The sequence below is a fragment of the Flavobacterium maritimum genome (genome assembly GCF_040049085.1).
GTDB classification, from domain to species: domain Bacteria; phylum Bacteroidota; class Bacteroidia; order Flavobacteriales; family Flavobacteriaceae; genus Flavobacterium; species Flavobacterium maritimum.
This window is the reverse complement of the sequence record NZ_JBDLZY010000003.1, coordinates 1-57,671: the sequence shown is the minus strand read 5'-3', so window position 1 is coordinate 57,671 and position 57,671 is coordinate 1. Positions and strand designations below refer to the sequence as shown.

Here is a 57,671-nt window from a genome sequence, read left to right as displayed (position 1 = left end):
CATAAGAAAGAGTCTTGCAAACAGAAAACGTCTCATAGTAATATATAGGAGAAATAAAAAAGAGAACCGTTGTGGCTCTCTTTATTAATTATTTTCCCGTAAAAACGGCTTTCCTTTTTTCAAGAAACGCGGTTGTTCCTTCTTTAAAATCTTGTGTTCCAAAACATTTTCCAAAGGCTTTTATTTCCGTTTTATACCCGTCTTTTCCTTCTTCGAAATTGGCATTGACTGCTTTTATAGCTTTACTGATTGCGTTAGGGGAGTTTTTAATTATTCTATGCGCCATTCCAATGCAGTATTCTAAAAGCTCTGCTTGAGGAACCACGTGATTAACTAAGCCGGTTCGGTAAGCATCTTGTGCCGTCATCATTTCAGCAGTCATAATCATTTCCATTGCGCGACCTTTTCCTATCAATTGAGGTAAACGTTGTGTGCCTCCATAACCGGGAATAAGCCCTAAAGAAACTTCAGGTAAACCCATTTTAGCATTTTCAGAGGCCACTCTGATATGACAGGCCATGGCTAATTCTAATCCACCGCCTAAAGCAAAACCATTGATAGCTGCGATAACAGGAGTTTTAGAATTCTCAATAAAATCAAACAGTTTTTCCTGGCCCTCAGCTGCCAATTCAGCTCCTTCTTTTATTGAAAAATTTGAAAATTCAGCAATATCTGCTCCCGCTACAAAAGCTTTCTCACCTGACCCGGTTAGAACAATAGCTCTCACTTCTGCATTTTTAGTTAATAATTTGATTGCTTTGTGTAGATCATTAATCGTGTCTTTATTCAAGGCATTTAATTTGGTAGGACGATTTACAGTAATTGTAGCAACACTATTTTCTATTGCGATTAGAATATTTTCGTAGTTCATATTGTTGATTTTTTATGAGTTTATTATTGGGAGAGATACGGTAAAAGTCGTGCCTTTCCCATATTCTGTATCAAAGGTAATTGTTCCTTTGTAATTTTCAATAATGTTTTTAATAATACCAAGACCAAGTCCCATTCCGCTGCTTTTGGTAGTGAATTTGGGTTCAAATATACGTTCGATATCTTTAGGTTCAATACCGATTCCGTTGTCTTTAACGATGATCAAAACATTGTTGTTTTTTTTCTTAACAGAGACAGAAATGGCTTTGACCTCCTGTTGTTCCGGAATGGATTGTATGGCGTTTTTAACCAGATTCGTTATAATTCGAATGAGTTGCGTACGGTCAATTTTCGAAATAATTTTATCCGCGTCCTTTTCAAAAATGATATAGTCTTCATTGAAAATATCCATAGCCAATTCTACTACTTCTACCACATTCAAGGTCTCGTTTTGTTGCGCAGGCATCGAGGCAAAATTTGAAAAGGCAGAGGCGACAGCATTCATCGTGTCAATTTGCTGAATGAGGGTTTCTGAATAGTCTTTCATTTTTTGCCTAACATCTGGGTCATTGGGATCAAATTTTCTTTGAAAACTCTGAACCGTCAATCGCATTGGAGTCAGTGGATTTTTGATTTCGTGGGCGACTTGCTTTGCCATTTCGCGCCAAGCTTCTTCTCTTTCGCTTTGGGCTAATTTCACAGCACTTATCTCCAGTTCGTCGACCATGGCATTGTAGGCTTTGATCAATAAATTGATTTCTTTGCTACTGGCTTCGAGCATTATTTTCTCGTTTTTTTGATTCAAGCTGGTTTCGCTCAATTTATCTGAAATCGTTTTTAGGGATTTTGTAATGTAAGTCGAAAGGAAGTAGGCCAATGCAAAAGCTACAATCAGCATAAAAGAATATACTTGTCCCAAACGAATCAGGAAGCTATTTAATTCATTTTCATAGAAACCATCATCTTCAAGATAGGGTAAATTTAGGATGCCCAGAGGTTTGAATTTGTCATCTTTTATCTGGCTGTAAGAAGAACGATTTTTAACACCGTCAATGGTTTTAATGTCAACATATCTTTTCTCGATAGAGGAACGAACTAATTTTAGGATATATTTTGGAACAGGAGGCGATACTTTGTCTACCGAAAAAGATTCTTTGGAGGATTTTAATAGTTCTCCATCCAGACTGTATATGTTTATTTCGATCGAATGGATTTGCGCCAGTTCGTGAATTTTATCTTTAAAAATATAACTCAAATTGGCAGAAGTCAAAGGGTAAGTTGTTGTCGAAAGAACATAATTGATATGCTCTTTCACTGCGTTTTCCTTACGTTCCAAGCGTTCCTGATGGTATTCTTTGGCTTCATTTTTAAATTGGACAATAGAAATGGAAGCCAATAATAGGGAAGCCATAATAATCAATACAATCATGGAAAGGAAAATCCTGATTCGTAATGAAAGCATTGATATTTTGAACCCTTTGAGCATAGTTAAGATTGGTTTCTTTCTCTAATTCGTTTGTAAAATTTAAACCCAAGCATGATCAAAATCGAAAACAGAAAGATTCCGATTACACCATAAATCCAGTTAAAAGCATTTTTTAATATGACCAAAAATACTACCGCAAAAAGTATAATGGTAGCGCCTTCATTCCATAAACGCATGTAGTTTGTCGAATATTTCACTTGGTCGTTTTGCAATTGTTTGAATATTTGGTGGCATTTTAAATGGTACAAATACAGCACAAATACAAAGCCAAGTTTGACGTGCATCCAAGGCATTTGTAGCCAGGCTTTACCCAAATCAGTAAAAAACAACATCCAAAATGCAAAAATGCTGGCTAAAATTGCTGAAGGCCAAGTAATAATGTACCACAATCGGTAAGTCATTATTTTGTACTGTTTTTGTAAAATTTCTTTTTCAGGGGATGGTTTTTGTGCCGCTTCAATTTGGTACACAAACAAGCGTACAATATAAAACAAACCTGCAAACCAAGTAATGACAAAGATTAGGTGAAGAGATTTGAGGTAATTATAGAAGTCCATTATCGGCTTGATTTAAATTGTTATTCATTTCTTTTTTTAGAAAATAGGCAGTGATTATTGTTGATAAAACATCTGCAATAGGGAATGCAACCCATACACCAAAAATACCTAAAAAATTGGGGAGTAGAAGCACTAAGGGAATTAAGAAAAATCCTTGTTTGCTCAATGTAAGCAATAAGGCTTTTTTTGCTTTCCCGGCGGCTTGGAAATAGGCAGCGCCGATTAATTGAATCGCTATAATTGGCGAGGCTGCAAAAACCCAGCGCAATGCTTCAGGAGTTTCAGCAATCACTTTAGGGTCGGTGGTAAAAACAGCCACTATAGGTTTTGCAAAAATCAGGATCATCACAAAAATGATTGTCGCTAAAATGGCCGCATATTTAATTGAGACAGTAATGCTTTCTTTTACTCTTTCATGGTTTTGGGCGCCATAATTAAAACCTGCAATAGGGAGAAATCCTTGCGTGATTCCCAAAATTGGAAACAAAGAAAACATCAACATCCTACTGATAATTCCGTATACTGCTACCGAATGTTCTCCGCCATACGTATATAAAGTATGATTTAGAATTATGGCCAAAATACTCACTACACCTTGTCTTGAAAAGGTTACGAAACTTAGTTCGGTTATTTCTTTTATTAATGGTTTGTTGAATTTGAAGTGTCTCGCCTGTAGTTTTAATTCACTTTTAAAAGCGAAAAACCATAATACAAATACAAAACACATGAAATAGGAAATTGCGGTGGCCATAGCGGAACCGAACATTCCCAGATTCATCACTTTTATAAAAAGTATATCGAGTGCAATATTTGCAAAAGCGGGAATTATCATGGCAATCATGGCAAATTTGGCTTTGCCTTCTGCTCGGATAATATTATTTCCCATCATGCAGAGCGCCAAAAACGGAACACTAAGAATGATTGGAAAAAAGAATTCTTTAGCCGGTTTCATAATAGCCCCTTTGGCACCAAAAAGCAACAACATCTCGTCGCTAAATAGAATACCAAAAAGCACAAAAAGAGACGACAATAATAATGTCATCATAATTTGATTGCCAAAAGTATGCAGCGCTTTTTCTTTATGATTGGCACCCAAAGCTCTCGAAAGTACGGAGCCTCCGCCAACACCGATTGCCATTCCTAATGACGAAATCAAAAATGTAATTGGTAAGACTACGGTTACTGCAGCAATGGCCAAAGAACCAATCCATTGACCAACAAAAATGGTGTCAATTAAAATGTTAACTGACATGAATAAAATACCAATAGAAGAAGGAACAGCTTGTTTTATCAAGAGCTTCTTAATGTCCTTTGTCCCTAATTCTTCTGCAGTAACGGCCATTTTATGCGTTCACTTTTTCAACAACGGCCCATTCATTTATCCAGTTGCTTACTGTCTTACACCAGTCATCGCTGTCATTTAAACAAGGAATAGCCAAGAAATTTTCCCCACCATGTTCTTTGAATTGGTGGTTGGCTTCCATCGCAATTTCTTCTAAGGTTTCTAAGCAGTCCGATACAAAAGCAGGTGTTACGACAGCTAAGTTTTTAATTCCTTTTTCCGGCATTTTGTTGATTTCAACATCGGTGTAAGGAGTTAACCATTTGTCGCCAGCCAATCGTGATTGAAATGTCTGACTGTATTTCCCTTCTGGGATTCCCAATAATTTAACGACTTGTTTTGTGGTTTCGTAACATTGGTGACGGTAACAAAATTCATGTGCGGGCGAAGGCGTGTTGCAACAGGAGCCGTCAATTTTACAATGGGATTTGGTAACATCCGTTTTACGGATATGTCGCTCCGGAATTCCGTGATAAGAAAATAATAAATGGTCGTATTCAAATCCTTCCAAATTCGTTTTGATGGAATCAGCCAGATTTTTGATATAATCGGGTTTGTTATAAAAAGCCGGAACGATTGTGAATTTCATATCCGGGAAATGTTTTTTACGCAATTCTTCTGCAAAAACTAAAATGGTGGTAGTAGAAGCCATGGCATGTTGTGGATACAAAGGGAAAAGCATTACTTCATTTACTCCTTTATCATGCAATTCCTGTAATCCGGCTAACATAGATGGGTTTCCATAACGCATGGCCAATGCAACAGGAACGGTAGCTTGAGGTTTTACTTTTTCGTACATTCTTTTTGAAATCACGACTAGAGGTGAACCTTCTTCCCACCATATTTTTGCATAAGCGGCAGCTGATTTTTCAGGTCTGTTACGTAAGATGATACCACGAACCAATAATGCTCTCAACAGATACGGAACGTCAATAACGTATTTGTCCATTAAAAATTCATCTAAATATGGTTTTACGTCTTTTGGAGTTGGACTTTCCGGAGAACCTAAATTGACTAATAATACGCCTTTCATTTTTTTTTATTTTTGGATAAAAGTAAATAAACTTACTTTTTGTTAAATGGAGATTAACTATTTTTTATTTATTGTTTTATATAAAGAATTGATGTGATTATGTATTCGGATTGATCGACATCAAATATTTCTTGGGTGTTGTTGCAAATTTCTTTTTGAACGCCGCGATAAAATGACTTCCGGTGCTGTACCCAATTTTGAGTCCAACTTCGTTTACATTATAGGAACCGCTGTCGAGTAATTTTCTGGCAAAATCCATTTTATAATCAAAAAGAAAACCATAAACGGTATCGCCATAAATTTGTTTGAAACCCATTTTCAGTTTTTTCAAATTTAAACCTACCTGATCGGCCAACTCTTGCAGTCCTGGTGGCTCGGCCATATTGGCAATGATAATTTCTTTGGCTTTTTTGATTTTTAAGACATTTTCTTCATCAATTAAAAAGGGGCATTGTTCGGCATTTGGATCTTCGGTTCTATTGAAATACAAACTTAATAGCTCATAGCCTTTTCCTTTATAATATAGATTTTTAATCGAAGGATTTAGGTTGTAATGAAACAACTGGCTTAAAACAATTGCCATTGACGGACTGATATTTCCTTCGTTATAATATTTTTTGTCTTTATTGTCAGCACTCAAAAACGGAATGTAATCTGCTTCTGTTGAAAAAAGGGCGTGAAATTTCTTGATGGAAACAATTACAGAAATCACCCATGAATTGGGAGCCACTTCCAGATTTAGAGGGAGTTCCTTTTGTGGATTATACAAAAGCAGCGATTTTTCTTCCTTCAGCTCTAAGGTATAATTCCCCTGATTGAAAATAAATTTTGCTTTTCCTTTGATGCCAAAATGAAATTGAATCAAGCCACTGCTTACTTCATGTTGCGCATGAAAAGGAGTTTCGTCATCATTTTGAAAACGAATGAGCGTAAAATCATTTTCGATTTTTATAATTTCCTGAGAACCCATAGCGATATTTTTTAAATAAAAAAATGATAATTTACAGATGCTGCTATTTAGAATAACTCCAAATAAGGTATTCTATACCACCTTGTTTTACTACAAAAATAGAAATTTTTACAATAAAATAGCGAAATAGATTCAAAAAAGCATTAAGCGATACAAATAGTCCTTTTAGCGTTACTTTTATCAAAAGTATATTAATAGTTTTGTTTCACTTTTAGGAAAAGTCTATCTATGAAAAATAATAACGTACCTAAGCATCACTATTTTTACGCTGTTGGGTTAAGCTATAAAAAAGCGGACGCCGAGATCAGAGGTCAGTTTAGTTTAGACACGATGGCCAAAACACGTTTGCTTGAACAGGCAAAAAGTGAAGGTATCGAGAGTTTAATAGTGACGTCAACTTGTAACAGAACCGAGATTTATGGTTTTGCGGAGCATCCCTTTCAATTGATCAAGTTGATTTGTGAAAACAGCAATGGGAGTGTTGAAGCTTTTCAGAAAGTTGGCTTTGTATATAAAAATCAAGAAGCGATTAACCACATGTTTCGTGTAGGAACAGGTTTGGATAGTCAGATTCTTGGTGATTTCGAAATCATTTCCCAAATTAAAACGAGTTTTGCCGAGTCCAGATCTTTTGGTTTGATCAATACTTTTTTAGACCGATTAACCAATGCGGTAATTCAGGCAAGTAAAAAAATAAAAAACGAAACCGAGATCAGTTCGGGAGCAACTTCAGTTTCTTTTGCATCGGTACAATACATTATTAAAAATGTAGAAAACATCGGCAATAAAAATATTCTGCTTTTCGGAACCGGTAAAATCGGGAGAAATACTTGTGAGAATTTAGTGAAACATACTAAAAACGATCACATCACTTTAATCAACAGAACTAAAGATAAGGCAGAAAAATTAGCCGGAAAACTAAACTTAATCGTAAAAGATTATTCAGAGTTGCATTTAGAATTGCAAAAAGCTGATGTTGTGGTTGTGGCTACCGGAGCGCAAAATCCAACCGTTGATAAAGCTATTCTGAATCTTAAAAAACCAATGTTGATTTTGGATTTATCCATTCCAAAAAATGTAAATGAGAATGTTAAGGATTTGGAAGGTGTAACTTTAATTCACATGGATCATTTGTCTCAAATGACAGATGAAACTTTAGAAAACAGAAGAGCACACATTCCTGCTGCTGAAGCAATCATTGAAGAGGTTAAAGAGGAATTTATTGTTTGGACCAAAGCCAGAAAGTTTGCGCCGACCATTCATGCTTTAAAACAAAAATTGAATGCGATTAAAGATTCTGAATTGAATTTTCAAAGTAAAAAAATCGCTGATTTCAATGAAGAACAAGCCGAAATCATCAGCAACAGAATTATCCAAAAAATAACCACACACTTTGCGAATCATTTGAAAGACGACAATACCATGGTTGATGAAAGTATCGAATGGATTGAAAAAGTGTTCCAAATTGAAGCGACTGCAAAATAATGACAAAAACAATACGCATAGGAACTCGCGATAGTGAACTCGCGCTTTGGCAAGCTCATACTGTAGAGAAAAAACTAAATGATTTAGGGTATAAAACTGAAATTATAGCCGTAAAATCCCAAGGAGATATCATTCTTGATAAGCCTCTTTACGAATTAGGAATCACTGGAATTTTTACAAAAACGCTGGACATTGCCATGATAAATGGTCAGGTCGATATTGCGGTGCATTCCATGAAAGATGTTCCTACTGCTTTACCTATTGGAATTGTTCAGGCAGCGGTTTTGGAAAGAGCCAATACTTTAGACATTTTAGTTCACAAAGGAAATCTTGATTTTCTTAACGGATCAGGAACTATTGCCACCGGCAGTTTGCGTCGTCAGGCACAATGGTGGAACAAATATCCCAACCATACCGTAGTGGATTTGCGTGGAAACGTAAATACACGCATGCAAAAATTACAGGAAAGTGATTGGGACGGAGCTGTTTTTGCTGCTGCAGGATTGGAAAGAATCAATTTGAAACCTGATAATTTTATCAATTTAGACTGGATGATTCCGGCGCCAGCCCAAGGAGCAATGCTTGTTGTGGCAATGGCAAATGATGAATTTACAAAGGATGCCGTAGCACAATTGAATCACATAGAAACAGAGATTTGCACGCATATAGAAAGACAATTCCTTAAAACATTGGAAGGTGGTTGTACAGCACCAATTGGCGCTTTGGCCAAGTACAATGAAAAGGATGATACCATCGAATTTAAAGGCGTTTTGTTTTCTATTGATGGGAAGGAGAAAATCGAAATTGATACTGTTGTTCCTATTGAACAATGGAAAAAACTGGGATATGAATCGGCTCAGGAGATTTTAGAAAATGGAGGTTCCGTTTTGATGAAAACAATCAAAGAAACTTTAAAAAAATAATGCAAAATTCAGTTCGAATTGTATCTACGAAAGTCCTTTTGAGTAATCAGAAGCAGGAATTATTGAATGCTAATTTCGACCTAATCGAAGCAGATTTTATCAAAACAGTGGATCGGGACTTCGAATTGACCGAGCTGAATGATAATTTGATTTTTACCAGCCAGAATGCGGTTCGCAGTTTTTTTAAACATCCTAAATTTGAGGAATTAAAGCCAAAACTTCAGCAGAAAAATGTTTTTTGTGTTGGATTAAAAACCAAGATATTATTATCAGAAGCCGGATTTAATGTGGTAGCTTATACGGGTTATGCCTCGGATTTAGCAGAAATTATTACGTTGATTTACGCCAATGAAAGCTATACTTTTTTTAGTGGTAATTTACGCCGGGAAACCTTGCCGGAAGCCTTGAAAGAAGCGGGTGTAAAATTCAATGAAATTCAGGTCTACGAGACTTCTTTAACGCCACACAAAATAAAAACCCCTGCAGATGCGATTTTATTTTTTAGTCCATCCGGGGTAGAAAGTTATTTGAAAGAAAACAGCATTAAAAAAGAAACCTGTTTTTGTATTGGAGAAACTACTGCTGGCGCTTTAGAAAAAATTACAAAAAATATAGTTATTGCGAATCAACCATCTGTTGAAGACGTGATTGAAGACGTGATAGAAGAATATAAATAAGAATAAGCTTTAGGCAATAAGCCATAAGCAAAAAATTATAGATAGATAAAACGCTTAAAGTCTAAAACTTAAAGCCTAAATTAAAAAAAAAACAATGTTAAAAAACGACCTATTTTTAAAAGCATTAAAGGGAGAAACAGTACAACGCCCACCAGTTTGGATGATGCGTCAAGCCGGAAGATATTTACCGGAATTTATCGCTTTGCGTGACAAATACGATTTCTTCACCCGTTGTCAAACTCCAGAATTAGCTGCTGAAATCACCGTACAGCCTATTAGAAGAATTGCCCCGGATGCTGCGATTTTGTTTTCAGATATTTTGGTAGTTCCACAAGCTATGGGAATTGAAGTTTTGATGAAAGAAAATTTTGGTCCGTTTTTACCAAATCCAATTCGTACAATTCAGGATGTCGAAAAAGTTATTGTTCCTAATATTCAGGAAACTTTGGGTTATGTGATGGATGCTGTGAAATTGACTAAAGAAATGTTGAATGATGAGGTGCCGTTAATTGGGTTTGCCGGTTCTCCATGGACGATTTTCTGCTATGCAGTTGAAGGAAAAGGATCAAAAAGTTTTGATACAGCCAAAGGATTTTGTTTTACCCATCCGGAAGCAGCGCATGTTTTATTGCAAAAAATTACGGACACCACTATTTTATATTTAAAAGAAAAAGTAAAAGCCGGAGTAGATGCGGTTCAGATTTTTGATTCTTGGGGAGGAATGCTTTCTCCAGTTGATTATCAGGAATTCTCATGGAAATACATCAATCAAATTGTGGAAGCTTTGGCTGATGACGCGCCGGTAATTGTTTTTGGAAAAGGATGTTGGTTTGCTCTGGGCGAAATGGGAAAAAGTAGAGCATCTGCATTAGGTGTTGACTGGACTTGCTCGCCACGAAATGCAAGATATTTGTCTGGCGGAAACATCACCTTACAAGGAAATTTTGATCCGTCAAGATTGTTATCTCCAATTCCAGTGATCAAAAAAATGGTACACGAAATGATTGACGAATTCGGAAAAGACAAATACATCGTGAATTTAGGTCACGGTATTTTACCTAATATTCCTGTGGATCACGCGAAAGCGTTTATCGATGCAGTGAAGGAGTACAATCAGTAGTATTCAGTTTTCAGTCGCAGTTTTCAGTATACGAAGACTGTGACTGAAGACTGCGATTGAAAACTATAATTATGCTAAACAAAGGCTTACGGGATCAAGAAAGTATGCGGATTGACAACAGTCTAAAGATGTTGCATTCCTTGGTTTTCGTTCCTAAATTTTGGAATATTGAAGACACTAGCCTTATAGATAATCAATTGAAAGATTTCGGATTAAGTGTTGAGAGCTTGATTGCCATTAGCGAAAAAGATTTGATTACGCTTTTATTGCGTTGTCATTTGGATTGGAATCAGTTGGAACAATTTGCAGATTTTTTGGTTACAGGTTCTAAAGGAAATCCATTTGATTTTTCCCAAAAAGCGATTGCGATTTACAATTATATTCAGCAGGAAAGCAAAACATTTTCGTTTGAAATATTTTGTAAGCTAGCTACTGTAAAAGCAAATTTATAATGAAAACTGATGCCTTTCATATCGTTCCATTAAAACTAAAAGATGCTTTCAGTATTAATGAATTAATGGTTTCTAATGCCGAAAGATTTAAAAGATATTTCCCTAAAACCCTTTCAAGTAACTTAACTTTAGAAGCATCTGAGAGTTATATACTGAATAAGATTTCAGAATTTCAGATGAGGTCAGGTTTTACTTTTGCCATTAAAGAAAATGCAACTCAAAGTATAACTGGACTTATCATTATCAAAAAATTGAATTGGGAAACCGGACAAGCCGAGTTTGCTTATTGCATCGGTGAAGAGCAAGAAGGTAAAGGATGGACGACAAAAGCCGTAAAAGAAGTTTCAAATTATGCATTCAATGAATTAAATTTGAAAACCCTTCAAATTATTTCTCACAAAACAAATTTTGGAAGTATTAAAGTAGCTGAGAATTCAGGATTTGTTTGGAAAAGAACATTAGCTAATGAATTTACTCCGACGGATGAACTTCCGTTAGATATGGAATTATACGAACTAACAAGATGAAAGAACAATTTTACACCTACATACAAAACCTTCAAGACCAAATCTGCAAGGGTTTGGAAGATTCTGATGGTCAAGCCAAATTCCGCGAAGACCTTTGGGAACGTCCGGAAGGTGGGGGAGGTCGCACTCGCGTAATTGAAAACGGTGCTGTTTTCGAAAAAGGCGGAGTCAATATTTCGGCAGTACACGGAAAACTTCCGGAAGCCATGCAAAAAATGTTCAATGTTGGTGAAGCCGATTTTTTTGCCTGCGGATTGAGTTTGGTTTTGCATCCAAAAAATCCAATGGTACCGACTGTTCATGCCAATTGGCGTTATTTCGAAATGTACGACGATAACGGAAATGTGATTCAGCAATGGTTTGGCGGCGGACAGGATTTAACACCGTATTATTTGTTTGAAGAAGATGCAATCCATTTTCATCAAACCTGTAAAACCGCCTGCGACAAACACAATCCGGAGTTTTACCCAAAATACAAAAAACAATGTGATGCCTATTTTTGGAATGCACATCGTAATGAAGCCCGTGGAATTGGCGGATTATTCTTTGATTATTGCAAAGCAACGGATGCGATGAGTATGCAGGATTGGTACAGCTTTGTGACAGAAGTAGGAAATAGTTTCCTTGAAGCCTATGTTCCAATTGTAGAAAAAAGGAAAAATTTGGCCTATACTCCAGAACAAAGAACTTGGCAGGAAATCCGACGTGGTCGTTATGTGGAGTTTAATTTGGTTCATGACAAAGGCACTTTATTCGGATTAAAAACTAACGGACGAATAGAAAGTATCTTGATGAGTTTGCCACCACATGTACAATGGGTTTATGATCATCACCCGGAAGCCGGAAGTGAAGAAGAGAAGTTATTGAAAGTATTAGAAAAACCAAGAGATTGGCTTTAGATTTATTTTAAATTTTTAATGGGTTTAACTTTAAACTAAACCTGAAACTTTAAACGAAAATATATGTTTCCATTACACAGAGGTAGAAGATTAAGAACGAACGAATCAATGAGAAGTTTAGTTCGTGAAACAAGTTTAAGTCCAGCGGATTTTATGTTTCCTATGTTTATTGCTGAAGGCGAAAACATAAAAGTTGCCATTCCATCAATGCCTGGGATATTCCGTCGTTCGATAGATTTGACCGTGAAAGAAATCCAGGAATTATTCGATTTAGGGATTCGTGCGGTGAATATTTATGTAAAAGTCAGTGAAGATCTAAAAGATAATACCGGAAAAGAAGCATGGAATCCAAACGGATTAATGCAAAATGCCATTCGTGCTATCAAAGCGGCTTGTCCGGAAATGATAGTAATGCCTGATGTAGCTTTAGACCCATATTCTATTTATGGTCATGACGGAATCATCGAAAAAGGAGACGTTGCAAACGATCCTACCAATGATGCATTGGTAAAAATGGCCGTTTCCCATGCGCAAGCGGGAGCCGATTTTGTGGCGCCTTCTGATATGATGGACGGACGTGTACTGCGTTTGCGTCAAGGATTAGACGCTGCCGGTTTTCATAATGTGGGCATCATGAGTTATTCTGCAAAATATGCTTCTGCATTTTATGGACCGTTCCGCGATGCTCTAGATAGTGCGCCTGTGGATGCAACTGAAATCCCAAAAGATAAAAAAACCTACCAAATGGATTATGCCAATCGTATTGAAGCCATCAAAGAAGCTTTATGGGATGTAGAAGAAGGTGCTGATATGGTTATGGTAAAACCAGGAATTGCGTATTTAGATATCGTTCGCGAAGTAAAAAACGCAGTAAATGTTCCTGTAACGGTGTTTCATGTTTCGGGAGAATATGCCATGATTAAAGCTGCCGCCGAAAGAGGTTGGCTGGATAATGATAAAATTATGATGGAACAGTTAATGTGCATCAAAAGAGCAGGAGCCAGTTTGATTTCCACTTATTTTGCCAAAGAAGCTGCGATACTTTTAAATAAATAGTATATCTTCATGATTGCAAAAAAGGTATAGACATGAAAAAAATAGTATTCTTATTATTCGTTTTAGTATTTATTGCTTGCAAAAAAGAAAGCCCGGAATCTTTCGGAAAACCTGAAGTTGCTTCATCAGAAGTAAGAACTCCAGAAGATTTAGGAAAGGAAATCTTTGAAGGCAAAGGAAATTGTGTGGCTTGTCACCAAGTCGATCAAAAAGTTGTTGGTCCAAGTATTCAGGAAATTGCCAAAATCTATAAAGAAAAAAGTGCTGATATGGTTACTTTTCTTAAAGGTGACGGAGAACCGATTGTTGATCCTAGTCAGTACGAACTAATGAAAACCAATTTTGCAATAACAGAAGAGATGTCCGACGAAGAATTGAAAGCATTGGAAGCTTATATGTATTCCAAGTTGAAATGATTTTTGGGAGTTATTGCGTTACAATCTTTTAGTTTTAAAGAAAAAACATAGAGGATGTCGCTATTATCGGGACTAAAAAACAAGAGCCATCTTTTATAGGATGGTTTTTTTGTATCTATGACTTTTATTTCTTTGCGAACTTTGCGAAAACTTTGTGTACTTTGCGGTTCATTTTAATTTTATGGAAACAGTTTACATTCAAACACCTCTAGGAATCGCCACTATTGTAGGTGATGAAAACGGAATTTCGGTAATTTCTGTCTCGGAAGAAGGCGAAATATCTATTGTTATTCCATCTGTTTTGAAAGAAGCGGTGTCGCAACTCAATGATTATTTCGAAGGAAAACGAATTGATTTCGATTTCAAACTCAACCCCAAAGGAACTGAATTCCAACAGAAAGTCTGGAAAGGATTACTCGAAATTCCTTTCGGGAAAACCATGAGTTATTTGGAACTGTCCAAAAAGTTAGGCGATGTCAAAGCCATTCGCGCTGTCGCTTCCGCCAATGGAAAAAATCCGTTATGGATTGTTGTTCCCTGTCACAGAGTCATCGGTACTGATGGTTCGCTCACAGGTTACGCTGGCGGTTTGTGGCGTAAAAAGTGGTTATTAAATCACGAAAATCCTACAAATCAACAAAGTTTGTTTTAAATTTGACTTCTTGTATTTTTAGAAGATGAGACAATTTAGATTTTAAAAGATTAAGGAAGTCTAATATTCTAAAATGTCTAAAAATCTAAGAAGTCTAACAAAATCTAAATTATGATTGAAAAAATAAACCTCAATAATATTCTATTTCTCGACATAGAAACCGTTCCGGAAGCGGAAGATTTCAATGCTTTGGATACTGAAATGAAAGACCTTTGGGAACATAAAACCCAGTACCAACGCAAAGACGAATACACAGCGGAAGATTTTTACGATCGCGCAGGGATTTGGGCTGAGTTTGGGAAAATTGTTTGTATTTCGGTGGGTTATTTTACCATAAAAGGTGATATTAGAAATTTTCGGGTGACATCCTTTTTTGGGGAAGAAAAGAAAATCCTCAACGATTTCAATAATCTGCTGAACAATCATTTCAATCAGCCACAGCATGTTTTGTGTGGGCATAATGCTAAGGAATTTGATATTCCGTTTATTGCCAGACGCATGATTATCAACCAAATTTCCATTCCAAACAAGCTGAATTTGTTTGGTAAAAAACCTTGGGAAATCCCACATTTGGATACTTTGGAATTGTGGAAATTCGGGGATTATAAACATTTCACTTCTTTAAAGTTGATGTGTAAAGTACTCGGAATCCCATCTTCAAAAGGCGATATCGACGGCAGTCAAGTAGGACATGTTTTTTATGTCGAAAAGGACATTGACCGTATCGTGACCTATTGCGAAAAAGATACTATTGCCGTAGCTCAAATTTTCCTCCGATTGCGAAGAGAAGATTTATTGATTGAGGACGAGATTATTCACGTGTAGATTATATTTATGAGAAATAAGATTGCCTTTTATATTATGTGTTTCGTTGGAATTGTATCAATTTTTCTCCCATATTATGAAAGTTTAATTATTGCTTGTGGTCTCGGTCCTTGTTATAAGGATTATCAGTATATTAATTTCTTCAAGATGTACTGTAACAGTATTCAGTTTTCTAAGCATGAATTTTTAAATTTTATAGATATTTTGATTCAAACTTTAATAGCTGTTTCTATCCTGTTTTCTGCTGTTTTGTATTTTTTTAAACGATATTTAATAATCATTATTTTGAGTGTAATTTCTGTGATGTACTTTTTACTAAGTCTCGTTGCTTTTGATGTTTTACGATATGGCTTTTATATTTTGCTTTTTCAGCAAATTGCTTTGTTCCTTTTACTTATTAAAAGATTAAAACAATAGTATTATTTCTTCGTATCCTTTGCGAAAGCCTTTTGTGAACTTTGCGGTTAAATAATTACATTTACAAAAATTATAAATTATGGTATTAAGTAGATTTTGGTTGGTGATTTTCATTTCTTCAATTGTATTTGTGATTTTCAGTTTGTTTTCTGGTAACAGTTATACAATTGACCATGTTTTAAACGGGAAAAAAGACGATCCTATTCTAATTTCAGAAAAATATATTGATCAGATTCCTGCTTTTATAAAAGACAGCATCAATAAATCGGAAGAAAAAACCTTTATCGTCAATAGAGATACTCTTAATGCCGATACTACTTATGTATATAAAAATAAAACCGTTAAAATTTTTAGTGGTGTTCAAAAATCGGATGGTTTATTGCCAACCTGTAAAAGTACATTACTTGATTTGATTTTGCCGCTTATGGCGTATTTGGCTTTTTTCTGTGGATTGATGGAGCTTTTAATCATTTCGGGAGTGTCTGAAAAACTAGCAAAAGTATTGAGTCCAGTATTCGTAAAAGTGTTTCCAAGTATTCCCAAAAATCACCCGTCGATTTCCTATATGACCTTAAACTTTGCCGCAAATTTCTTGGGATTGGATTCTGCTGCTACGCCATTTGGATTAAAAGCCATGGAAAGTTTACAAGAAATAAATCCCGAAAAGGACAAGGCCAGTGATGCCCAAATTATGTTTATGTGCTTGCATGCTTCGGGACTTACTTTAATAGCAACTTCTATAATTGGCTATCGCGCTGCTGCCAATGCCAGTAACCCTGCCGATGTGATGTTGCCTTGTATCATCACCTCTTTTATCGGTACAATTGCTGCTTTTCTGATTGTTGGAATTAAACAAAAAATTAATTTCAAAAGCGCTTCTTTAGTTCTCGGTTTAATGATGCTAATTGCTGCAATTGTAGGTTTGTTAATGTATGTAAATCATTTGGATTTAATTGGCAAAAACTATTTTACATCTAATCTATCCGCTTTAATATTGGTTGGAATTATTGTTTTTACCTTGATCTTTTCCTTTATCAAGGAGAAAAAATTCACAGAAGCGAATACGACCGTTTATGAGGCCTTTGTGGCGGGAGCCAATAATGGTGTCAAAACCGGGGTTACCATTTTTCCTTATGTTTTAGGGATGTTAGTGGCTATATCTTTATTCAGAAACAGTGGTTTATTTGAAATTATTAGTAACTGGATTGCTTTTGCTTTTTCTAATATGGGAGTAAGTAAAGAAATTACCGATGCTTTACCAGTGGCCTTGTTACGACCATTTAGTTCTGCGGGATCGCGAGGGTTCTTGATAGATTCGATGAATACTTTTGGCGCAGATTCCTTAACGGGACGGTTAAGTAGTATTTTTCAATGCAGCGCCGAAAGTACATTTTATGTGATTGCGGTTTACTTTGGTTCCGTTAATATAAAAAACACCCGATACGCTTTGGGAACGATGCTTCTAGTGGATGTGATTTGTGTGATTACCGCTATTTTTGTAGCGAGCTGGTTTTTTTAATTCAACTTTAAAAATTATAAATTTAAATATTCATTAAAAACAATAAAAAATGTCAAAATACGCAAAATACATCGCCATAGGATTGCTTATTCTATTCTTAATTAGCAGCTTTTTAAGTTAAATCTTTAATTAAAGTCTTCATAAGCCCCGCATTAAGCGAGGCTTTTTGTTTTTATAAATCTGTTGAATTCGATTGTAACTGTAAATGATAGTGAAGAGGCTACATAATCAGTAGTCCGAATTGTTAAGTTGTATCTCACAATTGCCTTTGATTTTTTTAATAATTTCTTTAGGGAACGTGATATAAATCAGTTAGGAATCTTTGAACAATTCTTATATTTGGCATTCTTAAAAAAATCAAATTATGGACTTTATATACCAGGATCCCTATCCTATTTTAAAAGATGACACCCAATATCGTAAAATCTCTTCTGATTACGTAAAACTAGAAAAACTTGGCGACAGAGAAATCTTAACCGTTGACCCGAAAGGATTGGAGTTGCTTTCACAAGAAGCAATGAAAGATGTGTCCTTTATGTTGCGTACGACGCATCTGGAAAAACTGAAAGCTATTTTGGATGATCCGGAAGCAACCGATAACGACCGTTTTGTGGCTTATAATTTATTGCAAAACGCAGTAGTGGCGATCGAAGGTGAATTGCCTTCTTGTCAGGATACCGGAACCGCAATTGTTATGGCCAAAAAAGGGGAGAGTGTGTATACGGGCGCTGATGATGCAGAATGGTTGTCAAAAGGTATTTTTAATACTTATCAAGAACGTAATTTACGTTATTCTCAAATTGTACCAATTAGTATGTTTGAGGAAAAAAACTCAGGTTCCAATCTTCCGGCACAAATTGATATTTATGCAAAAAAAGGAGCTTCCTACGAGTTTTTGTTTTTAGCAAAAGGTGGCGGTTCTGCCAATAAAACATATTTATATCAACAAACGAAATCTTTGTTGAATGATAAATCGATGGATGCTTTCATTCGTGCAAAAATTAAAGATTTAGGAACTTCAGCTTGTCCGCCGTATCATTTGGCTTTTGTGGTTGGAGGAACTTCAGCTGAAGCGAATTTAGCTGCTGTTAAGAAAGCCTCTGCAGGTTATTTTGACAATCTGCCTACTTCAGGAAATATGGCTGGTCAGGCTTTCCGTGATTTGGAGTGGGAAAAAAGAATACAGTTGATTTGTCAGGAGAGTCATATCGGAGCGCAATTTGGAGGAAAGTATTTCACCCATGATGTTCGTGTGATTCGTTTGCCGCGTCATGCCGCTTCTTGTCCGGTTGGATTGGGAGTTTCCTGTTCTGCCGACAGAAACATCAAAGGAAAAATCACCAAAGACGGAATTTTTGTAGAGCAGTTAGAGGTGAATCCAAAACGATTATTGCCTGAAACTCCTCCACATTTGGAAGAAGCAGTTGAAATTGATTTGAACCAACCGATGGCTGATATCTTAGCAAAATTGACTCAATATCCAATCAAAACCCGTTTGAAATTAAACGGAACCTTGATCGTGGCCCGTGATATCGCACATGCAAAAATCAAAGAATTGTTGGATGCCGGTAAACCAATGCCGGATTATTTTAAAAATCATCCTGTATATTATGCAGGGCCAGCTAAAACTCCGGAAGGAATGGCTTCAGGAAGTTTTGGACCAACTACCGCAGGTCGAATGGATGTCTATGTTGACGAATTCCAAAAACATGGTGGTAGCATGGTAATGTTAGCTAAAGGAAACCGCACAAAAGATGTAATGAATGCTTGTAAAACCTATGGCGGATTCTATTTGGGGTCTATTGGAGGTCCGGCTGCTATTTTAGCTAAAGAGAATATTCTTTCTGTTGAGGTGGTGGATTTCGAGGAATTGGGAATGGAAGCAGTGCGTAAAATTACTGTGAAAGATTTTCCCGCATTTATTATTACTGATGATAAAGGAAATGATTTCTTTGAGAATTTATAGAGATTAAAAAAATCTGTATGACTCGCAAAGAGTTTATAAATAAAAAGACCGCAACTAAATTTTTTAAGTTGCGGTCTTTTTTATTGTGTGTTTCTGTTTTAAAAAGATGTAAAATGAAAAGTATTTACTTTCTACAAAGGTATTATCCTTTGAAATTAAAGCTTAATACAGCACCTAATCCAAACTGATAAGTACTTCTGTAGTCTGTTACACCTACAATTCCGTAATAAGTCCAGTAATAACTGTCGCCAACGGCAGCAGACATAGATTGAAGATAGGCTTGCAGATTAACGGATACGGCCGAAGCTGTTTTTATTTTTACACCTGCCTTAATATCCCACGCAAAGTTAGTGTCACTACCGCTTTGTGGCGATTCAACAATACCTACACCAAGTCCACCTCCTAAGAAGGGAGCTACTTTTTGGGAACCGGTTTCAAAATAATGTGTTCCGCCCAAAAGGATGTAGTTTAGAGCTCCTTTGTCATCAGAACTATTGATTTGAGTTCCTAGAAGACCATAAAAGGGCATGCTGGTGTCTAATCTCAGGTATTTTAGCTCAACTGATGAACTTTGTTGTACAAAATACTCTAAACCGGCTCCATAAGTTATCCCATCTTCAACGGTAACATGGTATCCGTCATAATCTACCCTGTCAGAAAAGGTATAACCGCCATATACATTAAGAGAAAGGGTTTGTGCTTCTTGTGCTTTTATACCAAATGATGAAAGCATAATAACGAGTAATAAACTGAAATGTTTCATATTTTTTTTTTAGTATTGATACTATCAAATTTAACATTTTTATTTATAACATTAACATTTTTTAAATAAAAAAACGGTTACCATTTCTGACAACCGTTGTTGATGTAATTTTGTATCTAGTTAAAAATCTTATGTTTAAATAAAATTAATCAATTACCATTTCCGGAATTGTTCCTTCGATAATTAAATCTGCTTCCGTGGAGGCGATGATATGTTCCACTGAAATTCCTGGAGCGCGTTCCAAGAGTTTAAATCCTTTTGGAGTGATTTCCAGAACGGCTAATTCAGTGACTACTTTTTTTACACAGCCTACTCCAGTTAGCGGTAAGGTGCATCTTTTTAAAATTTTAGATTCCCCGGCTTTATTGACATGCATCATCGCTACGATAATATTTTCAGCAGAAGCAACCAGGTCCATCGCACCCCCCATTCCTTTGACCATTTTTCCAGGAATTTTCCAATTGGCAATATCACCGTTTTCGGCGACTTCCATAGCGCCAAGTATAGTTAGATCAACGTGTTGTCCGCGAATCATTCCAAAACTCATAGCTGAATCAAAAAAAGAGGCACCTGCCAAAGTGGTAATAGTTTGTTTTCCTGCATTGATAATGTCGGCATCTTCTTCACCTTCAAAAGGGAAAGGCCCCATCCCGAGAACGCCGTTTTCACTTTGAAATTCAACTGAAATGTCTTTTCGTACATAGTTCGCCACTAAAGTTGGGATGCCAATTCCAAGATTTACAAAGTAATTGTTTTTGACTTCTTTAGCTATGCGCTTTGCAATATCTTCTTTTGTTAACATAAATAAATCTGTTTAGAATATTTTAAACCATTAAGAAATTAAGGTTCATTAAGTTTTATAAATAAAGAGTGATATAGCTATTCTCTTGCTCTTACAGTTCTTTGCTCAATTCTCTTTTCATATTTTTCTCCTTGAAAAATGCGTTGCACAAATATTCCGGGAATATGAATTTGGTTTGGGTCTAATGTTCCGGCTTCTACCAGTTCTTCTACTTCGGCGATGGTAATATCAGCAGCACCGGCCATACACGGATTAAAGTTTCTGGCGGTTCCTTTAAAGATGAGGTTTCCTGCTGTATCGCCTTTCCAGGCTTTTACAATTGCAAAATCAGCTTTGAAAGCCAATTCCATCACATGCATTTTTCCATTAAATTCTCGGGCTTCTTTTCCTTCGGCCACTTCTGTTCCGTAGCCGGCAGGTGTAAAAAATGCTGGAATTCCTGCTTGTGCCGCTCGACATCTTTCTGCTAATGTTCCTTGTGGGATAAGGTCTACCTCGAGTTCTCCGCTTAGCATTTGACGTTCAAATTCGGCATTTTCTCCCACATAAGAAGAAATCATTTTTTTGATTTGTTTTTTTTGCAATAGTAAACCGAGACCAAAATCATCCACACCGGCATTATTAGAAATGCAGGTTAGGGTGTTGGTTTCTTTTTTAACCAATTCTGCAATTGAATTTTCAGGGATACCGCAAAGTCCGAAACCGCCTAACATGATGGTCATTCCGTTTTCAATTCCTTGCAATGCTTCTTGAACTGTATTTACTTTTTTGTTGATCATAAAATTAGTCTCGAATTAACGAATTATTTTGGTTGATTAGAAATGTTATTTTGAAAACCTACGGTCTAGCCCAGATGGAAGCGGCATCCTTTTATACCGTCCCGAGACTTTGGGGACGGCATAAAAGATATAGCGTACAGCTGGAAATAGCTCCTGAAATAAATTACAATTCGAATTCTTCAGTGCTTTGTTCTTCGACGGCGGTAGAGTCCTGAACGGTTTCTTTTGGCGGAGCAGTATAACAATCTACTTTTATGGAAAGATTGGCCGGTCTTTCGAATTGTTCTTTTGAAACATGAAGGTTTTCATCTTCATAACAAAGTTTCATGAAATAACCCCAAACCGGTAATGCGGCGGTGGCTCCTTGTCCGTAAGTAAGGCTTTTGAAACGTGCGGAACGGTCTTCGCATCCTACCCAAACTCCGGTAACCAAATTAGGAACCATACCCATAAACCAACCGTCAGACTGGTTTTGTGTAGTACCTGTTTTTCCTGCTATCGGGTTTTTGAACATATAGGGATATCCTGTCCAGCGATTATCTCCATTTCCGCCACCTTGTGTTCTTAAACGTTCTCCGGAACCTCCTTCGGTTACACCTTCTAATAATTTGATAACCGCAAAGGCAATGTCTTTGTTTAAAACGTCATGTGATTCTGGGATCGGTTCGTAGATGACTACGCCGCTTTTATCTTCGATTTTGGTTAGGAATTGCGGTTTTACGTAAACTCCTTGATTGGCAAATGTGCTGTAAGCGGCCACCATATCCTGAACCGTAATTTCAACCGCTCCCAATGCGATGGAAGGTTGGTTTACAATTTCAGATTTTACTCCTAATTTATGGGTCAAATCGATTACGGCTTCCGGACCAACTTTGTCAATCAGTTTTGCAGAAATGGTATTGATGGAGTTGGCTAATGCTTTTTTCAAAGTAACCATACCACGGTATTTATTGTCGGAGTTTCTTGGCTCCCAGTCTTCAGTAACATTGTGTTCTCCTTTACGGATCATAAATGGTGAATCGACGATAGAGTCACAAGGGGACATGTTCAATTGTTCAATCGCAGTTGCGTAAACAAAAGGCTTAAAAGTAGAACCTACTTGTCTGGCGCCTTGTCCTACGTGGTCGTATTGGAAATATTTGTAATTAATACCACCAACCCAGGCTTTGATGCTTCCTGTTTGGGGTTCCATTGCCATAAGACCCGACTGCAAGAAATGTTTATAGTATCGGATGGAGTCCAAAGGCGTCATGATGGTATCTTTTTCACCTTTCCAGGTAAATACAGTCATTTTTGTTTTCTTTTTGAATGAGGCAATGATTTCTTCTTCACTTTTGTCCATTGATTCCATAACGGTCCAACGGGTCGATGATTTCATAGCTTGGTTCAGAATTCGTTGCGTTTCAGCTTCGGATATGTTAACGAAAGGAGCGTTTTTATTGTTTTTGGATTGAATAAAAAACTCTTCCTGTAAGTTGGCCATGTGAGCTGCAACTGCTTCTTCGGCATGTAATTGCATCCTTGAATCAATCGTAGTGTATATTTTTAAACCGTCTTTGTAAATATCATAATCAGATCCGTCCGGTTTTTTGTTGTCTTCTACCCATTTTTTCATGTAATCACGCAAGTATTCTCTAAAATAGGTTGCGGTACCATCTTTATGGCTTTCTAATTTAAAATTCAATTTGATAGGCAGGCTTTGTAATTGAACTTTTTGTTCTTTGGAGATAATTTTTGCTTTTTCCATTTGTAAAAGCACCACATTTCTTCTGTTTGTAACACCTTCCGGGTTTCTTACCGGATTATACAAACCGGAGTTTTTGAACATCCCTACCAGAATGGCAGATTCGTCAATGGTTAAATCTTTAGGCTCTTTTGAAAAATAAGTTTTTGCGGCAGAACTTACTCCAACAGAGTTATTACCAAAATCATATACATTGCAATACATAGCGATGATTTCGTTTTTGGTATATTGTCTTTCTAATCGAATGGCAATAATCCATTCTTTTGCTTTTTGTACAATTCTAAAAGGTAAAAATTTAGAACCTTCTCCGTGAAATAATTGTTTGGCTAATTGCTGGGTTAAGGTACTGGCACCTCCACTGGTTCCTAAACTTAAAATTGCTCTCATAGTTCCCCTGCCGTCAATTCCGGAATGCTCATAAAAACGGGCATCTTCTGTAGCCACTAGAGCTTGAACCAAGTTTTTTGGCAGGTCAGAATATTTTAATTGGGATCTGTTTTTTGCGAAATACTTTCCTATTACAACACCATCAGAGGAGATGATTTCTGTAGCCAAATTGGAATCCGGATTTTCTAAATCTTCAAAGGAAGGCATAGAACCAAAAAGTCCCCAAGAGGCAAACAGGAAAAATACAGCAAGGCCCCCCAAGCCATAAAAGAATATTTTCCAAAATTTCTTTGAATAATATTTGATGTCTTTTTCGGAACTATTTTTCGGATTATTTGTTTTTCTAGTAGCCATAATACAATTCTATTCTTTATTTTCTATTCTAAAACCTACGTCAGTAATTCCTTCCAGAGCTACTACACCAGGCACTTTTCCGGTCTCTCTGACTGCCTGTTTAATATGTACTTTATATTTTCCTCTGAACCGTACATTTTCCTTGTAATACAATTTACTTTCTTTGATATCGGTAAATCCATCTCCTAATAAAGTGCCGTCAGGAGCTGCCATTTGATACTCTAGTGTATCCACTTTTGTAAAACCATTTTTTGCTTCTAAAGCAACAATCAAAAAGATATTGTTGAACGGATAGTTGTTGTTATCTCTCAAAGTTACAAATAAATCATATCGTTTTGTAGAGTCTAATTCCGGTAAATTAAAAGTTACAATACTGTCTTTGTGCCAAGCACTTCCAACAGCTTTGTATTCGTCAAAAACTCTTTTTTTATCGCATGAAAAAAGTATGGTTGCAATTAAAAGAAGTAAAGCGCTATTTTTTATCCACATTTTTAGTAATAATTATTGGTTTTCTAGGTTCTCTAGGTTCTGCCGGTTTTTTGTCATTTGCAGGATTCGGACGTTTGTTGTTATTGTTAGCAGGTTTGTTAGGATTAGCGGGTTTGTTGCTATTTGCGCCTTTATTATTGTTAGCAACAGGTTTAGTATTGCTGTTCGCTACAATCGCATTTCCTCCGGCCTGTTTCGGTTTTTTATTTGGTCTTTTCTTTTTCTTAGGTTGGTCAAAACGGGTTAAACTTTCCTGCCCCATGGCATTGTTGAAGTTTTTCTCAGGTTCTGCAACGATTTCTATTGAGTAATCTTCAAGAGAGGACACTCTGTTTTTTAATTTATTTTCGGCTATAATTTCTTTAACCTGATCTATTTTTAATACGTGCCAGTTAGCAAAATTATTAGTGTAAGCAAACCACATCAATCCTTTAAAAATATCTTGTTTCTGACAAATGGCATCCCCTTTTTCGGTTACCAATTTTGTATCGAAATCCGGAAAATCTTTCAAGGCATCCATGTAAGTATCCAGCTCGTAGTTCAGGCAGCATTTTAATTTACCGCATTGTCCTGCCAGTTTTTGTGGGTTTAAAGACAATTGTTGGTAACGTGCTGCAGAGGTATTTACGCTTCTGAAATCAGTTAACCAAGTAGAACAGCATAATTCTCTTCCGCAAGAACCAATTCCTCCCAAACGAGCAGCTTCTTGACGAAAGCCTACTTGTTTCATTTCGATTCTGGTGCTGAATTCTTTAGCAAAATCTTTGATTAATTGTCTAAAATCAATTCGGTCGTTTGCTGTATAGTAGAAAGTTGCTTTAGATCCGTCACCTTGAAATTCGATGTCGGAAATCTTCATTTCCAGTTTTTGGGCTATAGCCAATTCACGGGCACGAACTTTCATAGGTTCTTCACGGTCGCGTGCTACAGACCAGATGTCGATATCTTTTTGAGATGCTTTTCTGTATATTTTTGGAACTTCATTGCTGTTTGGATTGACTCCTTTTTTCTTCATTTGAATACGAACCAATTCACCTGTAAGAGTAACAATTCCTATATCGTGTCCCGGAGAAGCCACCGTAGCCACAATGTCTCCCATACTTAAAGTTAATTTCTCAGTATTGCGGTAAAATTCTTTTCTTCCGTTTTTGAAACGCACTTCCACGCAGTCAAAAGGAGCTTCGCCATTTGGTAAACTCATGTTGGAAAGCCAATCGAAAACCGTTAATTTGTTGCAGCTGTCGGTGCCACAAGTCCCATTATTTTTACAACCCTTCGGTGCGCCACCATCAGAAGTTGAACAACTTGTACATGCCATAATCTTATATGTAGTGTTGTGAAAATCACAACTTAAGTTCTTAATACGTTTTAGAGGGTAAAGATAGTATTTTTTAGTCTTAAGTTACAATGGTCAAAATAGCCAATAATTTATTAAATTTCCTTTGATGATGCAGTAAATTTCAGAATGCAAAATCTTTGATTTTAAGTTGTTTACGAACATTGGGTTTTTTCGTCGTTAGATTTTCCGATTCATTCTCATTAAAAAAATAAGTCAGGATTTAGGGGGTATTTTAGTTGTATTGTTGAGCGTATCCCAGAGTCAGAGCGGATCCCATCATTAAAATTCTTAGGGTTTTATTATCAATCGTTAGTTTTTCATTTTTATATATACTTGTTTGGTATACAGTAATTTAGTATTTTTAGTAAATAAATTTTTATGAAACCATAAGTGTTTTATTTAAAAAAGAATCTATAGTATATGAAACGCAAAACCCAATGCCAATTATTACTGTTGGCGGTAACAGCACTATTAGTTTCTAATTGTGGAAAACAACAGGTGGATCAGGAACGAGCAGCTTTTGTAATTGCAGAAAATAAAACTGTACGTCAACATCAATCAGAGGAAAAATTAACAGATCAAAGAGTACTTATTGGCGAATGGACCAGAACGGATGCTCCTTATCAAATGAAAATAACAGATGTCCTAGACAATGGAAAATTGGATGTGGGTTATTTTAATCCGAGGTCAATTTATGTGAGCAAAGCTTATTGGACAGAAACAGGAACGATTCTAACTATTTATGTTGAATTACAGGATGAAAATTATCCCGGATCTAATTATAAATTAAATTATAATTCGGAACGAAATGTACTGATCGGGGAGTATTTTCAAGCTGTTGAGGGTGTAATATATCCTGTGGAATTCGTAAAAACGAAATAAACATTCTAAACGAATTGAGTTAGGTTTCTTTTACCGAAATTATTTTCACGGGACAGGCTTTAGCTGCCAGCTCGCAGTTTTCAACTATTGTGTGGTCATGGGATTTTAAAGTAAAAAAACCTTTGGCATTTTGGGAATGGATTAAAACCGATTTTCCATCTTTTTTAGACATTTGAAATTGAACCGGGGCCATTTCCACACAATAATTGCAACCTATGCATTTGTCTCTTTGAAGAGTTACAATAACCATTAGGCTTCTACAATTTTATATAATTTGTCCGACATTCGAATTCTGAAAGGTAGTTTGAAAGTACAATCATCTCCTTTTGTAGCTTTTTCAGCGACAGCATCATTCACGTACATTTCTTCGATAATCATTTCCTGCGCTCCGGTACTTGGTCCCGTTACTAGAATTTTATCACCCATTTTGATGTCATAAGCTTCAATTTTGAATTGACCAATATTGGCTTTCGGGAAATAATGGGTTCCTTTTCCAACATAAACTTTCTTTTGTGTAGCCATCGATCCCGAAACATCGCTCCATTCGCCTAATTCCTGACCAAGATAATATCCTGACCAAAAACCACGATTGTAAACGGTGTTCAGAGCGTCCATCCAAACTGCTACTTTTTCTTTAGAATAGCTGCCTTCATAATAACTGTCAATCGCTTCACGATAGGTTTTGATTACCGTGGCAACATATTCAGGCGCACGTCCACGACCTTCGATTTTTAGCACCTGAATTCCGGAATCAATTACCTGATCCAGAAAATCCAATGTACATAAGTCTTTTGGTGACATCATGTATTCATTGTCCAATTCAATTTCGAAACCGGTTTCCTGGTCAATAACGGTATATTTTTTACGACAATTTTGTTTGCAGGCACCACGATTTGCTGAGGAATTATTAGAATGTAAACTCAAATAACATTTTCCTGAAACCGCCATGCACAAAGCGCCATGACCAAAAATCTCAATTTCTACTAAATTACCGTTGGGTCCTTTAATCTGTTCTTTCTCTATTTGCTCCGTAATTTTTTTAACTTGGCGCAAACTCAATTCCCGACTCAAAACCATGGTATCTGCAAAAAGGCTGTAGAATTTTATGGTTTCAATATTGGTCACGTTGAGTTGAGTGGAAATGTGAACTTCCATGCCAATACTTCTTGCCATAGCGATTACGGCTTGGTCAGAAGCAATTACGGCAGTAATATTAGCTTCCTTGGCTTTGTTTAATAATGTTTTTACGACTGACAAATCATGATCGTAAATAATAGTATTTAAGGTAAGATAGCTTCGAACATTTTTAGCTTCGCAACGTTTGGCTATTTCCGGTAAATCGTCCATTGTGAAATTCACCGTGGCTCTGGCCCGCATGTTCAATTGTTCTACACCAAAGTAAACAGAATCAGCGCCATTGTCTAAACCGGCTTGTAAGGATTCAAAGTTTCCGGCCGGAGCCATCAATTCTATTTTGTTATTCGTTGTCATGATAAATTAGTTTACAATTTTATATAATTTATCAGATAATCGAATTCGGAATGGTAATTTAAAAGTACAAGTGTCTCCGGAAAGGGCTTTTTCGGAAGCGATTTCGTTGACAAACATTTCATTAATAACCATTTGTTGTTCTCCGGTTGTAGAACCTTTGATGAGAATAGTGTCGCCAATTTTGATTTCGTTTTCTTCAATTAAAAACTGACCAATACTTGGCTTTGGGAAAAAGTGCGTTCCTTTTCCGATATAGATTTTCTTAACTTTTGGTTGTTTTGTAACAGCTGCTTTTGGTTTGTCTGCAACAAAAACACCATGTGTTTCTTCATTGTTTTTGAAAGTCAAAACGTCTGATTTTCCTTTTTTGAAAATTTTATTACCGTTTTTAATTCCTCTTCGAATAGCTTTTTGTTCTTCTTCCGGTAAATGGATTATTGTTACACATTCTGTAGAACAACAACCTTCCATTTTCTCTTTGCAGGATTCGCATTGAATGAAAAGTAAATGACAACCTTCGTTTTCGCAATTGGTATGTACGTCACAAGCTGCGCCACATTGATGACATTGAGAAACAATATCGTCAGTAATTCTTTCGCCCAGACGATGATCAAACACAAAGTTTTTTCCAATGAACTTGCTTTCTAGTCCTTCGGCTTTTACTTGTCGGGTGTATTCAATAATCCCACCTTCTAATTGGTACACATTTTCAAAGCCTTTGTGTTTAAAATAAGCACTGGCTTTTTCGCAACGAATACCACCGGTGCAATACATCAATAGTTTTTTGTCTTCTTTGTGTTCGGCTAATTGTTCTTCGATAATCGGCAAAGATTCTCTGAACGTATCTACATCGGGTTTGATCGCATTGGTAAAATGACCAATTTCACTTTCATAATGATTGCGCATGTCCACCACAATGGTATTTGGGTCTTCTAGTAATTCGTTAAATTCCTTGGCTTTGAGGTGAATTCCAATATTGGTTACATCGAAAGTTTCGTCAACCAGACCATCAGCAACAATTTTGTCGCGAACTTTTACGGTCAATTTTAAAAAGGAATGATCATCATGTTCTACGGCAATATTCAACCGAATGCCTTTCATGAAATCATATTTTTCGATCGTATCTTTAAATTCGTAAAAATGATCTGCCGGAAGTGATAATTGGGCATTGATCCCTTCGTGGGCTACATAAATTCTGCCTAAAACTTCGAGTGAGTTCCACGCCAGAAATAATTCGTTACGAAATTGTGTTGGATTTTGAATTTGCGCATAAGCATAGAAAGACAACGTTAGACGTTGTTTTCCGGCATCATCAATCATGATGGCTCTTTCTTCTGCGCTTAAGGTGTTGTACAGTTGCATGCTATAAACAAGTTAAGTTGAGAAAATAATAATAAAATTTTAGTTCCGAAGTTTCGGAATTGAAAACTGGCGCAAATTTATACCATTTTTTTGGATAAAAAAAGCCTCGAAAATGGTTCTTTCGAGGCTTAATTATCTGGGAAATTTTTAATCTAAATCATGTAGATTTTTATGATGAGAATAATGATTTATTTTTTTTGTCCGGTCATTGTAGTGGGATCCAATAGTTTTTTAATCTCATCTTCAGTCAATAATTTCTTTTCGCGAATTAATTCTAAAATACCTTTGTTAGTCTCAAGAGCTTCCTTGGCAAGTTCCGTTGTTTTTTCATAACCTAAAACAGGGTTTAAAGCGGTAACAATACCTACACTTCGTTCAATATTTCTTTTTTGTACTTCTTCATTAACGGTAATGCCATCAATACAGTTTTTACGGAATAACGGCATGGTTTTGAAAAAAAGACCTTGTGTCTCCATGAGTGAAATGGCTACAACGGGTTCATAGGCATTCAGTTGTAAAAGCCCGTCCTGTGAAGCTAGTGATACGGTTACATCGTTACCAATTGCTTTAAAACAAACTTCATTCATCAATTCGGGCATGACAGGATTTACTTTTCCCGGCATAATGGAAGATCCCGGTTGAAGTGCAGGCAAGTTTATTTCAAAAATACCGTTACGTGGTCCTGTTGCAAGGAAAATCAAATCACTACTGATTTTAGACATGGTAATGGCAAAGTTTTTTAATGCGGCGGAGTACATAACAAATCCCTGCATACTGCTGGTTGCGGCAATCAGGTCTTTTGCTAACACAATCGGTTTTCCGGTAATTTTAGCAAGTTGAGCAGCGCATTTTGCATCATAACCCGGAGTGGCGGTAATACCGGTTCCGATAGCTGTCGCTCCCATATTCACTTCGTATAAGTAGGCTTCTGTCTTACGCAGGGCTTCAATCGCTGCGTCTATCTGATAACCCCAGGCATGAAATTCCTGACCCACCGTCATTGGTACAGCATCCTGTCCTTCGGTTCGGCCCATTTTCAAAATGTTTTTGAATTCTTCGCCTTTTTTATGGAAAGATTGAGAAAGCAATTCCGCTTCTTTTATTACCTTATCATTATGTAATAGCAATGCAACATGAATGGCTGTAGGGTACACGTCGTTTGTAGATTGTCCCATGTTGAGGTCGTCATGAGGTTCAATAAATTTATACTCGCCCTTTTTATGACCGCTCATTTCGAGAGCAATGTTTGCCAGAACTTCATTAGCATTCATGTTAGCTGATGTGCCCGCTCCACCTTGGTATAAATCCACTAAAAATTGATCATGATATTTACCGTCCATTACTGCTTGACAGGCTTTTTCAATAGCGTCAAGTTTTTCTTTACTCATTCTTCCGGTTTCTGCATTGGCTCGGGCGGCAGCAAGTTTTACTATTGCATAAGCCCGTACATAATCGGGATAAAAGCTTGTTTTTACTCCGCTTACTTGGAAGTTTTCAAGTGCACGGGCAGTCTGAACGCCATAATAAGCTTCGAATGGAATCTGTTTGTCTCCTAAAAGATCATGCTCGGTTCTTGTTTTTTGGGCATAGGCAGAGCAGATACAAAGACTTAAAATAATTAAGAAGGATGATTTTTTAAAATTGAAATGTTTCATAGTAATGTATTTTTATAGTTATAAAAAATAGATTTCAAAATTAAATTTGGCATCTCTGATACTGTAGTACAATAATATCAAGGATGATAAAATTATAAATAGAAAAGGGGACGAAGCAATCAAACTAATATTACACGGCCAATGTTGGGCAAACTACTTTGAAAATCCATATCAACAGAAGTGATAATTGGAAAATAATATCATGTAACATGTTAAAATACAATCAAATATAAAAATAAAAAACGACAAAAACTATGAGATTTGTGCGGTATTTCAAGTCAGATGTACGCATATATTTTTAAAAGCAGTTTAGGTCATTTTTTAGTTAAAAAAGAGAAAGACAGTAGTAATCTAATTAGATTATTTTATTTAGAATGTTATAGTTATTTGTCGATCCGGTTTCGGTTCAATCTGTTTTGTTGCTGTCAGAGTGATTTTGAACGTAAATATACGCTGGTAAAACATAAGATTAATTTAGTTAAATTAATGATAATCAGTTATCTTTAATGTCCAAAACGTAAAATTTTAAGAAATGAAAAAATTTTTAAAACCTTCAATTTTTTGGCTTTTTATTTTTATTCCCGTTACTATTGTATTGGAAAAGTTAGCGGTTAGAGACTCGCTTGTTTTTTTTTCGGCAGCATTCTCCATCATTCCTATTGCTAAATTAATAGGGGAATCTACTGAAAATCTGGCTCATTATACTGGAGATGCTATTGGTGGACTTTTGAATGCAACTTTTGGGAATGCTCCTGAATTAATTATTGCTATAGTGGCATTAAATTCAGGGCTGCATGAAATGGTCTTGGCTTCACTTATAGGGGCGATTCTGGCTAATTTGTTAATGGCAACTGGAGTTGCTTTTTTTATTGGCGGCATAAAATTTCATACCCAAGAATACAATCCGGTTACGATCAGAATGTACAGTTCCATGATGTTTCTGGCGGTTTGCAGTATGGTTATTCCAAGTGTTTTTCATCGGTTTTTTGCTACTGAATCCGGTGCGTATTTAGAGAATGAAACCAGTCTCAATACCATGCTTGCGATCAGTCTTTTAGTGGCATATATTTTTTATCTCTTTTTTATGATTAAAACGCATCCCGATTTATTTAGAAGCGTGGAAATTAAAGTAACAGAAAATGTTGCGGAAGAACACAAACCATGGAGTAAAGGATTTGCTATTGGGGCACTTGTTGTCGCTTCTGTTGTTGCCGCTTTTATGAGTGAAATACTGGTTGGTGCGGCAGAAGGTACAGGGAAAGAATTAGGGATGAGTTCAGTGTTTATTGGGATTGTATTTGTTGCAGTAATTGGTGGAGCGGCAGAAAGTATCTCTGCAATCTCAATGGCAGCTAAGAATAAAGTAGATCTTACGATCAGCATAGCACTTGGGAGTTCCATTCAAATTGCATTGTTTATAGCGCCCTTACTTGTATTAGTAAGTTTTTTTATAGGACCAAAACCTATGTTTTTGAATTTTACAAAAGCTGAAACTGGAGCTTTGTTTATGGCAGTTATATTGGCGACAGTCATCTCAGGGGATGGAAAATCAAATTGGTATAAAGGAATTCAGATGATAACATTATATGTGCTACTCGCGCTCTTATTCTATTTTACTCCAGAACAGATATAAAACACAATGTATAAAAGTTGCTGTTTAGGCAAAGGAGTTAAAAAAAAGGCTAGTATGTTAAAAAGTAACAAACAAAAATCATACAAAATAAGTAAACCGAAAAAGTTGTTTATTTTTGTGGACTATGAAAAAGTTCCCAGAACATTTATCCGCCAAGCTTCAAGTCCGAAAGCAAAACAATGCTTTAAGGCAATTACCGGCCGTTACCAATTTAATTGATTTTGCATCAAATGATTATCTGGGTTTGTCTCAATCTGAGATAATTTTTAATGAAACTCATCAGTATTTAACCAGCCGTCAGATTATTCAAAATGGTGCCACTGGTTCCCGCTTACTTTCGGGAAACCATAAGTTGTATCAGGAAGCGGAAGCTTATATCGCACAGTTTCATCAATCGGAATCAGCTTTAATTTTCAATTCGGGTTATGATGCTAATGTTGGTTTTTTTAGTTCTGTTCCGCAAAAAGGAGATTTGATTTTATATGACGAATTGTGTCATGCGTCCATCAGGGATGGAATCCAATTGTCCAATGCCAAAGCTTATAAATTTCAACACAACGATTTTGAGGACTTAGAAAAGTTGATTTTAAGAAATCAAAATTCCACTATCTATATTGTTACGGAGTCCGTTTTTTCTATGGATGGTGATACACCAAATCTCGAAGAATTAGTGGCGGTTTCAGATAAATACAATTGTTATCTCGTCATTGATGAAGCGCATGCTTTGGGTGTTTTTGGTGAAAAAGGGGAAGGACTTGTTCAAATGTTAGGTTTGCAAACTCAGGTTTTTGCCCGAATCATGACTTTCGGAAAAGGTTTGGGATGCCATGGATCCGCAATTTTGGGTTCTCCTGAATTGAAAATGTATTTGGTAAATTTTGCCCGAAGTTTTATTTATACCACCGGACTTTCACCACATTCTGTTGCCACGATTTTAGTCGCCTATCAATTTTTAGAAAAAAATCATCAACCTATAGAAAAGCTCAAAGCTAATAGTATACATTTTAATCAAGTTAAAAACAGTTTAAGTTTGAAACCGATTTTCGTCAGAAGTAAATCGGCTATTCAATCGGCTATTATTCCGGGAAATGAAAGCGTAAAATCTATTGCGAGTCAGTTACAGGAAAAAGGTTTTGATGTTAAAGCTATTTTGTCTCCTACCGTTCCCGAAGGGCAGGAACGATTGCGCTTTTGTTTGCATAGTTTTAACTCGAAAGAAGAAATATCGGAGGTTTTAGAGTTGTTGTGTGCCTTAGTTTTTGCAAACTGATTTATCAATTTTAATTTCTTTGCAGACTTCGTGAATTCTTTGCGAACTTTGCGGTTAAATAATAATTTAATGAAACTATTCATCACAGGAATATCAACGGATGTAGGCAAAACCATTGTCTCGGCCATTATAACAGAATCATTGGAAGCTGATTATTGGAAACCCATTCAGGCGGGCGATTTGAATAATTCAGACAGTCACAAAATAAAAAAATACATTTCTAATTCGCGGACACAGATTTTTGAAAACAGTTATGCCCTGAATACGCCGGCAAGCCCGCATCTGGCAGCAGAGTTAGACGGAATTGTTATTGATTTGCATAAAATCATCGAACCCAAAACAGACAATCATCTGGTAATAGAGGGTGCTGGAGGTGTTTTTGTTCCCTTAAACGAAAAAGAATGCGTTATTGATTTGATTCAACCCGATTATAAGGTGATTGTGGTTTCGCGTCATTATTTAGGAAGCATCAATCATACCTTGCTTACAATAGAAGCCTTGCAAAACAGAAAAATTAATGTTGCAGGAATTGTCTTTTCTGGAGAGGAAAACAAATCTTCTGAAGCAATAATTTTGAGTAAAACAGGTTTAAAATGCATTGGAAGAATAGAAGAAGAACCATATTTTGACCCCAATGTTATTCGGGAATATGCCGATTTATTTCGGGAAAACTTATTAGAACTTTGAGAGAAATCATAAAACATAGATTTAGATAAAAATCTATATTTAATACAAACAACATCAATGACTTTAACAGAAAGGGACAGCCAATATCTTTGGCATCCGTATACCCAACACAAAACGGCAGCACTTCCTATTGCCATTAAAAAAGGAGAAGGAGCTTTGCTATGGGATGAAAACAACAAGGAATACGTAGATGCGATAGCTTCTTGGTGGGTGAATCCTTACGGGCATTCCAATAAATTTATCGCTGAGGCAATTTATAAACAACTAACGACTTTAGAGCACGTACTTTTTGGCGGATTTACACATGAGCCGGCCGTTTTGGTAGCCGAAAAATTGATAGCTATTTTACCAAAAAATCAACAGAAAATATTCTTTTCAGACAATGGTTCGACTGCTGTTGAGGTGGCCATAAAAGTGGCGTTACAGTATTTTTTTAACAAAGGAGAAAAGAGAACTACTATTGTTGCTTTCGAAAATGCATTTCATGGAGATACTTTTGCCGCCATGGCAGCGAGTGGAATTTCCTTTTATACGCAAGCTTTCCAAGGAATGTTTATAGAGGTGGTTCGGATTCCGGTTCCGGTGAAAGGGCAGGAGCAAACCAGTTTTGATGCTATGCGGGAAGCCTTGAAAAATAACAATTGTGCCGGTTTTATTTTTGAGCCTTTGGTGCAGGGAGCAGCAGGGATGGTGATGTATGAGCCGGAGGCACTAGAGGAATTGATGCGAATTTGTCAGGAAAACAAGGTGCTTACTATTGCCGATGAGGTAATGACCGGATTTGGTAAAACAGGTAAAACTTTTGCGACAGATTATTTGGTTGAAAAACCTGATATGATGTGTTTGTCGAAAGCACTGACAGGAGGAACTATTCCTATGGCGATTACCACGTTTACACAAGATATATTCGATGCTTTTTATAATGATGATATCAACAAAGCCTTGTTTCACGGACATACTTTTACCGCGAATCCAACGGGCTGCGCTGCGGCTTTGGCCAGTATGGAACTGTTGCAAACCAATGAAATGCAAGATAATATCTGTAGGGTGAACCAAAGACATTTGGGTTTTCAGGAGCATATCAAGAAGCACCCGAAAGTAAGTACAACAAGAGTACTCGGAGTCATTTTTGCCTTGGAAGTCAAAACGGAAAGTTCCGCGAGTTATTACGGAACCTTGCGCAACAAACTATATGATTTTTTCATTGAGAACGGAGTAATCCTACGTCCAGTTGGTAATATTGTTTATATTTTGCCCCCTTACATTATTACGGATGAGCAATTGCAAAAAGTATATCAAGTTGTCGAAAAAGCCTTGGAGACCGTTTAATTTTTGAAGCTAATCCTGCTATTCGTTGCAATCTTTATTATCTCCTTAAAGAAAGGAGATAATAAAGGATTTCCACTGCTATCAGGGCTAAAAATGCGGATAACATCAATTTAACGAATTTCCACGAATTTTTTATAAAAGAATTGGTTTTCATCGTCTCTTGGAAGATTGGTTTGCTAAATTTGCATTTTAATAATTAAAGCGAATTAGTGAAATTCGTGTTCAACAAAAAACAACAGTATTTTGTCTAAAACAATCTCCATAACTGCCATTGCCTCCATTTCGCCTTTAGGGAATACCGCTGAAACTATTTGGGAAAACTACCTCAATGACAGCACTTGTTTTAAGGAACTTTTTTTAGATAATAAAAATACAATGGTGGCTCCCTTAGATGATGATTCAAGGCATATTGTTGAAACTTTACAACAATCGGACATTAAATATAAATTCCTGGACAAATCAGTTTTATATGCTATGGCTGCTTCTCGAAAAGCAATACAAAATGCGGGTTGGACACCAAATGATATTTTCGGAATCAATATAGGTTCGTCTCGTGGCGCTACCGATTTATTCGAAAAACACCATCAGGATTATTTAGAAACCGGTAAAGCGCAAACTTTGGCATCGCCAACAACTACTTTAGGGAATATTTCTTCTTGGGTAGCGCATGATTTACAAAGTTCAGGTCCTGAAATTTCGCATTCTATAACCTGCTCTACTGCATTGCACGCTCTGTTAAACGGAGTAGCATGGCTTCGCTCAGGCATGGCTGATAAATTTTTAGTGGGTGGAAGTGAGGCTCCTTTAACAGACTTTACGATTGCCCAAATGCGGGCATTAAAAATTTATTCAAATAACGAAACAGACTACCCTAATCGTGCTTTTGATTTAGAGAAAAAACAAAACACGATGATTCTTGGTGAAGGAGCGGCTGTTTGTTGTCTGGAATTGGGCAAAAAAGAAAATGCACTTGCTTTTATAGAAGGGGTCGGATATGCCACTGAAGTTTTGGAGCACAATATTTCCATTTCGGCAGAAGCGACCTGTTTTCAGAAATCGATGAAAATGGCATTACAAAACACTGATTTATCAGAAGTGGACGCCATTGTGATGCATGCTCCAGGAACCATAAAAGGTGATTTGACCGAATATAGAGCTATCGAGAAAGTCTTTGCTTCGTCAGTTCGCCCTTCAGTCTCGGGTAGCAAAAGCCTTCCTTTATTGACTACTAACAAATGGAAAATTGGACATACTTTTGGTGCTTCGGGAATCTTGAGTTTAGAAATGGCCATCTTGATGATGCAACATAATACATTCTTCGGAGTCCCTTTTGCGGAAGCACAAACACAAACAAAACCCATCAAAAAAGTATTAGTGAATGCAGTAGGTTTTGGAGGAAATGCGGTGAGTGTTTTATTGAGTATTTAAATATATTGTTTGCTATTTACAACCAAAGATTAAACTAATTTCCACAGATTTTTTAAAAAAACTTCTATCTCTTAAATGGTTCAAAACCCTTTCGAGCTTTGCATCTTTACAGGTTAACAATCTTAAATGGGTTTTTGGTTCAGGAACCTTGCGAACTTTGCGTTAAACTTTGCGCTCTTTGCGGTTAAAAATTATAAACCAATATTCAAAAACGTTTAATCCGCGTCATCTGAGTTCCAATTTTCCAATTCCCTAACTTTTTCATAAACGATAGTACTCTCAAACCCTTTCCGTAACATATAGTCGCAAAATTTCTTTCTTTTTTTCTGGATATTGGTTTCTCTTATGTTTTCCCAATGCCTTTCGGATAGTATAGTAAAAGTGGTGTCGTACTCATCCGCGGTAATCTCTTTGAGTGCCAAATTGATGTTGTAGGACGAGATGTGGCGAAATTTTAATTCATTGACGATCCTAATTTTTCCCCAAAACTTGATGCGGTGTTTTCCTCGGGCAAAGCTACAAGCATAACGGGATTCGTTTAGAAAATTGGAATTGATAAGATGTACTATGATTTCATCTATTTCATTTGTAGACAGTTTCATGGTTCGTAATTTCGTAACCACTTCGTCATGACAACGTTCCTGATAGGCGCAATAATGCTCTATTTTTTGAATGGCTTCTTTTATAGTGGGAATGACTGTCATTTGGCATTTTTAAAGATGGGAAATTAATTATTTATTATGAACATAAGAGATATTTAAACGGAAAATAACTGTCCATTTATCCGAAATATATTTTTTACTAAAATACTTACAATAAATTTTTATTAGCAATGTAAATTTTAAACAAGTTGTTGAAAAAACGCACTTCAACGAGAAAATAGGCATTTCAACGACTTTATTCGATTCGATTCTGTTTTTTAACTTCTTTTTGTGAGTTAATATTATTTTTTTCAGAGCAATATAATAGCATTAAAATTAAGTTCATTTAAGAATAAAATAGAAAATATGATCAAAAAACTACTCTTCACTCTTTTTTTAGTTCTTTCACAATTTATTGCTGTTGCTCAAAATATTGGAGATTATCAATCTGCCGGTACAGGAAACTGGACTACCCTAAGTAGCTGGGAACGTTGGAATGGTTCTTCTTGGGTTACTCCTACAGCTGGAGAAGGATATCCTGGGGAAAATACAGGTACAGGTACTGTTCTTATTCAGTCAGGACACACTATAACGATAGGTACTGCCAATTTAACCACTACACTGATGGGTACAGTTACAATTAGCGGGACTTTGATTTTGGATGGTGGTTCTGGAACTGGTATTTTTACAATTAAGACTCCAAAAATTGTTATTACACCTAATCTCAGTCCTTTAGCAAAAATTGAATTTACAAACAAAGTTACTTTAGCTTTACAAGCTAATACTGTTGTCGAAGTAGGAGCTGGAGGATTGCCTACACCTGGAAATGGGACTTGTAATAACAATATAGAAATTTCAATAGGAGGGATACCTTTTGCATATTGTACAGGTGGTGGTGGCTCCACACCTACATTCGCCGATGTGATTGCTTCTGGAGGTACATTTGCAGCCAACGCATCTTCAAATTCTCCTGTTTGTTTTGGAAATGCAATTAATTTGACTGGTAGTGTTTCAGGGAGAATCGGGACAACCACAGCTAACGGGGCTATTAATGGAGCGAATTATACATGGACAACAACTCCAAGTCTTACAGTGGCTAATGCAAATACGGCAAACGCAACTATTACAAATGCTGCAGCTGGTACTTATGATGTAACTCTTACATGTGTGACATATTATGGTAGTCAGCCATTTTCCAATTCTCAAATTATAAAAGTAACAGTTAATCCATTGCCTGCAACACCAACAATTACTGGGGCGACAACGTTCTGTGCAGGGGGAAGTGTAACATTGTCTTCATCAGCAACATCAGGAAACCAATGGTATAATGGAGGCGTTTTGATTTCCGGAGCGACAAGCACAACTTATAGCGCGACAGCAAGCGGTACCTATACTGTAAAAACTTATAACGGAACTTGCGAAAGTTCACCATCAGCAGGAACAACGGTAACGGTTAATGCTTTACCCGCTACACCAACAATATCAACATGTTGTTCAACAACATTCTGTGCAGGGGGTAGCGTAACATTGACTTCGTCTGCAGCATCAGGGTATCAATGGTATAATGGAGGCATAGCTATTCCCGGAGCTACAAGCATAACTTATAGCGCCACAACAAACGGTACCTATACTGTAATAACTAGTAACGGAACTTGTTCAAGTTTACCATCAGCAGGAACAACAGTAACGGTGAATGTTCTGCCTGCTACACCAGCATTGAGTGGAGCTACAGCAGCAACATGTGCGACAGACGGAAGTTTCACCATAACAAATTATAATGCGGCTTACGCTTATACAGTCACGCCTTCAACGGGAGTTGTTCAATCGGGAGCAACAATTACAGCACCAGCAAATAGTTATACTGTGACCGCTACAGATGGAACATGTACTTCATCAGCTTCTAGCTCTATTGTAATCGCATCATCTCCAACTACAACTTGGGATGGAAGTTCATGGAGCAATGATGTCCCAACACTTAGTAAAGCCGCTATAATTAATGGAAATTATAACACTGCTTCAAACCCAAATATTGAGGCTTGTAGTTTGACTATCAATAGTGGGGCAACATTGACTATTCAGAATGAGAAATTTGTAACTATTCAAAATCATTTGACTGTAAATACTGGAGGAACGTTAGAAATAAAAAACCAAGGTTCTCTGGTGATGATAAATGATGCTGGTAATGTAACGAATAACGGAACCATCAACGTCAATAAGACGACAGCAGAATTTGAGCTTTATGATTATACTTATTGGTCAAGTCCGCTGAGCGTTAGTACCAGTATTGCGACAACATTCCCAAACTGGAGGAGGCCTTACGAGTATCATCCAGAAAATTTTATGGATTTAAATGCAGATGGTTTTGATGATAATGGAGATGATTGGAAAAGAGTGTCAACTATGACTCGAGGTAGAGGGTACATTATTATGGGGCCGACAACCGGAAGTTTTCCAAGAACAGAATCGATTGTTTTTAGTGGTGCTGTAAACAACGGTGTTGTCGCAGTTCCAGTTTTATTAAGTCCAGGAGCAACTGGTAATCAAGCTGGTTTTAACTTAATTGGGAATCCATATCCATCAGCTATTTCGGCAGATGAGTTCATTCTTGCCAATATTTATGGAGGAACAGGTATCAATCAGACGTTAAGTGGTACACTTTATTTTTGGACACATAAAGATAATGCTTCTGTTACGAATCCGGGACCTGAGGCTTATAACTATACTGTAGATGATTATGCAATGTATAATTTATCTGGTGGGATTGGAACTGGTGTAGGTACTCCGAGTGTATCCAAAAGTGTTAAACCATCCGGATATATTGGATCTGGACAAGGTTTTTTTGCTGGAGTTGCTGCTGCTGGAACCGTGACATTCAATAATTCGATGAGAGCAACAAATCCTTCAACCGCTAATACCCAATTTTTCAAAACACAGTCTGTAAAAGCAAAATCTAAGGCGATAGAAAAAGATCGTTTTTGGTTGAATTTACAAAATGCCGACGGTATGTTCAGTCAGCAATTGGTCGGTTATTTTGAAAATGCAACAATGGGGTATGACAATGGCTATGATGGTTCGTTAACTGATGCCGGTAATTTTGTTAATTTTTATTCGTTTATCGATGATGCTGCCTACAAAATACAAGGAAGAGAAGCCTTTAATGATGATGACCAGGTGCGTTTGGGCTATTTTAGCTCTGTAGCAGGGACATTTAATATCAATATAGATTCAAAAGAAGGAGTTTTTAATGCCAGTGAAACTCCAATTTATCTGGAAGATAAAGAACTTGGAATTATTCATGATTTGAAGGAGGGAGCCTATTCTTTTGAAACCGGAATCGGAAACTTTAACGATCGTTTTGTATTGCGTTATAAAAGTACAGATAAAACATTAGGAACAGATGAATCAATAATTGCAGACAATAAGTTTATAGTTTCGGTTAAGGAGAGACAATTAAAAGTCAATTCATACGAAGATTTGATAGATAAAGTTTGGGTATATGATCTGTTAGGAAGACAGATTTTTACAAAAGAAAAAGTAAACAGTAATGAATTTGTAATTTCGAATTTAGTTTCAGCTAAACAAACTTTAATTGTGAAGGTATTGTTGCAAAATGGTCAAACCTATAGCAATAAAGTAGTCTACTAGAAAATTAATAATAAGTTAATAATAATAATAATAATAATAATCCCATCTTGTGTAAACAGGATGGGATTTTTTTTTACACAGTGTTTTATGTATAATGGTACTCTTGTTTTTTTTCTGAATTATTTATACTCTCCAATCTTTAAAATGTCTATCGGTAATCGCTAATACGGATTATTTTTTTTGGAATAACAAATCACTAAATATCGGTATTGTAGGAATAAACGCATATATTTATATTTGCAACCAATAATTGGGTCAATTAGATCTAATGATAATTTATAGTAGTGATTATGATATTCTTATTTTGTTTAAAGCTAAAAAGCAAAAATTGGTATTCGATTAACAGTAATATAAGAAACGGTTTTCTTATTTTGTTTGGGATTCTTTTGAACAGTATAGTCTATTCCCAGCAAGGAAAAATTGATCCAACGTTTAATACTTATGATGACGGGCTTTTAGGGGATGGCTTTGATAATACGGTGCGAACTCTTTCTTTACAAGGGGATGGAAAATTAATAGTAGGCGGTGATTACCTAAACTTTAACGGAGCTTCGACTTCTTTTTTGAGTCGATTGTATCCGGATGGAACCAAGGACGATTCCTTTGTTTTGGGAACCGGTTTCAATGGCAAAATATATTCCTCTTTACTGCAAGCGGACGGTAAAATAATCTTGGGAGGAACATTTACTTCTTATAATGGTTCTGCTGTTGGAAGATTAATTCGATTGAACAACGATGGATCCCAAGATGCTTCTTTCAATACTTCAATAGCCGTAAGTAGTGGGATTGTGTATGCTTCGGCTTTACAATCTGATGGTAAGATTATTATTGTCGGAAGTTTTACAACCTATAATGGATTAAGTGCTTATCGGGTGGCTCGTATTTTACCGGACGGAAATTTAGATACTACTTTTGTAGCTGGTTCCGGAGCCAGTGGTCGTGTCGAAGAAGTACAAATTCAATCTGATGGGAAGATAATTGTAGCAGGATCGTTTGACTCTTTTAATGGTTTTCCAAATAGCGGTAAAATTGTTCGATTAAATACGGACGGCAGTATAGATGGTACTTTTGCCACAGGAATAGGCTTTGACGATTCTATTACTGCCCTTGATATACAAGACGATGAGAAGATTTTGGTTGGAGGTGTTTTTACCAATTATAATGGAGTTCCGGCTAACAGAATTGCCCGTTTAAATACCGATGGTTCTGTTGATACTGGTTTTGTTTCCGGATCGGGGTTTAGTAATGGAGGCGTCGCTGTGATTAAGGTGGATGCTGCTGGTGCAATTAGAATAGGAGGTTCGTTTTCGGGAACTTATAATGGAACGGATGTAAACAGATTGGTACTTTTAGATGGCAATGGGGTACTGGATTCCCTATTTGATATCGGTTCAGGTCCTTCGTCAGCAACAGTCTATGCTTTGGCAGGGTCGCCCGATAATTCCTGGTACATTGGCGGTTCTTTTTCTGTTTTTGATTCGCAAAATCAGGGAAGGCTCGCTAAAATTGATGCTTTTGGAACGCTTGATATTGGATACCTTACAGCTGGCGTAGGTTTTAATAATTCGGTTTTAAAAATACTTTCATTGCCGGATAATAAGGTAATGGCTTTTGGAAGTTTTTCAAAGTTTAATGGAACTGCTTCATCAAGAATTGCCCGATTATTAGAAAACGGAACATTAGATCCTACTTTCAATAGTGCTGGCTCTGGAGCAGACGGACTAATTAGAAATGCTGCGATACAATCGGATAATAAAATTGTTCTGGTCGGCAGTTTTACAAATTACAATGGTACCTCTGCGAACAGGATTACGCGTATTCTGCCGGATGGATCATTAGATTTGACCTTTGATGTTGGTACCGGATCCAATAATCAGATTTATGGAATTGCATTGCAACCGGACGGTAAAATTATAATTGGAGGAAATTTTACGAATTTTAATGGAACCTCGGTTAACAGGATTATTCGTTTACTAGCTGACGGAAGTATTGATGAAAGTTTTGATGCAGGTTTGGGTGCGGATGCTATTATTGAAACAGTTTTGTTGCAACTGGATGGAAAAATTGTAGTGGGCGGGAGGTTTTCGACGTTTAATGGTAGTACTCATAACCGATTAGTTCGTTTGAACACAGATGGAAGTATTGATCTAAGTTTTTCTGTAGGTTCCGGTTTTGATAAGAATGTGTATGCAATGGCCATACAATCCGATGATAAATTACTAATTGGCGGAACATTTTTAAATTATAACGGAGCTACTATAAAGCGCATGGCAAGATTAAATATAGACGGAAGCTTAGATTATTCTTTTGCAACGGGAACAGGTTTTAGTAACGGAGAGGTTCGGACAATTTTAATCCAGCCAGATAATCGTATTTTAATAGGAGGTAGTTTTTCTGGAAATTATAATGGAACTACCGTGAAGAGAATGTTGAGATTGCTTCCTAACGGTATTTATGACACTACTTTTTCGGTAAACTTAAATGGGACGTTATTTAGCAGTTGTTTTACACCAGATTATTATGTTATGATTGGCGGAAACTTTAATTCAGTCTCAGGGATAACCAAACATCGCGTAGCCCGAATTAAATTATGTACCAGCAGCACGATTTGGGACGGAACCGCTTGGAGCAATGGTCCGCCTTCCGCTGGTAAAGTGGTTACCTTCAACGCCGATTATCCTTCTTTGAATTCAGTTACTATTTGTTCCTGTACAATCAGTTCGGGAAATACGGTAACGATTCCGAATGAAAATACCTTGGGGTTGGTTTTTGATTATTCGGGTTCGGGTACCTTGGTACTAGAAAACAATGCTTCTTTATACCAATCTGATGACCAAATTGTAAATACAGGAAATGTTCGGCTTAAAAGGCAAACGACCCCAATTTTGAAATCAGATTATACGTATTGGTCCTCGCCCGTTTCAAACCAGCAATTGATTTCCCTTTCTCCGAATACTTCCAGCAGTAAATTTTATTCCTACGACGCCACTGCAGATGATTGGGTTCACGAAACGGTTACCAACACAATGGTTTTAGGAAAAGGATATATTATTCGGGGTCCGGAGAATTTTTCGAATACAATTTCAACAGTTTATGAAGCGGTTTTTTCTAGCGTTCCAAATAATGGAATCATCTCTGTTCCTATTGCTGCGGCAGATACATGGAATCTGATAGGGAATCCTTATCCCTCGGCAATAGAAGCTGATTTATTTTTGACAGAGAATACTGGAATTATTGATGGTACTATTTATTTTTGGACACATAATACGCCACTTACCAATTATGTTTACACCGCAGATGATTATGCTGTATATAATCTTTTAGGGGGAGTTGGAACTAGTGCCGCAACAAATTTAGGGGTTAATAATACCAAACCAGATGGTAAAATTGCTTCAGGACAAGCTTTTTTTGTCACGGGTATGAATGGAGGCGGAATGGCCATATTCAATAACAGTATGCGTGTTGTGGGACAGAATTCTTTGTTTTATAAATCAAATACAAAAAAGAAATCTTTTGTTGGAATTGAAAAACACCGTCTTTGGTTAAATTTATCCAATAGCCTGGGTGCTTTCAAGCAACTTTTACTGGGTTACGCGACTGGGGCTACGAATCAAAATGAAACTACTTTTGACGGAGAAAGCGTTGACGGAAACAAATATTTGGATTTTTATAGTATTAATGAAGATGTTAGTTTAGTGATTCAAGCCAGGGCACTGCCATTTGAAGAAACGGATGAGGTGCCTTTAGGATATAAAACAGAAATAGAAGGAACTTTTTCTATAAGTATTGATGATAAAGATGGCTTGTTTGAAAATCAGTCTGTTTTTATTGAAGACAAGGAAACAAATAATATCCATGATTTGAGAAATGAGGCCTATTCGTTTTTTAGTTCCAAAGGAACGTTTAATGATCGTTTTGTTTTGAGATATACAGATAGAACTTTGAGTGTGTCAGATTTTAATAAGAATAAAAATTCCGTTTTGATATTCAATAAAAAAAAGCAGCTTAAAATTACGTCCTTAGATGGAAGCATAGATAGTGTGACAGTTTATGATCTGACAGGAAAACTAGTTTATCAAAGGAAAAAAGTAGAAGATACTGAATTGACAATTTTTGATTTGACATGCAGTCAAGGAGTACTCTTAGTGAAAACAGTTTTGAAAAACGGTAATACTGTGGTGAAGAAAGTTATAAATTAACAGATGATAAGATTGGGTATCTATGTGTTAATTGATATTTAAGTTTTTGTGTGTACGTAGGACCGCTTTTTCATTTTTATAATCAATCCATCGTTGCCCTTTTAGTTTACGCATTAAATTATCAAAATAACGCATAAATACTAGATTGTAAACGGCGTAAGAAAGACTGGAGAATTTTCGGGGATAGGCGCGTAAACTCATCGATAATCCGGGAGTTATGTATTTCATATAATGCCAGTATCCTTCGGGCATGTATAGCATTTCACCATGATTTAGGTTGCAAATGTATCCTTTGGCATGTTTTAAAGCTGGCCATTTTTGAAAATCAGGATTGTCAAAATCAATATCTTCTCTAACGATTAATGAATGAGGAATTTTATATAGATAAGGAGTCTGATCAGGATCGAATAAAATACATTGCTTTTTACCGTCAAAATGAAAATGGAGTATGTTGGAGTAATCAATATCAAAATGCATGAACACTTTTGAGTTTTCACCCCCAAAAAAAAGCATGGGCAATTGTTTTATCAGACGCAGTCCTATATCAGGCCATTGGAAATCTTTATGAAGTACGGGCACTTCCTTCATCAGATCATAAAGAAATATTCTGTAATTGGTAGGTTTTGATTGCAGCAGATCAATATAATCTCCCATTTTCATTTTGTAATGAGCTTCATTAAAACCATCTTTATGAGAAACGGGTCTGTCATCATACAACGGAACTACTTTTTCAGCTGCAATAGATTTGAAATAGTTGAGTTTCCATTTTTTATGTGCGGGCCAATCTTCTGTCAGTTTTTCAATAACTAACGGTTTTTGCTTTTTTACATAATTAGCATAAAAATCTTCCTTCGAAATGGTTGCAACGCGTTCTATTTCAGTAAGATTTATTTTCATGGATTTGAAATTAAAAATTAAAAAAAAATGCCCTTAGTTTTTAAGCTAAGAGCAAAAGTAGGAAAACGTTTAATGTATATTGAAATTATTTCTATTTATTCTTTACAGAAGCTTCAAGATTTCTCTCAATTGTGTGCCCTGGTCTTGACCATTTTGGTTTTTCTCCTAAAGCGGTAAATTGTGAATCGGCAGCTTCTACGGTTTGGGGTTGAACCACTTTTGTAAAAGGCTTTTGAGGCATTAAACCCAACATTTCGAACATTTTCATGTCTTCATTTACATCTGGATTTGGAGTGGTTAATAATTTGCTACCGGCAAAAATCGAATTGGCTCCTGCAAAAAAGCACATGGCCTGACCTTCGCGGCTCATATCCATTCTTCCTGCAGAAAGTCTTACTTGAGTTTCTGGCATAACAATTCGGGTGGTTGCTACCATTCGAATCATTTCCCATATTTCTACTGGTTTTTGTTCTTCTAATGGAGTTCCTTCTACGGCAACCAATGCATTGATAGGCACTGATTCCGGCTGAGGATTTAAAGTAGAAAGGGCCACAAGCATTCCGGCTCTGTCTTCAATACTTTCTCCCATCCCAATAATTCCTCCGCTACAAACGGTAACATTGGTTTTACGAACATTTTCTATGGTTTGCAAACGGTCTTGGAACCCTCGGGTAGAGATAACTTCTTTATAATATTCTTCTGAAGTGTCTAAATTATGGTTGTAAGCATATAAACCGGCCTCGGCTAAACGTTGTGCTTGATTTTCAGTAATCATTCCAAGTGTACAACATACTTCCATGTCCATTTTGTTAATGGTACGAACCATTTCAAGGACCTGGTCAAATTCAGGACCATCTTTTACGTTTCTCCAAGCAGCTCCCATACAAACACGTGATGAACCACCTGATTTTGCATTTAAAGCTTGGGCTTTCACCTGGTTGACAGACATTAAACTATTTCCTTCGATGTCGGTATCATAGCGTGCAGCTTGTGGGCAATACCCACAATCTTCTGAGCAACCGCCTGTTTTTATAGACAATAGTGTTGAAACTTGAACAACATTTGGATCATGATGCTCTCTATGAATTGTAGCTGCTTCAAAGAGCAAGTCCATCATAGGTTTGTTATAAATTGCAATGATTTCTTCTTTTGTCCAATTGTGTTTTGTGATACTCATCGATAGGATTTTTTAATGCCCCAAAAGTAATCAAATTGTTCTAAAGAAGCAATGTAATAGACCTGAAATGCCTGTTAACAATGATTTGCTAAAGTTAATCCGTTGCATGACTGTTGTTCCAATAGAGCATTAATAACATGGTGACAATAACGGATGATGCTATTCCTTCAAAAAGCAAACAGATGGAATAGGTGTTTACTGATGGATTTCCTCCGAATAAAAAAGTTTTCGGTAATGTTTTTATATAGGAATCACCACCGTTCATGTAGCTGTAAATAACTAATCCAATGATACTTAAAACAACTCCTGTAAGTGAAGTGATCATTGCAGAAATGGCATTGGAAACGAAATTTTTTTTACCTTCTGCAAGGTTCATTCCGATTGTCCTGTTCACGCCATAAAAAACAAAAAATATGTTAAGGAGGCGTAAATAAAATAAATCGGCAAAACCCAAGACGTTCATCAGTAAAAAATAGATTCCGATTCCGATGAAAATAATAGCTCCGTTTAATAATTCATTAGGTAGTTTCATGTGATCTAATTTTAAAAATTAAAAATAGTATTCATTTTGGACGGTATGGAATGGCTGATTTTTTCTGCCGAGTGTAATCTGGGATGATTTTTTAATTGGAGTGTTTGTCAGAAGTATAACGAGTTTCCCAATATAAAATCAATATAAACGAAACAATTACGGCAGAGACGATTCCTTCAAAAAGCAAACTTATTGAGTACGTCATTACTGATGGGTTCCCTCCAAATAAAAAAGTTTTTGATAATGATTGCACATATAAGTCTCCTCCCTTTGCAAAACTGTAAGTAATTAAACCTACTATGCTTAAAATTACTCCTGTCACCGATGTGAGCAATGCGGAAGATATATTAGAGGTAAAAATAATTTTGCCTTCTTTGAAATTGGATTTTAAGGTTCTATTGGTTCCATAAAATACAAAAAGGATATTAAGAAGACGTAGGTAGAATAAATCAGCTAGTCCCACAGCTTCCATTAATAAAAAGTAAAAACCAATTCCGAGAAAAATGATACATCCGTTGTAAAGTTCTTTTGGTAGTTTCATGAGATTAGTTTTAAAAAGTTAAAAATAATACTGCACTGATAAACAATTCATTAGCTATCAAATTTACAAAAAATAAACTGATCTTTTTAAGTTTGACAAAAGATTTTTTATGTAATTAAAAACTGTTAATATAGGTTCTTGCTGTTGTTTCGTCTATTTCTAATTGAGTTTTAAGAAGTGATACCGAGTCAAATTTTTGCTCTGAACGGATTCGGTGTAAAATGGAGACCGTTATTTTTTGGTGGTATAAATCGGCATCAAAATCAAAGAAATTAATTTCAATAGATTGATTTTCTCCTCCGACTGTAGGGTTGTATCCGATATTCATCATGCCAAAAAACCGTTTATTGTTAAGAATACTGCTAACAATATAAACTCCGTTTCGTGGAATTAACTTATAATTTTCTTCGATTTTCAGATTAGCAGTTGGGAAACCAATAGTTCTTCCCAGTTGTTTTCCTTTAATAATGGTTCCTGTTAGAAAATAGTCGTAGCCTAAATACTCATTTGCTAGAGCGATATCTCCTTCTTCTAATGCAACTCTAATTTTTGTCGAACTTACGGAAATATCATTAATTTCCTGAGCCGAAATTTGTTCCACCTCAAAGCCATATTGTTTTCCGAAGGCAATTAAATCATCAATGTTCGCTGTCCGATTTCTGCCGAAGCGGTGATCATGACCGATGATTATTTTGTGGATATTAAATTGATTTACAAGTACAGTTTTAACAAATTCCTCAGCAGTCAAACGTGAAAATTTTTCGTCAAAAGGATGAATAACAAGATTTTCAATTCCGGCCATTTCTAACAAATCAATTTTTTCGTCGATCGTATTGAGTAGTTTTATTTCCGATTTTTCCTGTAACACCATTCTTGGGTGCGGGAAAAAAGTGAGAACCAAACTCTCGTATTTTCCGTTCTCGGTGTTTTGAGTGATTCTCTCCAGAATTTTTTTGTGTCCGATATGCACGCCATCAAATGTACCCAGGGTAAGGATAGTTTTTTTTGAGGAACTGAAATCGTTTATAGAATGAAAAATTTTCAAAGCAAATGTTTTATAATGCTGCAAATTTATACTATCTATTTTAAATCTAAAGATAAGAAGAATTGATTTTCGGCAGATTTAGGTATATGATTGAAAAATACTCGCTAAAAGAGACGAAAGAGCAATAGAATTAGTCTTTTAAATTGAAAATGCAGAGCAGAAACTCCTAAATTAAATTAAATGGTTTAATTTTGAATTTCAAATCTTTTCCAAATTATGAAGAAAATAATCCTGTTTTTACTAACCATTATTTCTTTTTTAGAAATTCATGCTCAAAAAGGCTCTCCTTGGAAAAAAATCAGCCAGGACAGAATTGCTATTTCTGACAGAATTCACTCCAAATTAGATACTGCCAATCAACTGGTTTTTGAATTGGATGAAGCGACGATGAAGCAATCATTGGTTGCTGTTCAGGGGAAGGCAGTCAAAGAAAATGAAACAGTGATTGAGATTCCTAATAAAAATGGTGTTTTAGAAAAATTTTCGGTTTGGGAGTCTTCTAATTTTGAGTCTGATTTACAAGCAAAATATCCCGAGATCCGTGCCTATGAAGGTATTGGAATTACTGATCCGGGAGCTTCAATTAGCTTTAGTTTTTCACCACAGGGTATACAAACGATGGTTTTAAGGGGAGAAAATGATACTGAATTTATTGAAAAGTATTCTCAAGGTTCAAAAGCCTATGTAGTTTTTGATTCTAAAAGTCGAAAAAAAGGTTCTTTGCCTTTTAGCTGTAAAACCGAAGATGTTTCGCTTAATAAACAATTGCTAAGTAAAACCAGCAAGATGGCAGCCAGCAATGGGGTTTATAAAACCTTTCGATTGGCCTTGTCTTGTACGGCAGAATATACGACCTACCATGGAGGTACTGTTGCCGGAGCTTTAGCGGCCATGAATGCAACTATGACGAGAGTAAACGGTATTTTTAATAAAGATCTAGCACTTAGGTTGATTATTATAGGGAATAATACAAATATAATATATACCAATGCTGTAACGGATCCTTATTCTGATGCTGTGATCGATGATCCTAATAATACTATAACGGATGGTTCTGAAGGTGCTTGGAGTCTGGAATTGCAAGAAAATTTAACTGCCACAATAGGGAACGCAAATTACGATATAGGTCATTTGTTTGGGGCTTCCGGGAGTGGCGGAAATGCGGGTTGTATTGGTTGTGTTTGTGTGGCTCCGTCTATTGACGATGAGTATGGAAAGGGGAGTGCTTATACTTCTCCTGCTGATGGTAAACCTGAAGGGGATACATTTGATATTGATTTTGTGGTACATGAAATGGGTCACCAATTGGGAGCAAATCATACCTTTTCTGATGCTATTGAAGGAGATGGTGTAAATGTTGAGCCGGGAAGTGGTTCTACTATTATGGGCTATGCAGGAATTGGGGATTATAGTGTACAAAACAATTCGGACGATTACTTTACTTATGTTAGTATTAACCAAATACAAGCCAATCTTGCAAATAAGAGTTGTGGAACGAGTCAGACGTTAACAAGTCAGACTCCAACTATTAGTGCCGGTGCCGATTATACCATTCCAAAAGGGACTGCTTTTATTTTGAAGGGAACAGGCTCTGATCCTAATGGTGATTCTCTTACCTACTGTTGGGAGCAAAATGATTCCGCCAGTACACAAAGTGGGGCGAGCAGTGTTGCTTTTTCGACCAAACCAGATGGTCCTCTTTTTAGATCCTTTAAACCGGTCAGTTCATCTGTGCGATACATGCCGGCTTTAAGCAATGTTTTGGCAAATAAGCTAACTTCAACTTGGGAATCTGTTTCAGATATTGCAAGAACTTTGCATTTCACTTTAACAGGCAGAGACAATGCAGCGCAAGGATATGCGCAAACAAGTACAGATGCTATGATTGTAACTGTGAGCGGGACAGCTGGACCATTTGCGGTTACTTCTCAAAACACTGCTAATCTAGGCTGGTCGCAGGGAACGAGTCAAACAATTACGTGGAGCGTGAATAACACTGCTTCTTTATCGGGATCGGCCAACGTAAATATAAAATTATCAACTGATGGAGGATTGACTTTTTCCACGGTTTTAAAAGCCAATACGGCTAATGACGGTTCAGAAACTATTACAGTACCGGCTATTCAGGCGACCAATTGTCGAATTCTGATTGAACCTACAGATAATATTTATTATGCGGTAAACAGCACCACTTTTGCCATCGGTTATTCGGTTGCATCTACTTGTAATACCTATACTTTTTCGACACCAATCAGTATTCCGGATGGGACCACCACTTACACTACAAGAACGATATCTGTTCCGTCTTCAAGCGGCACAACAGTATCTGATGTGAATTTCTCTATTGGGTTTACTCATACTTACCTATCCGATGTTCAAATCGAATTGGTAAGCCCGCAAGGAACAACTGTAAAATTATTTGACAGAAGTTGTGGGTCTACCAGTAATACCTTATTGTTGAATTATGATGATTCTGGCAGTGCCCTTTCATGTGGAACGACGACGCTTCAAACTGTAGCTCCATTTGAGCCTTTAGGCGTGTTGAATGGTCAAAATCCTTCGGGAGTCTGGACACTCAGAGTCCGTGATGTTGATGCTGTAAAGACAGGCAAAATTGATTCGGCTTCGATAACGATATGTACACAGACGTTTACTTTGGGGACACCTGATTTAGAAATCAATGATTTTGTTTTGTATCCAAATCCTAACAAGGGTAATTTTAATATTCAGTTTTCAAGCACATCTACGACAGGTGTAACAGTTTTTGTGCACGATATATTGGGCAGGAAAATTTTTGAGAATAAATTTGAGAATGCATCCAGCTTCAATCAAAACATCCAATTGACAAGTGCACAGGCAGGGATTTATCTGTTGACGGTTATTGACGGTGACAGGAAAGAAGTGAAAAAAATTGTGATTGAGTAATCAAAAAAAATAGATAAAAATGTAAAGGGAAACAGTTCAACTGTTTCCCTTTTTTTATTTTCCGTTAAAGGACGTCATGGTGTTTTCGAGCCCTGCGGTTCCGAAGGACTTTATAATTTCGGAAGCCAGTTCCAATCGTTCCGGAAGGGCTGCTTTTTCAGCGTCATCCCAATCACCAAGGACATAATCAATTTGCTTTCCTTTTTTGAATTCGTCACTAATACCAAAACGGAAACGGGTATAGTTTTGGGTGTTCAGGACAAGATTAATGTTTTTTAATCCGTTGTGTCCGCCGTCGCTGCCTTTAGGTCTGATTCTGATGGTTCCAAAAGAAAGGTTTAAATCATCTGTAATAACCAGAATGTTTTCCAGTGGAATATTTTCCTTGTCCATCCAATATTTTACAGCTTTCCCGCTTAAATTCATATAGGTGTTAGGTTTTAGGAGTAAAAAAGTCCTGCCTTTAAATTTGTACTCAGCAAGGGAGCCTAGCTTTACTGTATCGAATGTCAGTCCTTCTTTCTTGGCCAGAAAGTCAACTATCTTAAAACCGATATTGTGTCGCGTATTAACATACTCGGCACCAATGTTGCCAAGTCCAACTATTAAAAATTTCTTCATATAATCTGTATTGTCTGCTGTTTTTGTGGATAGGAACAGTTTTGATATCCATTTTATCATGCTGCAAAAATAAACTAATGCCTATGTATTAGAATAAAACAGACTGATTTTTTTTCGATGTTTTTTGAATCCTAGATGGAATTTGGATTCAGTAGAACGTGACTTAAATTTGGAAGTGAAAGATAACCGTAAAAGAGTTATTATGTTGTTTTGTAAAGATAGGTCTTGGTCAGGATAAAAAGATATAGCGTACAGCAGGAGGGAAGTTCTTCTGAAAAGAGGTAGTGGTGCTCCAAATAGAATATGAAACAAGTTTTGATTAAATAAAAAAAGCACCAGTTGTGTAACTGATGCTTTCTTGAAGATTGAAAAAAAGAATTATTTTTTCTTTCCTTTTGCTGGAGCTTTTGCTGCTTTTGCTGCTTCTTGAGCTGCTTTCATAGCCGCACGAGAAATTCTTACTTGACATACAACAGTGTTGTCTGGGTGCATCAATTTGTATTTGTCAGAAACAAGTTTCGTAACGTACAATTTGTTACCCATTTCAAGTGGAGTGATGTCAGCTTCAACAAAATCAGGAAGATTTGCTGGTAAAGCTTTTACTTTTAATTTACGAGTGTTCAAACGTAAAACACCACCTGCAAGAACACCTTTAGATGTTCCAACGATTTTCACAGGAACTTCCATAGTGATTTCTTTGTCATCAAATAATTGAAAGAAGTCAATATGTAAAATCTTGTCAGATACAGGGTGAACCTGAATATCTTGTAAAATGGCATTGAATGATTTTCCGTTTCCAAGATCAATCACAACTGTGTGTGCGTTTGGAGTGTAAACCAAGTTTTTGAAAGCCATAACTTCTGCTGAGAAATGAACTGCCTGATTTCCTCCGTATAATACGCAAGGAACCAATCCAGCATTACGTAAGGCCTTAGTTGCTACTTTACCCACGCTTTCTCTTTCTGATCCTTTAATTGTAATCGATTTCATTGTAAAAAAATATAGTTATTAAATAATTTATTTGGCAATAAGCTTTAAGCAATAGGCTTTAAGCTGTGTAAAAAATGCTATAATCTCTTGACTTTAAGACTTTCGGCTTTAAGACTAAGTTATTACATTATAAATTTTCCACTGATGGAATTGTTGTGGTGCACCATGTGCATAACTTCGGCAAAAAGAGGAGCACAACTCAACACTCTTATTTTGTTTGATTGTTTCTTCAACGGAATAGAATCGGTAACAATCAACTCGCTTAATTTAGAATTCTCAATTTTCTCGTAAGCATCACCGGATAAAATGGCGTGAGTACAGATTGCTCTTACGCTTAATGCACCTTTTTCGATCATTAAATCAGCGGCTTTCGCCAAAGTGCCTCCCGTGTCAATCATGTCATCTACTAAAATCACGTTTCTGCCTTTTACTTCACCAATTAATTCCATGGTGTCGATAACATTGGCCGCTTTACGTTGTTTGTAGCAGATTACTACATCCGATTCTAAAAATTTAGAATACGCATAGGCTCTTTTTGAACCTCCCATGTCTGGGGAAGCGATAGTCAGATTTTCTAAGCCTAAACTTTCTACATAAGGTAAAAAGATAGTGGATGCAAAAAGGTGATCTACCGGTTTTTCAAAGAATCCTTGTATTTGATCTGCGTGCAAATCCATCGTCATTACTCTTGTTGCACCTGCAGCATTCAATAGATTAGCTACTAATTTGGCTCCTATCGGAACTCTAGGCTTGTCTTTTCTGTCTTGTCTTGCCCATCCAAAATATGGCATTACTGCTGTGATGTGTCTTGCTGATGCGCGTTTTGCGGCGTCAATCATAAGCAATAATTCCATCAAATTATCGGCAGTTGGGAAAGTTGAACAAACAATAAAAACGCGTAATCCTCTGATAGATTCTTCGTAAGAAGGTTGAAACTCACCATCACTATATTTAGACATGGTAACCTTACCTAAAGGGATTCCGTATTTTTCCGCGATTTTTTCCGCTAGATATACACTTTGTGAACAAGCAAAAATTTTAGCTTCTGGTTCTAGGTGTGACATTTAATTTGTTGTTTTGTAGTTAGTTGCTGAGTGTTGTTTTTAACGAGGTGCAAATTTATGAAATTAATTCAACTCTGAAAGGAAAAAATTAAGTATTTTTAGTTGAACATTTAATTTTATTTTTTACATTTGCACCGTGTTAAAGGAATCGATGGTTGATTTGATAACAATCACATCTTTTATTGCGTTGAGATAATTGTTTTTATTTCTGTCTGCTAAGCCCGGATGGCGGAATTGGTAGACGCGCTGGTCTCAAACACCTGTGGGAAACCGTGCCGGTTCGACTCCGGCTCCGGGTACAAAACCGCTTCGTTTTTAACGAGGCGGTTTTTTTATGTCTTGGTGGGAAAGTATTGTGCGATTATTCTGAAATTTATTTATATTTGTTTGGAGAGAAAGAGTTTCTTGGTGTGATGAAACATTGTAGTAGAGATGTTGGGAGCGGTTGTGTTAGGGGAATTCCAGATATTAAAAGCTTAAATAATATTGAAAAGATGAATGATGAACGAATTGTAATGCCAGCTGATTATGGAAATATTCTAATTGCGTCAGAAAAGATTAAGTTCTCAATGCCTTCCGACTTGCAGACGGGGAGTTTGTTGAGGACGCTTGTGGGCTCTAAGCCAAACGGGGTATTTTTAGAATTGGGAACAGGAACAGGGTTGTCGCTTTCTTGGATATTGGATGGTATAGACGATGGCTCTAGGGTTGTTTCGATAGATAATAATGAAGATTATTTGTCAATCGCAAAGAAATATTTTGAATCGGATAGTAGGGTTGCAATTCTTTGTGAAGATGCAAATACATGGATTAAGGCGAATCAAATAGAAAAATTTGATTTAATTTTTGCGGATGCCTGGCCGGGAAAATATGAAACCGTAGACGAAACCTTAAATTTATTAAAGCCTGGCGGGTTGTATATTATTGATGATATGTTGCCTCAGTCAAACTGGCCAGTAAATCATCAAGAGAATGTTGATAGGCTTGTCGGGTATCTGGAAAAACGAACTGATCTAAGATTAACAAAAATGAATTGGTCTACAGGGCTGATTATCGTTACGAAAAAGAATAGTATCTAAAATTTGGTTTATAAAGCAGATTGGGCCAAGATAAGTAGTTGTGTCAGGTGGTGATTTTTAATTTAAGGGTTCTCTAGTGTGCTTTTATAAAGTTGCCTGATACGGCGTATCAAACTCAGGCTTGACCGCTACCTATATATAGGACTGTTTTTTCGTTTTGTTGGTTTCCAGGTCGGATAATGATTTTGCTGCTTCGGGAATCATGATTATTTGTTGAGGAAACCACTTAGTTTTATTAATTCCGTCATATATAATAACAAAGATTTCGCCAGTCAGAGCGATCCGTTACGAGTAATTAAATCAATTTTGGCGTTCCCTACAATAAACAAACCCGTTATTTCGAAAAGGAAATAGCGGGTTTGTTTATTTAGGGTCGGGCTATACGCTTCAAGTCCTCGCCTGCTTTCGTTTCACTGCATCAGGCTGTGGGCTTTACGCTGCTATCCCTAACGCGGGAGGGGGGAGAAACACCTTTACTATATATGAGGAGCACTTTTTTCGAATCCTCAGTCTAAAGAAGAAAAGCAGGCTACATATATATAGTATAGCGAAAAACAGCCCCAAGCAAGAGAAAATCCCGACAAATCCCCTGGGCTTTAAAAAACTTTGTGTTACAAAAAACGGTATATCAGTGAGTTAGTTTAAAAAGGCGAAAAACATGAAAAAAAAGCTTTAAAAAAGCTTGTTAAAACGGATTTAGTTGCTACTTTTGCACCCGCAACAACGCAG

48 protein-coding genes and 1 tRNA gene are annotated in these 57,671 nt (G+C 36.6%); 24 read left to right on the top strand and 25 right to left on the bottom strand.

The features are described 5' to 3' along the window. Positions 1-88: 88 nt before the first annotated feature. The 6 genes from ABEB23_RS07640 to ABEB23_RS07615 form a co-directional block, all read right to left on the bottom strand. Positions 89-871, bottom strand: a complete 783-nt coding sequence (locus tag ABEB23_RS07640) for an enoyl-CoA hydratase/isomerase family protein (RefSeq protein WP_348811937.1) — start codon at positions 869-871, stop codon at positions 89-91. 12 nt (positions 872-883) lie between these two features. Beyond that, complete coding sequence (locus tag ABEB23_RS07635; protein ID WP_348812328.1) at positions 884-2,299, bottom strand: ATP-binding protein; 1,416 nt, start codon at positions 2,297-2,299, stop codon at positions 884-886. A 59-nt stretch (positions 2,300-2,358) separates the two neighbouring features. Beyond that, positions 2,359-2,913 carry a CopD family protein gene (locus ABEB23_RS07630; RefSeq protein WP_348811936.1) on the bottom strand — a complete coding sequence of 185 codons (555 nt, stop codon included), beginning with the start codon at positions 2,911-2,913 and terminating at the stop codon, positions 2,359-2,361. Continuing rightward, entirely contained in the window at positions 2,900-4,255 is a 1,356-nt protein-coding gene (locus tag ABEB23_RS07625) for an MATE family efflux transporter (RefSeq protein WP_348811935.1), read from the bottom strand. Before ABEB23_RS07625 ends, ABEB23_RS07630 begins: the two co-directional genes overlap by 14 nt. A gap of 1 nt (position 4,256) precedes the next feature. Next, positions 4,257-5,288: a ferrochelatase gene (gene hemH, locus ABEB23_RS07620; RefSeq protein ID WP_348811934.1), complete on the bottom strand. Its 1,032-nt coding sequence runs from the start codon at positions 5,286-5,288 to the stop codon at positions 4,257-4,259. 97 nt (positions 5,289-5,385) lie between these two features. Continuing rightward, entirely contained in the window at positions 5,386-6,258 is an 873-nt protein-coding gene (locus ABEB23_RS07615) for a helix-turn-helix domain-containing protein (protein WP_348811932.1), read from the bottom strand. 228 nt (positions 6,259-6,486) lie between these two features. Between ABEB23_RS07615 and hemA the strand changes: the two genes are divergently transcribed. The 13 genes from hemA to ABEB23_RS07550 all read left to right on the top strand — a co-directional run bounded on the left by hemA (position 6,487) and on the right by ABEB23_RS07550 (position 19,192). Beyond that, positions 6,487-7,743, top strand: coding sequence for a glutamyl-tRNA reductase (gene hemA, locus ABEB23_RS07610; protein ID WP_348811931.1), 1,257 nt, complete (start codon positions 6,487-6,489; stop codon positions 7,741-7,743). After that, complete coding sequence (gene hemC, locus ABEB23_RS07605; protein WP_348811930.1) at positions 7,743-8,666, top strand: hydroxymethylbilane synthase; 924 nt, start codon at positions 7,743-7,745, stop codon at positions 8,664-8,666. The genes hemA and hemC overlap by 1 nt, the downstream gene beginning before the upstream one ends. After that, positions 8,666-9,343 (top strand): uroporphyrinogen-III synthase, encoded by a 678-nt coding sequence (locus ABEB23_RS07600; RefSeq protein ID WP_348811928.1) that lies wholly within the window; start codon positions 8,666-8,668, stop codon positions 9,341-9,343. Before hemC ends, ABEB23_RS07600 begins: the two co-directional genes overlap by 1 nt. Before the next feature lie 94 nt (positions 9,344-9,437). Further along, positions 9,438-10,463: a uroporphyrinogen decarboxylase gene (hemE, locus tag ABEB23_RS07595; RefSeq protein ID WP_348811927.1), complete on the top strand. Its 1,026-nt coding sequence runs from the start codon at positions 9,438-9,440 to the stop codon at positions 10,461-10,463. A gap of 71 nt (positions 10,464-10,534) precedes the next feature. Then, complete coding sequence (locus tag ABEB23_RS07590; RefSeq protein ID WP_348811926.1) at positions 10,535-10,915, top strand: hypothetical protein; 381 nt, start codon at positions 10,535-10,537, stop codon at positions 10,913-10,915. Further along, positions 10,915-11,442 (top strand): GNAT family N-acetyltransferase, encoded by a 528-nt coding sequence (locus ABEB23_RS07585; protein WP_348811925.1) that lies wholly within the window; start codon positions 10,915-10,917, stop codon positions 11,440-11,442. The genes ABEB23_RS07590 and ABEB23_RS07585 overlap by 1 nt, the downstream gene beginning before the upstream one ends. Then, positions 11,439-12,341 (top strand): oxygen-dependent coproporphyrinogen oxidase, encoded by a 903-nt coding sequence (gene hemF, locus ABEB23_RS07580; protein WP_348811924.1) that lies wholly within the window; start codon positions 11,439-11,441, stop codon positions 12,339-12,341. Before ABEB23_RS07585 ends, hemF begins: the two co-directional genes overlap by 4 nt. A 63-nt stretch (positions 12,342-12,404) precedes the next feature. Further along, a complete protein-coding gene (gene hemB / locus ABEB23_RS07575) occupies positions 12,405-13,397 on the top strand; it encodes a porphobilinogen synthase (protein WP_348811923.1) in 993 nt (330 codons plus the stop codon). 32 nt (positions 13,398-13,429) lie between these two features. Beyond that, on the top strand, positions 13,430-13,813 hold the full coding sequence (locus tag ABEB23_RS07570; RefSeq protein ID WP_348811921.1) for a c-type cytochrome: 384 nt from the start codon (positions 13,430-13,432) through the stop codon (positions 13,811-13,813). 181 nt (positions 13,814-13,994) lie between these two features. Then, positions 13,995-14,465: a methylated-DNA--[protein]-cysteine S-methyltransferase gene (locus ABEB23_RS07565; RefSeq protein WP_348811920.1), complete on the top strand. Its 471-nt coding sequence runs from the start codon at positions 13,995-13,997 to the stop codon at positions 14,463-14,465. Between the two features lie 111 nt (positions 14,466-14,576). Next, positions 14,577-15,290 (top strand): 3'-5' exonuclease, encoded by a 714-nt coding sequence (locus ABEB23_RS07560; protein ID WP_348811919.1) that lies wholly within the window; start codon positions 14,577-14,579, stop codon positions 15,288-15,290. A gap of 496 nt (positions 15,291-15,786) precedes the next feature. Next, positions 15,787-17,226, top strand: coding sequence for a nucleoside recognition domain-containing protein (locus ABEB23_RS07555; protein WP_348811918.1), 1,440 nt, complete (start codon positions 15,787-15,789; stop codon positions 17,224-17,226). A 364-nt stretch (positions 17,227-17,590) separates the two neighbouring features. Further along, a complete protein-coding gene (locus ABEB23_RS07550; RefSeq protein WP_348811917.1) occupies positions 17,591-19,192 on the top strand; it encodes a fumarate hydratase in 1,602 nt (533 codons plus the stop codon). Between the two features lie 142 nt (positions 19,193-19,334). Here ABEB23_RS07550 and ABEB23_RS07545 read toward each other — a convergent pair whose 3' ends face one another. The 6 genes from ABEB23_RS07545 to ABEB23_RS07520 all read right to left on the bottom strand — a co-directional run bounded on the left by ABEB23_RS07545 (position 19,335) and on the right by ABEB23_RS07520 (position 25,828). Next, the gene (locus ABEB23_RS07545) at positions 19,335-19,955 is read right to left on the bottom strand and encodes an outer membrane beta-barrel protein (protein ID WP_348811916.1); all 621 of its coding nucleotides are present in this window, start codon (positions 19,953-19,955) and stop codon (positions 19,335-19,337) included. A gap of 145 nt (positions 19,956-20,100) precedes the next feature. Continuing rightward, positions 20,101-20,757 (bottom strand): 3-oxoacid CoA-transferase subunit B, encoded by a 657-nt coding sequence (locus tag ABEB23_RS07540; RefSeq protein ID WP_348811915.1) that lies wholly within the window; start codon positions 20,755-20,757, stop codon positions 20,101-20,103. Between the two features lie 77 nt (positions 20,758-20,834). Beyond that, positions 20,835-21,536, bottom strand: coding sequence for a CoA transferase subunit A (locus ABEB23_RS07535; RefSeq protein WP_348811914.1), 702 nt, complete (start codon positions 21,534-21,536; stop codon positions 20,835-20,837). A gap of 163 nt (positions 21,537-21,699) precedes the next feature. Next, on the bottom strand, positions 21,700-24,021 hold the full coding sequence (locus ABEB23_RS07530) for a penicillin-binding protein 1A (RefSeq protein WP_348811913.1): 2,322 nt from the start codon (positions 24,019-24,021) through the stop codon (positions 21,700-21,702). A gap of 9 nt (positions 24,022-24,030) precedes the next feature. Beyond that, positions 24,031-24,510, bottom strand: coding sequence for a gliding motility lipoprotein GldH (locus tag ABEB23_RS07525; protein ID WP_348811912.1), 480 nt, complete (start codon positions 24,508-24,510; stop codon positions 24,031-24,033). Further along, on the bottom strand, positions 24,494-25,828 hold the full coding sequence (locus tag ABEB23_RS07520; protein ID WP_348811911.1) for a PSP1 domain-containing protein: 1,335 nt from the start codon (positions 25,826-25,828) through the stop codon (positions 24,494-24,496). Before ABEB23_RS07520 ends, ABEB23_RS07525 begins: the two co-directional genes overlap by 17 nt. 441 nt (positions 25,829-26,269) lie before the next feature. Between ABEB23_RS07520 and ABEB23_RS07515 the strand changes: the two genes are divergently transcribed. Next, complete coding sequence (locus tag ABEB23_RS07515; protein WP_348811910.1) at positions 26,270-26,731, top strand: hypothetical protein; 462 nt, start codon at positions 26,270-26,272, stop codon at positions 26,729-26,731. A 19-nt stretch (positions 26,732-26,750) separates the two neighbouring features. Here the strand turns inward: ABEB23_RS07515 and ABEB23_RS07510 are convergent, their stop codons facing one another. The 4 genes from ABEB23_RS07510 to ABEB23_RS07495 all read right to left on the bottom strand — a co-directional run bounded on the left by ABEB23_RS07510 (position 26,751) and on the right by ABEB23_RS07495 (position 31,239). Beyond that, complete coding sequence (locus ABEB23_RS07510; protein ID WP_348811909.1) at positions 26,751-26,981, bottom strand: ferredoxin; 231 nt, start codon at positions 26,979-26,981, stop codon at positions 26,751-26,753. Beyond that, positions 26,981-28,222 carry a peptidase U32 family protein gene (locus ABEB23_RS07505; protein WP_348811907.1) on the bottom strand — a complete coding sequence of 414 codons (1,242 nt, stop codon included), beginning with the start codon at positions 28,220-28,222 and terminating at the stop codon, positions 26,981-26,983. The genes ABEB23_RS07510 and ABEB23_RS07505 overlap by 1 nt, the downstream gene beginning before the upstream one ends. Before the next feature lie 6 nt (positions 28,223-28,228). Continuing rightward, entirely contained in the window at positions 28,229-29,584 is a 1,356-nt protein-coding gene (gene trhO / locus ABEB23_RS07500) for an oxygen-dependent tRNA uridine(34) hydroxylase TrhO (RefSeq protein ID WP_348811906.1), read from the bottom strand. A gap of 188 nt (positions 29,585-29,772) precedes the next feature. Next, the gene (locus tag ABEB23_RS07495) at positions 29,773-31,239 is read right to left on the bottom strand and encodes an aspartate ammonia-lyase (protein WP_348811905.1); all 1,467 of its coding nucleotides are present in this window, start codon (positions 31,237-31,239) and stop codon (positions 29,773-29,775) included. Between the two features lie 532 nt (positions 31,240-31,771). Between ABEB23_RS07495 and cax the strand changes: the two genes are divergently transcribed. The 5 genes from cax (at position 31,772) to ABEB23_RS07470 (ending at position 37,586) form a co-directional block, all read left to right on the top strand. Further along, positions 31,772-32,872, top strand: a complete 1,101-nt coding sequence (gene cax / locus ABEB23_RS07490; protein WP_348811904.1) for a calcium/proton exchanger — start codon at positions 31,772-31,774, stop codon at positions 32,870-32,872. Positions 32,873-32,996: 124 nt separating this feature from the next. Then, positions 32,997-34,142, top strand: coding sequence for an aminotransferase class I/II-fold pyridoxal phosphate-dependent enzyme (locus tag ABEB23_RS07485; protein ID WP_348811902.1), 1,146 nt, complete (start codon positions 32,997-32,999; stop codon positions 34,140-34,142). Positions 34,143-34,211: 69 nt separating this feature from the next. Continuing rightward, entirely contained in the window at positions 34,212-34,829 is a 618-nt protein-coding gene (gene bioD / locus ABEB23_RS07480) for a dethiobiotin synthase (protein WP_348811900.1), read from the top strand. Positions 34,830-34,886: 57 nt separating this feature from the next. Beyond that, complete coding sequence (gene bioA / locus ABEB23_RS07475) at positions 34,887-36,158, top strand: adenosylmethionine--8-amino-7-oxononanoate transaminase (RefSeq protein ID WP_348811899.1); 1,272 nt, start codon at positions 34,887-34,889, stop codon at positions 36,156-36,158. 243 nt (positions 36,159-36,401) lie between these two features. Further along, complete coding sequence (locus ABEB23_RS07470; RefSeq protein WP_348811898.1) at positions 36,402-37,586, top strand: beta-ketoacyl synthase N-terminal-like domain-containing protein; 1,185 nt, start codon at positions 36,402-36,404, stop codon at positions 37,584-37,586. Between the two features lie 215 nt (positions 37,587-37,801). Here the strand turns inward: ABEB23_RS07470 and ABEB23_RS07465 are convergent, their stop codons facing one another. Beyond that, a complete protein-coding gene (locus tag ABEB23_RS07465; protein WP_348811897.1) occupies positions 37,802-38,290 on the bottom strand; it encodes a regulatory protein RecX in 489 nt (162 codons plus the stop codon). 303 nt (positions 38,291-38,593) lie between these two features. On the opposite strand from ABEB23_RS07465, the gene ABEB23_RS07460 reads away from it, so the two are divergent. Then, on the top strand, positions 38,594-41,872 hold the full coding sequence (locus ABEB23_RS07460; protein ID WP_348811896.1) for a RemA C-terminal-like gliding motility protein: 3,279 nt from the start codon (positions 38,594-38,596) through the stop codon (positions 41,870-41,872). A 290-nt stretch (positions 41,873-42,162) separates the two neighbouring features. Then, positions 42,163-46,071, top strand: coding sequence for a RemA C-terminal-like gliding motility protein (locus ABEB23_RS07455; protein ID WP_348811894.1), 3,909 nt, complete (start codon positions 42,163-42,165; stop codon positions 46,069-46,071). Positions 46,072-46,098: 27 nt separating this feature from the next. Here the strand turns inward: ABEB23_RS07455 and ABEB23_RS07450 are convergent, their stop codons facing one another. The 5 genes from ABEB23_RS07450 to ABEB23_RS07430 all read right to left on the bottom strand — a co-directional run bounded on the left by ABEB23_RS07450 (position 46,099) and on the right by ABEB23_RS07430 (position 50,263). Further along, positions 46,099-46,968, bottom strand: coding sequence for a cupin-like domain-containing protein (locus ABEB23_RS07450; protein ID WP_348811893.1), 870 nt, complete (start codon positions 46,966-46,968; stop codon positions 46,099-46,101). A gap of 91 nt (positions 46,969-47,059) precedes the next feature. Further along, positions 47,060-48,145 (bottom strand): biotin synthase BioB, encoded by a 1,086-nt coding sequence (bioB, locus tag ABEB23_RS07445; protein ID WP_348811892.1) that lies wholly within the window; start codon positions 48,143-48,145, stop codon positions 47,060-47,062. A gap of 94 nt (positions 48,146-48,239) precedes the next feature. Continuing rightward, on the bottom strand, positions 48,240-48,677 hold the full coding sequence (locus ABEB23_RS07440; protein ID WP_348811891.1) for a hypothetical protein: 438 nt from the start codon (positions 48,675-48,677) through the stop codon (positions 48,240-48,242). A gap of 91 nt (positions 48,678-48,768) precedes the next feature. Beyond that, positions 48,769-49,218, bottom strand: a complete 450-nt coding sequence (locus tag ABEB23_RS07435; protein WP_348811890.1) for a hypothetical protein — start codon at positions 49,216-49,218, stop codon at positions 48,769-48,771. Between the two features lie 115 nt (positions 49,219-49,333). After that, complete coding sequence (locus tag ABEB23_RS07430; protein ID WP_348811889.1) at positions 49,334-50,263, bottom strand: bifunctional riboflavin kinase/FAD synthetase; 930 nt, start codon at positions 50,261-50,263, stop codon at positions 49,334-49,336. A gap of 216 nt (positions 50,264-50,479) precedes the next feature. Between ABEB23_RS07430 and ABEB23_RS07425 the strand changes: the two genes are divergently transcribed. Beyond that, a complete protein-coding gene (locus ABEB23_RS07425; protein WP_348811887.1) occupies positions 50,480-53,188 on the top strand; it encodes a zinc-dependent metalloprotease in 2,709 nt (902 codons plus the stop codon). Between the two features lie 54 nt (positions 53,189-53,242). Here the strand turns inward: ABEB23_RS07425 and pth are convergent, their stop codons facing one another. From pth to ABEB23_RS07410, 3 genes are all read right to left on the bottom strand, one after another. Next, positions 53,243-53,869, bottom strand: a complete 627-nt coding sequence (gene pth / locus ABEB23_RS07420) for an aminoacyl-tRNA hydrolase (RefSeq protein ID WP_348811886.1) — start codon at positions 53,867-53,869, stop codon at positions 53,243-53,245. Positions 53,870-54,187: 318 nt separating this feature from the next. Then, positions 54,188-54,799: a 50S ribosomal protein L25/general stress protein Ctc gene (locus tag ABEB23_RS07415; RefSeq protein ID WP_348811885.1), complete on the bottom strand. Its 612-nt coding sequence runs from the start codon at positions 54,797-54,799 to the stop codon at positions 54,188-54,190. Between the two features lie 122 nt (positions 54,800-54,921). Continuing rightward, on the bottom strand, positions 54,922-55,863 hold the full coding sequence (locus tag ABEB23_RS07410; RefSeq protein WP_348811884.1) for a ribose-phosphate pyrophosphokinase: 942 nt from the start codon (positions 55,861-55,863) through the stop codon (positions 54,922-54,924). 219 nt (positions 55,864-56,082) lie between these two features. Here ABEB23_RS07410 and ABEB23_RS07405 point away from each other — a divergent pair. Both ABEB23_RS07405 and ABEB23_RS07400 read left to right on the top strand, forming a co-directional pair. Next, a tRNA-Leu gene (locus tag ABEB23_RS07405) sits at positions 56,083-56,162 on the top strand. A gap of 84 nt (positions 56,163-56,246) precedes the next feature. Next, positions 56,247-56,942: an O-methyltransferase gene (locus ABEB23_RS07400; RefSeq protein ID WP_348811883.1), complete on the top strand. Its 696-nt coding sequence runs from the start codon at positions 56,247-56,249 to the stop codon at positions 56,940-56,942. Positions 56,943-57,671 lie beyond the last annotated feature (729 nt).

Bases quoted from the DNA above. Each gene is read 5' to 3' on its own strand.
- ABEB23_RS07630 (WP_348811936.1), bottom strand. From the start codon at position 2,913: ATGGACTTCTATAATTACCTCAAATCTCTTCACCTAATCTTTGTCATT.
- ABEB23_RS07415 (WP_348811885.1), bottom strand. From the start codon at position 54,799: ATGAAATCGATTACAATTAAAGGATCAGAAAGAGAAAGCGTGGGTAAA.
- ABEB23_RS07520 (WP_348811911.1), bottom strand. From the start codon at position 25,828: ATGGCATGTACAAGTTGTTCAACTTCTGATGGTGGCGCACCGAAGGGT.
- ABEB23_RS07505 (WP_348811907.1), bottom strand. From the start codon at position 28,222: ATGACAACGAATAACAAAATAGAATTGATGGCTCCGGCCGGAAACTTT.
- ABEB23_RS07440 (WP_348811891.1), bottom strand. From the start codon at position 48,677: ATGAAACTACCTAATGAATTATTAAACGGAGCTATTATTTTCATCGGA.
- hemE (WP_348811927.1), top strand. From the start codon at position 9,438: ATGTTAAAAAACGACCTATTTTTAAAAGCATTAAAGGGAGAAACAGTA.
- ABEB23_RS07585 (WP_348811925.1), top strand. From the start codon at position 10,915: ATGAAAACTGATGCCTTTCATATCGTTCCATTAAAACTAAAAGATGCT.
- bioD (WP_348811900.1), top strand. From the start codon at position 34,212: ATGAAACTATTCATCACAGGAATATCAACGGATGTAGGCAAAACCATT.
- ABEB23_RS07485 (WP_348811902.1), top strand. From the start codon at position 32,997: ATGAAAAAGTTCCCAGAACATTTATCCGCCAAGCTTCAAGTCCGAAAG.
- ABEB23_RS07555 (WP_348811918.1), top strand. From the start codon at position 15,787: ATGGTATTAAGTAGATTTTGGTTGGTGATTTTCATTTCTTCAATTGTA.
- ABEB23_RS07550 (WP_348811917.1), top strand. From the start codon at position 17,591: ATGGACTTTATATACCAGGATCCCTATCCTATTTTAAAAGATGACACC.
- pth (WP_348811886.1), bottom strand. From the start codon at position 53,869: ATGATAAAATGGATATCAAAACTGTTCCTATCCACAAAAACAGCAGAC.
- hemF (WP_348811924.1), top strand. From the start codon at position 11,439: ATGAAAGAACAATTTTACACCTACATACAAAACCTTCAAGACCAAATC.
- hemA (WP_348811931.1), top strand. From the start codon at position 6,487: ATGAAAAATAATAACGTACCTAAGCATCACTATTTTTACGCTGTTGGG.
- ABEB23_RS07625 (WP_348811935.1), bottom strand. From the start codon at position 4,255: ATGGCCGTTACTGCAGAAGAATTAGGGACAAAGGACATTAAGAAGCTC.
- ABEB23_RS07540 (WP_348811915.1), bottom strand. From the start codon at position 20,757: ATGTTAACAAAAGAAGATATTGCAAAGCGCATAGCTAAAGAAGTCAAA.
- ABEB23_RS07425 (WP_348811887.1), top strand. From the start codon at position 50,480: ATGAAGAAAATAATCCTGTTTTTACTAACCATTATTTCTTTTTTAGAA.
- ABEB23_RS07530 (WP_348811913.1), bottom strand. From the start codon at position 24,021: ATGGCTACTAGAAAAACAAATAATCCGAAAAATAGTTCCGAAAAAGAC.
- ABEB23_RS07410 (WP_348811884.1), bottom strand. From the start codon at position 55,863: ATGTCACACCTAGAACCAGAAGCTAAAATTTTTGCTTGTTCACAAAGT.
- ABEB23_RS07450 (WP_348811893.1), bottom strand. From the start codon at position 46,968: ATGAAAATAAATCTTACTGAAATAGAACGCGTTGCAACCATTTCGAAG.
- ABEB23_RS07460 (WP_348811896.1), top strand. From the start codon at position 38,594: ATGATCAAAAAACTACTCTTCACTCTTTTTTTAGTTCTTTCACAATTT.
- cax (WP_348811904.1), top strand. From the start codon at position 31,772: ATGAAAAAATTTTTAAAACCTTCAATTTTTTGGCTTTTTATTTTTATT.
- trhO (WP_348811906.1), bottom strand. From the start codon at position 29,584: ATGCAACTGTACAACACCTTAAGCGCAGAAGAAAGAGCCATCATGATT.
- ABEB23_RS07570 (WP_348811921.1), top strand. From the start codon at position 13,430: ATGAAAAAAATAGTATTCTTATTATTCGTTTTAGTATTTATTGCTTGC.
- ABEB23_RS07565 (WP_348811920.1), top strand. From the start codon at position 13,995: ATGGAAACAGTTTACATTCAAACACCTCTAGGAATCGCCACTATTGTA.
- ABEB23_RS07465 (WP_348811897.1), bottom strand. From the start codon at position 38,290: ATGACAGTCATTCCCACTATAAAAGAAGCCATTCAAAAAATAGAGCAT.
- hemH (WP_348811934.1), bottom strand. From the start codon at position 5,288: ATGAAAGGCGTATTATTAGTCAATTTAGGTTCTCCGGAAAGTCCAACT.
- ABEB23_RS07560 (WP_348811919.1), top strand. From the start codon at position 14,577: ATGATTGAAAAAATAAACCTCAATAATATTCTATTTCTCGACATAGAA.
- ABEB23_RS07640 (WP_348811937.1), bottom strand. From the start codon at position 871: ATGAACTACGAAAATATTCTAATCGCAATAGAAAATAGTGTTGCTACA.
- ABEB23_RS07535 (WP_348811914.1), bottom strand. From the start codon at position 21,536: ATGATCAACAAAAAAGTAAATACAGTTCAAGAAGCATTGCAAGGAATT.
- hemC (WP_348811930.1), top strand. From the start codon at position 7,743: ATGACAAAAACAATACGCATAGGAACTCGCGATAGTGAACTCGCGCTT.
- ABEB23_RS07495 (WP_348811905.1), bottom strand. From the start codon at position 31,239: ATGAAACATTTCAATTTTAAAAAATCATCCTTCTTAATTATTTTAAGT.
- ABEB23_RS07435 (WP_348811890.1), bottom strand. From the start codon at position 49,218: ATGAAACTACCAAAAGAACTTTACAACGGATGTATCATTTTTCTCGGA.
- ABEB23_RS07545 (WP_348811916.1), bottom strand. From the start codon at position 19,955: ATGAAACATTTCAGTTTATTACTCGTTATTATGCTTTCATCATTTGGT.
- bioA (WP_348811899.1), top strand. From the start codon at position 34,887: ATGACTTTAACAGAAAGGGACAGCCAATATCTTTGGCATCCGTATACC.
- ABEB23_RS07615 (WP_348811932.1), bottom strand. From the start codon at position 6,258: ATGGGTTCTCAGGAAATTATAAAAATCGAAAATGATTTTACGCTCATT.
- ABEB23_RS07510 (WP_348811909.1), bottom strand. From the start codon at position 26,981: ATGGTTATTGTAACTCTTCAAAGAGACAAATGCATAGGTTGCAATTAT.
- bioB (WP_348811892.1), bottom strand. From the start codon at position 48,145: ATGAGTATCACAAAACACAATTGGACAAAAGAAGAAATCATTGCAATT.
- ABEB23_RS07590 (WP_348811926.1), top strand. From the start codon at position 10,535: ATGCTAAACAAAGGCTTACGGGATCAAGAAAGTATGCGGATTGACAAC.
- ABEB23_RS07635 (WP_348812328.1), bottom strand. From the start codon at position 2,299: ATGATTGTATTGATTATTATGGCTTCCCTATTATTGGCTTCCATTTCT.
- hemB (WP_348811923.1), top strand. From the start codon at position 12,405: ATGTTTCCATTACACAGAGGTAGAAGATTAAGAACGAACGAATCAATG.
- ABEB23_RS07600 (WP_348811928.1), top strand. From the start codon at position 8,666: ATGCAAAATTCAGTTCGAATTGTATCTACGAAAGTCCTTTTGAGTAAT.
- ABEB23_RS07455 (WP_348811894.1), top strand. From the start codon at position 42,163: ATGATATTCTTATTTTGTTTAAAGCTAAAAAGCAAAAATTGGTATTCG.
- ABEB23_RS07515 (WP_348811910.1), top strand. From the start codon at position 26,270: ATGAAACGCAAAACCCAATGCCAATTATTACTGTTGGCGGTAACAGCA.
- ABEB23_RS07525 (WP_348811912.1), bottom strand. From the start codon at position 24,510: ATGTGGATAAAAAATAGCGCTTTACTTCTTTTAATTGCAACCATACTT.